General features: G+C 45.0%; 44 protein-coding genes and 2 tRNA genes (1 of these 46 cut by a window edge). 37 read left to right on the forward strand and 9 right to left on the reverse strand.

The features are described 5' to 3' along the window. Positions 1–189: the 3' end of an efflux RND transporter periplasmic adaptor subunit gene (locus AB4185_RS00845; RefSeq protein ID WP_372134672.1), read on the forward strand. 936 nt of this gene lie to the left of the window's left edge; the window shows 189 of its 1,125 coding nt (coding positions 937–1,125); the start codon falls outside the window, past its left edge; it ends in the stop codon at positions 187–189. Positions 190–199: 10 nt separating this feature from the next. Beyond that, positions 200–3,292, forward strand: coding sequence for an efflux RND transporter permease subunit (locus tag AB4185_RS00850; protein ID WP_372134674.1), 3,093 nt, complete (start codon positions 200–202; stop codon positions 3,290–3,292). Positions 3,293–3,376: 84 nt separating this feature from the next. On the opposite strand, the gene AB4185_RS00855 is transcribed toward AB4185_RS00850, so the two are convergent. After that, the gene (locus AB4185_RS00855; RefSeq protein WP_065584911.1) at positions 3,377–4,666 is read right to left on the reverse strand and encodes a peptidoglycan DD-metalloendopeptidase family protein; all 1,290 of its coding nucleotides are present in this window, start codon (positions 4,664–4,666) and stop codon (positions 3,377–3,379) included. A gap of 129 nt (positions 4,667–4,795) precedes the next feature. Between AB4185_RS00855 and tyrS the strand changes: the two genes are divergently transcribed. After that, positions 4,796–5,983, forward strand: a complete 1,188-nt coding sequence (gene tyrS / locus AB4185_RS00860) for a tyrosine--tRNA ligase (RefSeq protein WP_017059402.1) — start codon at positions 4,796–4,798, stop codon at positions 5,981–5,983. Positions 5,984–6,364: 381 nt separating this feature from the next. Then, positions 6,365–7,210: a magnesium transporter gene (locus AB4185_RS00865; RefSeq protein ID WP_102331940.1), complete on the forward strand. Its 846-nt coding sequence runs from the start codon at positions 6,365–6,367 to the stop codon at positions 7,208–7,210. A 125-nt stretch (positions 7,211–7,335) separates the two neighbouring features. Here the strand turns inward: AB4185_RS00865 and dacB are convergent, their stop codons facing one another. Further along, positions 7,336–8,769, reverse strand: coding sequence for a serine-type D-Ala-D-Ala carboxypeptidase (gene dacB / locus AB4185_RS00870; RefSeq protein ID WP_372134676.1), 1,434 nt, complete (start codon positions 8,767–8,769; stop codon positions 7,336–7,338). Positions 8,770–8,880: 111 nt separating this feature from the next. Beyond that, a complete protein-coding gene (locus AB4185_RS00875; RefSeq protein WP_017079992.1) occupies positions 8,881–9,918 on the reverse strand; it encodes a porin in 1,038 nt (345 codons plus the stop codon). 513 nt (positions 9,919–10,431) lie between these two features. Here AB4185_RS00875 and greA point away from each other — a divergent pair. Next, a complete protein-coding gene (gene greA, locus AB4185_RS00880; protein WP_017059397.1) occupies positions 10,432–10,905 on the forward strand; it encodes a transcription elongation factor GreA in 474 nt (157 codons plus the stop codon). A gap of 125 nt (positions 10,906–11,030) precedes the next feature. Here greA and yhbY read toward each other — a convergent pair whose 3' ends face one another. After that, positions 11,031–11,327 (reverse strand): ribosome assembly RNA-binding protein YhbY, encoded by a 297-nt coding sequence (gene yhbY / locus AB4185_RS00885; protein WP_004738252.1) that lies wholly within the window; start codon positions 11,325–11,327, stop codon positions 11,031–11,033. Positions 11,328–11,441: 114 nt separating this feature from the next. Between yhbY and rlmE the strand changes: the two genes are divergently transcribed. The 17 genes from rlmE (at position 11,442) to AB4185_RS00970 (ending at position 29,735) form a co-directional block, all read left to right on the forward strand. Then, positions 11,442–12,071 (forward strand): 23S rRNA (uridine(2552)-2'-O)-methyltransferase RlmE, encoded by a 630-nt coding sequence (gene rlmE / locus AB4185_RS00890; protein ID WP_017059396.1) that lies wholly within the window; start codon positions 11,442–11,444, stop codon positions 12,069–12,071. Positions 12,072–12,178: 107 nt separating this feature from the next. Then, positions 12,179–14,146 carry an ATP-dependent zinc metalloprotease FtsH gene (ftsH, locus tag AB4185_RS00895; protein WP_017068905.1) on the forward strand — a complete coding sequence of 656 codons (1,968 nt, stop codon included), beginning with the start codon at positions 12,179–12,181 and terminating at the stop codon, positions 14,144–14,146. Positions 14,147–14,234: 88 nt separating this feature from the next. Further along, positions 14,235–15,065, forward strand: coding sequence for a dihydropteroate synthase (folP, locus tag AB4185_RS00900; RefSeq protein WP_102393175.1), 831 nt, complete (start codon positions 14,235–14,237; stop codon positions 15,063–15,065). 21 nt (positions 15,066–15,086) lie between these two features. After that, positions 15,087–16,427 (forward strand): phosphoglucosamine mutase, encoded by a 1,341-nt coding sequence (gene glmM / locus AB4185_RS00905; protein WP_017059393.1) that lies wholly within the window; start codon positions 15,087–15,089, stop codon positions 16,425–16,427. A 294-nt stretch (positions 16,428–16,721) separates the two neighbouring features. Next, the gene (secG, locus tag AB4185_RS00910; protein ID WP_017059392.1) at positions 16,722–17,054 is read left to right on the forward strand and encodes a preprotein translocase subunit SecG; all 333 of its coding nucleotides are present in this window, start codon (positions 16,722–16,724) and stop codon (positions 17,052–17,054) included. A 16-nt stretch (positions 17,055–17,070) separates the two neighbouring features. Continuing rightward, positions 17,071–17,155, forward strand: a tRNA-Leu gene (locus tag AB4185_RS00915). Between the two features lie 53 nt (positions 17,156–17,208). Then, positions 17,209–17,285 (forward strand) — tRNA-Met (locus AB4185_RS00920). Between the two features lie 234 nt (positions 17,286–17,519). Continuing rightward, positions 17,520–17,975, forward strand: coding sequence for a ribosome maturation factor RimP (gene rimP / locus AB4185_RS00925; protein ID WP_004738265.1), 456 nt, complete (start codon positions 17,520–17,522; stop codon positions 17,973–17,975). Positions 17,976–18,010: 35 nt separating this feature from the next. After that, on the forward strand, positions 18,011–19,498 hold the full coding sequence (nusA, locus tag AB4185_RS00930) for a transcription termination factor NusA (protein WP_017059230.1): 1,488 nt from the start codon (positions 18,011–18,013) through the stop codon (positions 19,496–19,498). A gap of 22 nt (positions 19,499–19,520) precedes the next feature. After that, a complete protein-coding gene (infB, locus tag AB4185_RS00935) occupies positions 19,521–22,211 on the forward strand; it encodes a translation initiation factor IF-2 (RefSeq protein WP_017059231.1) in 2,691 nt (896 codons plus the stop codon). 134 nt (positions 22,212–22,345) lie between these two features. Next, positions 22,346–22,759: a 30S ribosome-binding factor RbfA gene (gene rbfA / locus AB4185_RS00940; RefSeq protein ID WP_017059232.1), complete on the forward strand. Its 414-nt coding sequence runs from the start codon at positions 22,346–22,348 to the stop codon at positions 22,757–22,759. Then, positions 22,759–23,712: a tRNA pseudouridine(55) synthase TruB gene (truB, locus tag AB4185_RS00945; RefSeq protein ID WP_017059233.1), complete on the forward strand. Its 954-nt coding sequence runs from the start codon at positions 22,759–22,761 to the stop codon at positions 23,710–23,712. Before rbfA ends, truB begins: the two co-directional genes overlap by 1 nt. A 218-nt stretch (positions 23,713–23,930) precedes the next feature. After that, on the forward strand, positions 23,931–24,200 hold the full coding sequence (gene rpsO / locus AB4185_RS00950) for a 30S ribosomal protein S15 (protein ID WP_010436144.1): 270 nt from the start codon (positions 23,931–23,933) through the stop codon (positions 24,198–24,200). Positions 24,201–24,578: 378 nt separating this feature from the next. Next, entirely contained in the window at positions 24,579–26,699 is a 2,121-nt protein-coding gene (pnp, locus tag AB4185_RS00955; protein WP_017059234.1) for a polyribonucleotide nucleotidyltransferase, read from the forward strand. Between the two features lie 124 nt (positions 26,700–26,823). After that, positions 26,824–27,747, forward strand: coding sequence for a lipoprotein NlpI (nlpI, locus tag AB4185_RS00960; protein WP_017059235.1), 924 nt, complete (start codon positions 26,824–26,826; stop codon positions 27,745–27,747). 153 nt (positions 27,748–27,900) lie between these two features. After that, positions 27,901–28,308, forward strand: coding sequence for a MarR family winged helix-turn-helix transcriptional regulator (locus AB4185_RS00965; protein WP_017056675.1), 408 nt, complete (start codon positions 27,901–27,903; stop codon positions 28,306–28,308). Positions 28,309–28,397: 89 nt separating this feature from the next. Next, complete coding sequence (locus tag AB4185_RS00970) at positions 28,398–29,735, forward strand: MATE family efflux transporter (RefSeq protein WP_017065966.1); 1,338 nt, start codon at positions 28,398–28,400, stop codon at positions 29,733–29,735. 85 nt (positions 29,736–29,820) lie between these two features. On the opposite strand, the gene AB4185_RS00975 is transcribed toward AB4185_RS00970, so the two are convergent. From AB4185_RS00975 to AB4185_RS00990, 3 genes are all read right to left on the reverse strand, one after another. After that, positions 29,821–30,699, reverse strand: a complete 879-nt coding sequence (locus tag AB4185_RS00975) for a U32 family peptidase (protein ID WP_017059237.1) — start codon at positions 30,697–30,699, stop codon at positions 29,821–29,823. An 18-nt stretch (positions 30,700–30,717) separates the two neighbouring features. Then, complete coding sequence (locus AB4185_RS00980; RefSeq protein WP_017059238.1) at positions 30,718–31,731, reverse strand: peptidase U32 family protein; 1,014 nt, start codon at positions 31,729–31,731, stop codon at positions 30,718–30,720. A gap of 168 nt (positions 31,732–31,899) precedes the next feature. Continuing rightward, the gene (locus AB4185_RS00990; RefSeq protein WP_017068226.1) at positions 31,900–33,939 is read right to left on the reverse strand and encodes a bifunctional diguanylate cyclase/phosphodiesterase; all 2,040 of its coding nucleotides are present in this window, start codon (positions 33,937–33,939) and stop codon (positions 31,900–31,902) included. Positions 33,940–34,197: 258 nt separating this feature from the next. Between AB4185_RS00990 and AB4185_RS00995 the strand changes: the two genes are divergently transcribed. The 12 genes from AB4185_RS00995 (at position 34,198) to deoD (ending at position 45,462) form a co-directional block, all read left to right on the forward strand. Next, positions 34,198–34,725: an SCP2 domain-containing protein gene (locus AB4185_RS00995; protein ID WP_029235120.1), complete on the forward strand. Its 528-nt coding sequence runs from the start codon at positions 34,198–34,200 to the stop codon at positions 34,723–34,725. Then, positions 34,709–35,212 carry a GNAT family N-acetyltransferase gene (locus tag AB4185_RS01000; protein WP_017063279.1) on the forward strand — a complete coding sequence of 168 codons (504 nt, stop codon included), beginning with the start codon at positions 34,709–34,711 and terminating at the stop codon, positions 35,210–35,212. Before AB4185_RS00995 ends, AB4185_RS01000 begins: the two co-directional genes overlap by 17 nt. A gap of 198 nt (positions 35,213–35,410) precedes the next feature. Next, a complete protein-coding gene (locus AB4185_RS01005; RefSeq protein WP_017063280.1) occupies positions 35,411–35,809 on the forward strand; it encodes a DNA polymerase III subunit psi in 399 nt (132 codons plus the stop codon). Continuing rightward, positions 35,802–36,257, forward strand: coding sequence for a ribosomal protein S18-alanine N-acetyltransferase (rimI, locus tag AB4185_RS01010; protein ID WP_372134678.1), 456 nt, complete (start codon positions 35,802–35,804; stop codon positions 36,255–36,257). Before AB4185_RS01005 ends, rimI begins: the two co-directional genes overlap by 8 nt. A 172-nt stretch (positions 36,258–36,429) precedes the next feature. Further along, on the forward strand, positions 36,430–38,010 hold the full coding sequence (gene prfC, locus AB4185_RS01015) for a peptide chain release factor 3 (RefSeq protein WP_017063282.1): 1,581 nt from the start codon (positions 36,430–36,432) through the stop codon (positions 38,008–38,010). A gap of 105 nt (positions 38,011–38,115) precedes the next feature. Then, positions 38,116–38,271 (forward strand): DUF5363 family protein, encoded by a 156-nt coding sequence (locus tag AB4185_RS01020; protein ID WP_157938685.1) that lies wholly within the window; start codon positions 38,116–38,118, stop codon positions 38,269–38,271. Continuing rightward, on the forward strand, positions 38,252–39,064 hold the full coding sequence (locus tag AB4185_RS01025; RefSeq protein ID WP_372106451.1) for a TatD family hydrolase: 813 nt from the start codon (positions 38,252–38,254) through the stop codon (positions 39,062–39,064). Before AB4185_RS01020 ends, AB4185_RS01025 begins: the two co-directional genes overlap by 20 nt. A gap of 204 nt (positions 39,065–39,268) precedes the next feature. Continuing rightward, positions 39,269–40,531 carry a NupC/NupG family nucleoside CNT transporter gene (locus AB4185_RS01030; protein ID WP_017058833.1) on the forward strand — a complete coding sequence of 421 codons (1,263 nt, stop codon included), beginning with the start codon at positions 39,269–39,271 and terminating at the stop codon, positions 40,529–40,531. A gap of 520 nt (positions 40,532–41,051) precedes the next feature. Continuing rightward, positions 41,052–41,828, forward strand: coding sequence for a deoxyribose-phosphate aldolase (gene deoC, locus AB4185_RS01035; RefSeq protein ID WP_010436196.1), 777 nt, complete (start codon positions 41,052–41,054; stop codon positions 41,826–41,828). Positions 41,829–42,051: 223 nt separating this feature from the next. After that, positions 42,052–43,380 (forward strand): thymidine phosphorylase, encoded by a 1,329-nt coding sequence (gene deoA / locus AB4185_RS01040; RefSeq protein ID WP_372106449.1) that lies wholly within the window; start codon positions 42,052–42,054, stop codon positions 43,378–43,380. Between the two features lie 76 nt (positions 43,381–43,456). Then, positions 43,457–44,677 (forward strand): phosphopentomutase, encoded by a 1,221-nt coding sequence (locus AB4185_RS01045; RefSeq protein WP_372106448.1) that lies wholly within the window; start codon positions 43,457–43,459, stop codon positions 44,675–44,677. 65 nt (positions 44,678–44,742) lie between these two features. Next, the gene (gene deoD, locus AB4185_RS01050; RefSeq protein ID WP_017063285.1) at positions 44,743–45,462 is read left to right on the forward strand and encodes a purine-nucleoside phosphorylase; all 720 of its coding nucleotides are present in this window, start codon (positions 44,743–44,745) and stop codon (positions 45,460–45,462) included. 127 nt (positions 45,463–45,589) lie between these two features. Here deoD and AB4185_RS01055 read toward each other — a convergent pair whose 3' ends face one another. Then, complete coding sequence (locus AB4185_RS01055; RefSeq protein WP_372106446.1) at positions 45,590–46,201, reverse strand: YtjB family periplasmic protein; 612 nt, start codon at positions 46,199–46,201, stop codon at positions 45,590–45,592. A gap of 109 nt (positions 46,202–46,310) precedes the next feature. Between AB4185_RS01055 and serB the strand changes: the two genes are divergently transcribed. Then, the gene (gene serB, locus AB4185_RS01060; RefSeq protein WP_017058828.1) at positions 46,311–47,291 is read left to right on the forward strand and encodes a phosphoserine phosphatase; all 981 of its coding nucleotides are present in this window, start codon (positions 46,311–46,313) and stop codon (positions 47,289–47,291) included. A gap of 122 nt (positions 47,292–47,413) precedes the next feature. On the opposite strand, the gene AB4185_RS01065 is transcribed toward serB, so the two are convergent. Then, positions 47,414–49,759: a PilZ domain-containing protein gene (locus tag AB4185_RS01065; protein ID WP_017058827.1), complete on the reverse strand. Its 2,346-nt coding sequence runs from the start codon at positions 49,757–49,759 to the stop codon at positions 47,414–47,416. 161 nt (positions 49,760–49,920) lie between these two features. On the opposite strand from AB4185_RS01065, the gene radA reads away from it, so the two are divergent. Next, the gene (radA, locus tag AB4185_RS01070; RefSeq protein WP_017058826.1) at positions 49,921–51,300 is read left to right on the forward strand and encodes a DNA repair protein RadA; all 1,380 of its coding nucleotides are present in this window, start codon (positions 49,921–49,923) and stop codon (positions 51,298–51,300) included. 234 nt (positions 51,301–51,534) lie between these two features. Beyond that, the gene (gene fusA, locus AB4185_RS01075) at positions 51,535–53,622 is read left to right on the forward strand and encodes an elongation factor G (RefSeq protein WP_017058825.1); all 2,088 of its coding nucleotides are present in this window, start codon (positions 51,535–51,537) and stop codon (positions 53,620–53,622) included. Positions 53,623–53,717 lie beyond the last annotated feature (95 nt).

Below are 53,717 nucleotides of genomic sequence, written 5' to 3' on the forward strand. Positions count from 1 at the left end.
GTCGATGACTCACCAACGGTGAAGTTTGTAGGCATTCAGCTAGTAAAGGCCGAACAAGATGGAGTGTGGCTCACGGGGCTAGGTCAACGCGTCGATATCATCACAGTAGGCCAAGGGTTTGTGCGTGATGGTGATTCGGTGATTGCTGTTAAGCAAGTCGCTGAACTCTCTAACGTAACCGCAGAGTAGGAGATAACCGATGTATTCAATTATTGATGCAGCCTTGTCTCGTGCTCGAACAATGCTCTCCCTTTTAGCGTTAATCCTTGTAGCCGGTGTCGTCACCTATATCACGATACCTAAGGAATCGAGCCCAGACATTACCATCCCAATTATCTATGTTTCGGTCGGGCACCAAGGGATCTCGCCAACGGATGCAGAACGTTTATTGGTTCGACCTATTGAGCAAGAGCTGAGGTCGATTGAAGGCGTAAAAGAGATGACAGCAACCGCAGCAGAAGGGCATGCCTCTGTTGTGTTGGAGTTTAATGTTGGCGTCGATCTCACCAAAGCAATGGCCGATGTGCGTGACGCGGTTGATCTGGCTAAACCAAAACTACCAGAAGACAGTGACGAACCGACCGTAAATGAGGTGACGCTGGCTTCTGAGCAACCTGTTTTGTCTGTTGTGCTATTCGGTACCGTTCCTGAGCGCACCATAGTGCAAATTGCCCGAGAGCTTGGAGACAAATTAGAAAGCTATCGCCAAATCCTTGAAGTCGATATTGCGGGCGATCGCGCTGACATCGTCGAGATCATTGTCGATCCGTTATTGATGGAGAGCTACAGCTTAGATCAAGCGGATATCTATAATCTGATCGCTCTGAACAATCGAGTGGTGGCCGCAGGTTTTGTTGATACTGGCTACGGACGTTTTTCTGTCAAAGTCCCTTCGGTATTTAACTCCTTAAAAGACGTGCTTGAGTTGCCTATTAAAGTGGATGGCAAGCAGGTGGTCACTTTTGGCGATGTCGCTACGGTTCGTCGAGCGTTTCGAGATCCTGAAAGTTTTGCTCGTTTAGATGGCAAATCTGCGGTGGTGTTGGATATCAAGAAGCGTGCAGGTGAGAACATCATCGAAACCGTTGAGCTAGTCAAAGCGGTAATGGCTGGTGCTCAGCAGCAAGCGGAATGGCCAAATAACCTGTTGGTCAAATACACCTGGGATGAATCTAAAGATGTGAAGATCATGCTTAATGATCTGCAAAACAATATCTTATCCGCCATTATTCTGGTGGTGATCGTTATCATCGCGATTCTTGGTGTGCGTACCGCTTTGTTAGTGGGTATTTCCATTCCAGGCTCATTCCTAACCGGGTTATTGGTTCTTTCGGTGTTTGGCTTAACCGTCAACATCGTAGTGCTGTTCTCTCTGATTATGGCGGTGGGGATGCTAGTAGACGGTGCGATTGTGGTGACCGAATTTGCAGACAGGCGAATGCAAGAGGGTGAAGGGCGCAAAGCCGCTTACCGAGATGCAGCGAAACGGATGGCGTGGCCAATAACCGCATCGACTGCCACAACCTTAGCCGCATTTGCTCCGTTACTGTTTTGGCCGGATGTGACGGGCGAATTCATGAAGTTCCTGCCATTAACACTGATCGCGACATTAACTGCCTCATTGATTATGGCGCTGTTGTTTGTGCCAGTATTAGGCGGTTTGATTGGCAAACCTCAATACGTGTCGTCTCAGAGCCAAGCTCGAATGGTCGCACTACACAACGGTGATTTCTCACAGGCTACTGGTTTAACCAAGGCTTACTACCACACGCTTTCGATTGCGATTAAACACCCCTTTAAGATTTTGTTCAGTGCGGCACTGCTCGCGGTTGCAGTTGGTTTTACTTATTCAAAAGCGGGTCTAGGTGCAGAGTTCTTCCCAGAAGTTGATCCGCCATTCTTTAATGTCAAAGTTCGCTCGCATGGGGATCTGTCTATCCAAGAAAAGGATGACATCATGCGTGATATTGAACTGATGATGCTCAATCATGATGAGTTCGATACCGTTTACACGCGTACTGGTGGTGACGACCAGATTGGTTTGATCTCAATTACGCCTGTTGACTGGCAATATCGACGCAGCGTTAAGGCGATTATTGATGAGTTGAAGGTACAAACCGATCAATACGCTGGTGTTGAGATTGAATATAAGTTCCCTGATGCTGGGCCTCCGGTTGAAAATGACTTAGTGATTGAGCTGTCGGCAAGAACTCCAGAGCAGCTCAATCAGGCTGCAAAAATTGTGAGAGGTTGGGCTGATGGAAATAAAGCACTGACCAATATCAGCGATACTGCGAGTAAAGATGGCATCGATTGGAAGGTGGATATTCGCCGCGACGATGCTGCGCGCTTTGCTGCTGATGCGACCTTGGTGGGTAATACCGTTCAATTCGTGACTAATGGTCTCAAGATTGGTGATTACCTCCCAGATGATTCTTCAGAAGAGGTCGATATATTGGTGCGTTACCCGAATGATAAAAGGGATATTGGACGCTTCGACCAGCTTAGGGTGAAAACGCCAGCAGGTTTAGTACCTATTACTAATTTCGCTCAGATCGTTCCCGACCATAAGCAAGACACCATTAAACGCCTTGATGGCAAGCGTGTGGTGAACATCATGGCGGATATGGAAGAAGGGTATAACCTTGCTCTCGAACTACCAAAGATCGAACAAGCATTGAGTGAGCTAGGGCTGCCGAGTAGCGTGGAATTTCGCATCCGTGGTCAAAACGAAGAACAAGAAAACTCGTCAGCCTTTTTACAAAGTGCTTTCTTGGTTGCTTTGGCGGTAATGGCTTTGATTCTGATTACTCAGTTCAATAGCTTCTATCAAGCGTTTTTGATTCTGAGTGCTGTATTGTTTTCGACCGTTGGCGTGTTCGTTGGCTTACTGATCTTCCAACGTCCGTTTGGCATTGTGATGTCGGGAATTGGGGTAATAGCGCTCGCCGGCATAGTCGTGAACAACAACATCGTGTTGATTGATACTTATAATCAGCTCATCAAAAGAGGCTTGGACAAGCGAGATGCGATTCTAAGAACCGGTGTTCAGCGTTTAAGGCCAGTAATGCTCACGACGGTTACGACTATCTTAGGTTTAATGCCGATGGTGTTAGAGATGAACATCGACCTGATTAATCAAAAGATAGAGTTTGGCGCGCCAAGTACACAATGGTGGTCACAGCTTGCGACCGCTATTGCTGGTGGTTTGGCGTTTGCCACGGTGCTGACTTTAGTATTAACCCCTTGTTTGTTAATGCTTGGACGGAACAACAAACCTGAAAAACAGTAGCTAGTTGTGGTATGTGAGCATAAAAAAGAGCGCCTTGATGGGCGCTCTTTGCATTTTTCTATTTTGCAGTGAAGCTACAAACGCCTAGTTAGTCGCTAGTAACTGACCGTATCGCTCAAGGTTTCTTAATCGAATCTCTGAGTTGGCAATAAAGGTTGCTTTTGCTTTACCAGTTAACGACTTGGATTGAGGCAATTTCACGGTACGCGCATTTTTATGTACGCCATTAACCAAGAATTCATAATGTAAGTGCGGGCCAGTCACACGGCCTGTACCGCCCAAAGTACCAATGGTTTGGCCTTGTTTTACGCGCTGACCGGTTTTCACCATACGTCGCTTCATGTGCAGGTACTTGGTGATGTAGGTGTTGCTGTGGCGGATGAACACGTAGTTACCATTGAATTGGTTGTAACCTGACTTCTGAACAATACCGTCACCGGCTGCCCAGATAGGCGTGCCAACAGGGGCTGCGTAGTCAGTACCGCGGTGAGCTCGAATCTTACCGGTTACTGGGTGTCTCCTGGTAGGGTTAAAGTTCGATGTTACGCGACGAAAATCAATTGGTGAGCGCAAGAACGCCTTCTTCATCGCACGACCATTTTCATCGAAGTAGTTGCCGCTTTTATCATCCAATACCGCGGTAAACGAATCGCCTTGGTTTTTGAACACGGCTGCCATGATCTTACCGCGACCAACTACTTCACCTTCAACCACTTTCTCTTGGTATAAGATTTTGAAGCTGTCGTTCTTACGAATATCTAACGCAAAGTCGATATCCCAACCGAAGATGCCGGCCAGTTCCATAATTTGGTTTGCGGTTAAACCTGCGCTGACGCCAGCGTTCCAGAAGTTAGAGGTGATGTTGGCTTCGGCATAATTGTATTGGTATACCACTTCTTTTTTGTCGAAACTTGATGAGAAAGAATCGCCAGATTTAGTGATCTTGAAGCTTTCAAACGCACTAAGTTGTCGTTTTAACTGAATAAGGTCGTTGTTTTCATCAAAGCCGAACTGCAAGACATCACCAGGTCTGAGGTTAGACAGCTGCTTCTTAATATCATTATTGGTATTGAGTAGCGTGATCAGCAGACGGTATGAGAGGCCAATACGTTCAAATAAAACAGAGGTGCTTTCGCCAGAGCGAACGGTGTATTTCTCCCAATTGAGCACTGCCGTCGGTGGAGCGTCACTTGAGCTAATAAGTGCAGAGGCATTGATAGTCAGTGGGTAATGTTTTCCCACAACTAAAGCGCCCGAATCGTCACGCAAACTGTTGACGTCGGGGAGTAAGAAAATCGCGACGAAAATTATGGCACTAAAAAATGCGATAAAAGCCCGGTGCAAAATAGGAAGGCGTGCAAAAATAGACAACATGTTCCGGTTCGTTCTGTAAATATTATGAAAATCGACGACGGAATAGTGTAACTGGTTTCAAAATACATCGCTATTCAAGTAAGATGTCTAATTAATGTATTTTTGCCAAATCTGTGGGAGTGAACAAGAATGGCGAGTATTGAAGCTGCACTAGCCGAGATCAAACGTGGCGTAGAAGAACTGATTCCAGAAGACGAACTGATTGCAAAACTAAAAGAAGGTCGTCCTTTACGCATTAAGCTGGGTGCCGATCCAACAGCTCCAGATATCCACCTAGGCCATACGGTTATCTTTAACAAGCTTCGTGCTTTCCAAGAGCTTGGTCATGAAGTGACATTCCTTATCGGTGATTTCACTGCAATGGTTGGTGACCCATCAGGTAAAAACTCAACACGTCCACCGCTAAGCCGCGAAGACGTATTGAAGAATGCTGAAACTTACAAAGAGCAAGTATTCAAGATTCTAGATCCTGCGAAGACGCAAATTCGTTTCAACTCTGAATGGCTATCTGAGCTTGGCGCTGAAGGCATGATTCGTCTTGCTTCTAACCAAACTGTTGCTCGTATGCTTGAGCGTGATGACTTCAAAAAGCGTTACGCTGGTGGTCAACCGATCGCAATCCACGAATTCATGTACCCACTTCTACAAGGTCACGACTCTGTTGCACTAGAGAGCGACGTTGAGCTTGGCGGTACTGACCAGAAGTTTAACCTTCTAATGGGTCGTGAACTGCAAAAAGCAGCAGGTCAAAAACCACAAGCGGTACTAATGATGCCACTACTTGTTGGTCTAGACGGTGTTAAGAAGATGTCTAAGTCTGCGCATAACTACATCGGTATTAGCGAAGCACCAAGCGAGATGTTTGGTAAGATCATGTCTATCTCTGACGATCTAATGTGGAGCTACTACGAGCTGCTGTCTTTCCGTCCTCTTGAAGAAGTTGCGGAACTGAAAGCTGGCGTTGATGCAGGTAAGAACCCGCGTGACGTTAAAGTGCTTCTTGCTAAAGAGATCATCGCTCGTTTCCACAGTGAAGCAGATGCTGAAGCCGCTGAGCAAGAGTTCGTTAACCGTTTTGCTAAGAACCAAGTTCCTGATGAAATGCCGGAGTTTGAATTCGAAGCAGGCCTGCCAATTGCGAACGTTCTAAAAGAAGCGGGTCTTGTAAACTCGACTTCTGATGCGATGCGTATGATCAAGCAAGGCGCTGCTAAGCTTGAAGGCGAGAAGATTGAAGACAGCAAATTCGTGCCTGAAGCAGGTACTGCCGTTTACCAAGTAGGTAAGCGTAAGTTTGCTCGTATTACTATTAAGTAATAATGCACATCAATAATTGAACCAAAGGCATCCACGGATGCCTTTTTTATTGACTTAAAATTGACGAAACTTTGAAACGCCTATTGCTACACTATGCGCGCTGTCAAATTGACAGTAATTCTGGAGATTTTTATGAACAATACCGACCATCCTCCTAGTTTGAATGGAGAAGAATAACCTGTCTCGGTATTGATCTATTGTCCTGCCGTTCAGGTAGGGTATCTTTGTTTCCCCCCGCATTCTTTTCCACACACTAGATTCTAACAAGTAGACACATCAGTAGCTTTCAGCTCTTGGTGCGCTTAGCTGTACGCTCTTGGTGTATTAGCTATAGGCTATTTGTTTTGATGGTCGTTACCTTTGCCAATCGGGAGATTCGCCATGACGGTAATGAACAACACTTTTTTATCTATTGAAGCTCTGTACTCAGAGCAAGACATCCAAGCTGTATCGAATGCATTTCAACAGTACGGACGTGAACAACAAATTAATCTTTTGAATCGAATGCCGCTCGAAGATGCGGTGCTAGTGCTGGGGCAATGCTCTTTGAGTACGATTCAGACTTTACTTAGTGAGCTAGAAGAGCAGGGCTTTGAGAAGCGCTCTCGACATCTAGCTCACCAACTAGGGCTGATCTACTCTGAGGTAGAACCTCAACAGGGTTACCTTTCGACTGGCGTCATGAGCCACGTCAGGCAGCGTATCGGTTGGATTATTTCGTTAGCACTATTGGGAATCGTCTCAGGGCTTATCATTGCTCAGTATGAAGACATTCTCAGTCAGTTGGTACTTTTGGCAATCTACATGCCGGTAATTGCTGCTGCTGGTGGTAACACCGGAACACAAGCAGCGACTTTGGTGATCCGAGCCTTAGCCACAGGTGAGTTGAAAAAACGCCAATGGGCTAACGTTCTATGGAAAGAGTTTAGAGTTGCTATTTGTTTAGCTTTAGCGATTGCTGTAGTGATGATTGGACGTATTTTGCTCTTTAGTGAAAACCAAGCGACAGGTGGTTATGATATCAACATGATTGCGTTAGCTATTGCGGTAGCGCTGTTTATTCAGGTGACCATATCAACCGTGCTGGGTGGCGGATTGCCGATAGTTGCTAGGCTATTTAAGCTTGATCCAGCGGTGTTAGTGAGCCCAGTGCTTGCTTCCATAGTTGATATCTCAGGAATGTGGATCTACTTCACTGTGGTTAACTCATTCCTCGGTATCGCTTAGCTCCTATAAAAATAGGCACCTATAAAAATAGCTAAATACATCTGAGAAATAAAAATGGCGCTGCAGATTGAAGGTCTTCAGCGCCATTTTTATTATTAAACTAGAAGCTTACACAAAGCTAAGCATTACTTAGATTTGCTTTGTGGTTGACTGAACTCGACCACATCTTTGTAGAAAGCACGTTCAAACTGGGTGATTGGTGCTTCCACTGGTTTGTCTGGATCTTGTTCTTCAGGGAAGTAATCACGGACAAATTGCACAAACAGAGAGTTTGGTTTTCCCGCTTTATCCAATCCGTATCCCGCCATGTTGTAACTGCCGTATAGAGAACCACTTTTGGCGATAATGTTGCCTTGAATCGGTGCTTTTCTCATGCTTTGACGGTATTTGAGCGTTCCATCAGTGCCAGATCTAGGCATAGCCTCAATCAGGTTGAGCTGTTGATCGTTTTCCCAGATATAACGAAGCACTTGAGCCATGGTCTGTGACCTCATTCGGTTGTTTCTGGATAACCCTGAACCATCGACGAGCTGCGCTTTACTGAGGTCAATATTAGCCTTGGTCAGCAGTATCTGCTTTATCGCTTCAGTACCGTTATTGAAGCTACCCGGTTGAACATAAAATGTCGCTCCTAGCGTTTTAGTTAGATTATCTGCGATAAGGTTATCCGACTTCTTGAGCATGATATCGAGCAGTTCAGGAAGCTTTTCTGAGTTGTGACTAGCGACTAACGTGGTTTTGTCTGCTTTCGCTTTTTTACCAATAATCACATCACCTTTTACTTCTATTTTCAGTTCTTTGAGAAGCGATGTCACGACTTGATAGGTGTAAAGTTCTGGATTTTGAATGGCGAACTTAAGTGGCAGTGGCTTTTTGCGCTCAACCAAGCAACCAGAGAGCTTGTAAGCGTTATCTGGTGTGGTGATGAGTTCCAAGTCGCATTGTGTCGCCTTCTGCCCAGAGCGAGTTACCGTGGCAGCGGTGGTCGTCACGTCTATCGGATAGTGAGCGGGAATATAAACGCGAGTGCTGCCATTACCTTTTGTATAAATAGAGGCTTGTGCGCAGTTGCTGTCTAAGGTCATTGCACTAGAAGGCGCGCTGTAACAAACCCCTAGAATGTCCCAAGGCCACCCCACAGCTCGCTGATAGCCCGTAAAAGTCGAGTTATCTAGGTATAAGTTGCCCTTGATGGTTCTGGATTGAGATTTTGCGTATTGAGCCAAAAGGCTTTTAAGCTGTTCTCGTTGTAGGGTCGGGTCGCCACTAAATGAAATGATTGAGTCATTCCCAGAACGGGCAATGCTGGTCGTGTAGTGAAAGTCACCCCCTAGCTCCAACTTAGCCGCTAAAGCTGTCACCAGCTTTAAAGTACTGGCGGGCGGGTAGAAGCCATCACTGTTGGAATTCATTTTGTTTGAATCGCCTCTCAGGGATTCCAAAATTACACTTGTGCTGCTGCCATCAGGCAATTTATCTAGAGGGGGGTAAGCGAAAGCGTTAACTGAGAAAGCGCTAATGGAAAAACTACATACAAGTAGTGTGGGTAGAAGGCGCATAGAAGATTTCTTGGATGGCTGATGTTTTTAGTATACAGATATAAAAAACGCCCGCTAGATAGCGAGCGTTTTGATTCTCAATTAACTAATTAATCAATTAGATAATCAGAATTAGAAGTCGTAACGTAGACCTAGAGCTAGCTCATCTTCAGCATCTGCTTTTGATGCAGGGCCGTTAAGAAGGCCAACTGAACCTAACTTGTCACCTTCAGAGATAAGGTTGAAGTTGTACGAGATGTACGTACGGAAGTTAGGCTTGAAGTAGTAAGTCGCATCGATAGCAACGTTGTCAGCTGAAGTTTCACCGTCAGTTTCTGCGTTGTTGTACGTTAGAGTGAATGCAGTTTTATCTAGCGTGTACGCAGTTGCGAATTCGTAACCAGTGTAATCGCCGTTTTTGTCTGCTAATTCACCGTCAGTGAATGTACCAGCAAAGTATAGAGCTTCAGTGCGGAAAGATGCCGCTAGCATGTACTCGTTTTGCTCGTCTTGATCAGCGTAACCTGCACCTAGCTTAAAGCCAGAATCGCCGATTGCGTAGATACCAGATAGAGAGTAGCCGTCTGCGTCGTTGTCAACGAACTCACCAGCAGCGTTTTCTGAACGGTCAGCAAAACGGTAGCTTGCTTTAACGCCTAGGTCTTGGAATTGACCTTTGTATGAAACCATGTTGTCTGAACGGTCAGCTGCTGCAATTTTGTATGCCGCTGAGTTACCGTGGTAAGACATGATATCGGTAAAGTCAGTGATAACGCCTAGCGCACCGTCGTTTTTACCGTAAGTTACTTCACCGAATGTACCGCCGATACCAGCGTATGTGTAACGGTTAGTGATGTCGCCGTCGTTGTTATCAGTAGAGCCGCCGTTTTCAGCAGTTGTGAATTCGCCTTCGTAGAAACCAACACCGTATAGGCCGTCTTGGATTTCAACTTTACCTAAGAAGTTAAGACGTACACGTGTTTTGTCTTCAGCTTTGCCATCTTTTAGAGATAGACGAGCTTCAGCACGACCACCGATCTCTAGAGAAGTGCCGTTAGAGCTGTATACAGAAGTGCCGTCGATACCACCAGCTTGTTTACCGTCCGCTGCTACTGCGTTAGTAGCAAGAGCTGCAGCAGATACAGCAAGCGCGATCATAGTCTTGTTCATGTTATTATTTCCTAATTACTGTCCATAGAAGTTTTATCAAGGATTTGAACCCTTTTGTGTATTGCCTGTATTAATCAGGCTTCATAACCATGATTAGAACAGAAGTCTGAAAAATGCCAGTGCAATCCATGGGTTACTTTTTACCTCTAAAGTTCCATAGTCAGTTAGTAAAATGATATAAAACTAAAAAATGAACACTGTTTTATTATATCTCTTGTTGATTAAGTGTTTGTTTTAAAGTGATTTTTATAAAAGTGTGATCTGTGTTTATTTTGTTTGTTTTTTGTTTTTTTAGGTATTTAATTCTCAACTTATTGATGGGGAGGTTATTATTCATTTTTGTGATGTCTGTAATTTAGACCTAGATAAAGCTTTTATAACGCAAAGTGGAATAAAGGTGATTTAGCCATAAAGTTTGTTTACACTAAGCCAAATCGTTTTGTTTCTATCACCCAATAAATACGTTGGGTGTATTTATGTTGGCCAAAGAAAGCTTTGGCATAGAGGTAAAAAATGGAAAAGGTTCCAATGACAGTACGTGGCGCTCAGCAGCTACGTGACGAATTAGATCGCCTACTTAAGCTACGCCCTGTTATCTCAGCAGCTATTGGTGAAGCACGTGAACTAGGTGACTTAAAAGAGAATGCTGAATACCACGCCGCTCGTGAAGAGCAGGGTATTTGTGAAGCTCAGATCCGTGATATTGAATATAAGCTATCACTGGCTCAGATCATCGATGTAACGCAAATGGATAATACGGGCAAGATTATCTTTGGTACGACAGTGACACTGATTGATGTGGATACCGATGATGAGTTCCGCTACCAAATCGTTTCAGAAGACGAAGCAGACATCAAAACGGGTCGCATTTCTGTGAAATCGCCAATTGCTCGCGGTCTTATCGGTAAAATGGAAGGCGACGAAGTCATGATCTCTACCCCTGGTGGTGACAAAGACTTCGAAATCGACAAAGTAGAATATATCTAATTGAATTTTCTTTGTTTCTGATAAGTAAAAAGGTCGCTAAATGCGACCTTTTTCGTTTCTCACGCTACACTAAAAGATAAGCGCTGTGGCTTCCTATTAGTGAAGTTAGCTTATATCAAACTCGCTTATTTACGTGGAATCTCGATTTTACGTGCTTCTGACTGGCGGAACAGTACTAGAACTTTACCGATAGTCTGTACTTTCTCAGCTTTAGTTTCACGTACAATTGCATCGATAATCAGTTGCTTAGTCTCACGGTCTTCTGATGCAACTTTAATCTTGATCAGTTCGTGGTGGTCTAGAGCTAATTCGATTTCCGCTAGAACAGCTTCAGTAAGTCCATTTGCGCCCATTAGCACAACAGGTTTTAAACTGTGAGCTAGGCCCTTTAGATGCTGCTTTTGTTTGGTACTTAGGTTCATTACGCGGCCAATTTTCTTTACTATTAGGGTTGAAAAAACCTATTTTAACGCCATCTAAAGCTGAAGACTATAATTTATTCAGCAATTAGTACTTTCCTCCAATTTAGGTATCCAATGAGCAAACAGAAACACTCGGCCAGTTCAGGCCGTTGGTTGAAGGAACACTTCGACGACAAGTACGCAAATGAAGCAAGAAAGAAAGGCTATCGTTCACGTGCTTATTTCAAAATGGAAGAGATTCAAACGAAAGATAAATTGCTGTCTCCTGGGATGACCATTGTGGATTTGGGTGCAGCACCTGGCGGTTGGTCTCAATATGCTGCTAAGATTGTTGGAGACAACGGACAAATCATTGCGTGTGACTTGTTACCAATGGATCCGATTGCTGGTGTTAGCTTTTTACAAGGCGATTTCCGCGAAGAAGCTGTGCTAGATGCCTTGTTGGAACGTATACAACCAAACATGGTTGATGTCGTGATGTCAGATATGGCACCTAATATAGCAGGCAACAATTCTGTGGATCAGCCAAGAGCTATGTATTTAGTTGAATTAGCTTTGGATATGTGTCGACAAGTTCTAGCTACCAATGGTAGTTTTGTTGTAAAAGTATTCCAAGGCGAAGGGTTTGACCAATACGTTAAGGACGTCCGCGAGATGTTTAAAACAGTAAAAGTTAGAAAACCCGACTCTTCTCGAGCTCGATCTCGTGAAGTGTTTATCGTAGCCACTGGTTACAAAGGTTAACGATTCTCTTCCAAGAGTGAGAGTTAACAACATGGCTACAGGTTACAAACTGTAGTACCCTACCTTTAATTACAATTAGTTATCGAGAGGCTTACACCTTGAGTGACATGGCAAAAAATTTAATTCTGTGGCTTGTTATCGCGGTAGTGTTGATGTCGGTATTCCAGAGCTTCGGCCCTGGGGAAAGTAACGGCAGAGCAGTAGATTACACCACGTTTGTACAGGAAGTTGGCCAAGGCCAGATTCAAGACGCACAGTTCAATAACAGCGAAATCACTTTCACACGTCGTGGTGGTGGTTCTAAGTATGTAACTTACATGCCTGTTTATGATCAAAAGCTACTTGATGACTTAATTAATCAAAACGTAAAAGTTCAGGGTACACCACCTGAAGAGCAGAGCCTGCTTGGCACTATCTTCATCTCATGGTTCCCAATGATCTTACTGATTGGTGTATGGATTTTCTTCATGCGTCAAATGCAAGGCGGCGGCGGCGGTAAAGGCGCGATGTCTTTCGGTAAGAGTAAAGCTCGAATGATGAGCGAAGAACAAATCAAAACCATGTTTGCTGATGTTGCTGGTTGTGACGAAGCAAAAGAAGACGTGAAAGAGCTTGTGGACTACCTTCGTGACCCAAGCCGCTTCCAAAAGCTAGGTGGTAAGATCCCGACAGGTATCCTGTTGGTTGGTCCTCCTGGTACGGGTAAAACATTGCTTGCAAAAGCGATTGCCGGTGAAGCGAAAGTACCGTTCTTTACTATCTCTGGTTCTGACTTCGTTGAAATGTTTGTTGGTGTTGGTGCATCTCGTGTGCGTGACATGTTCGAACAAGCGAAGAAAGCGGCACCTTGTATCATCTTTATCGATGAAATTGATGCTGTAGGTCGTCAACGTGGCGCTGGTGTTGGTGGTGGTCACGATGAACGTGAACAAACACTGAACCAAATGTTGGTTGAGATGGATGGTTTCGAAGGTAACGAAGGTATTATCGTTATCGCTGCGACTAACCGTCCAGACGTACTAGACCCTGCATTACTTCGTCCTGGTCGTTTTGACCGTCAAGTTGTGGTTGGTCTACCGGATGTACGTGGTCGTGAACAGATTCTTAAAGTACACATGCGTAAAGTGCCACTATCAGGTGATGTTGAACCGTCGCTGATCGCTCGTGGTACTCCAGGCTTCTCTGGTGCAGATCTTGCGAACCTTGTGAACGAAGCGGCGCTATTTGCTGCTCGTGGTAACAAGCGCAATGTATCTATGGTTGAGTTTGAACTTGCGAAAGACAAAATTATGATGGGTGCAGAGCGCCGTTCAATGGTTATGTCTGAAGAAGTGAAAGAGTCAACGGCTTACCACGAAGCGGGTCACGCAATTGTTGGTCGTTTGGTACCTGAACACGATCCAGTGTACAAGGTGTCAATCATTCCACGTGGTCGTGCGCTTGGTGTAACCATGTACTTGCCAGAGCAAGATCGTGTGAGCATGTCTCGCCAACATCTAGAGTCTATGATTTCTAGCCTGTACGGTGGTCGTCTTGCTGAAGAACTTATTTACGGTAAAGACAAAGTGTCAACTGGTGCGTCTAACGATATCGAACGTGCAACTGATATTGCTCGTAAGATGGTTACGCAGTGGGGCTTCTCTGAGAAATTGGGTCCTCTTCTTTACGCAGAAGAAGAAGGTGAAGTTTTCCTAGGTCGCGGCATGAGCCAAGCTAAGCACGTTTCTGATGACACGACTAAGCTTATCGATGAAGAGATTCGTATCCTTATCGACCGTAACTACGATAGAGCTAAGAAGATTCTTGAAGATAACATGGATATCATGCATTCGATGAAAGACGCTCTAATGAAGTTCGAAACGATCGATGCAGGTCAAATTGATGACTTGATGGAGCGTAAGCAAGAGATTCGTGATCCAGCTGGTTGGGGTGATCAGGTAAAAGCTGAACCTACAAAGGAAGAAGCAAAACCTGAAGCTAAGGCAGAAGAAGCTAAAGCGGAACCAAAAGCTGAAGAGTCGAAAGTTGAAGAAGTTAAATCTGAAACAGATGATGCTCAAAACAAAGATTCTTAATTGCTAAGCTTTAAATTAAAACCCTGAGTACGCTCAGGGTTTTTCTGTTTCTAGCCCTAGATGTTTTTACCTTTAAGACCCACCTTCCATGATATTAAAAGCACATAATAAAACGCTCGTTTTAGACCGCCCACATGTGATGGGTATCCTCAATGTTACGCCTGACTCTTTCTCTGATGGCGGAAAATTCAATTCATTAGATAATGCTTTACTGCAAGCAGAGCGAATGATTCAAGCTGGTGTTAGCATTATTGACATTGGTGGTGAATCAACTCGCCCGGGAGCGCCTGACGTTCCTTTAGAAGAAGAGCTCGCTCGCGTTATTCCTGCCATTAAAGCAATTCGCGCTAAGTTTGATGTGTGGATCTCCATTGATACCAGTAAAGCTGAAGTGATGCGCCAAGCCGTTGAAGCGGGGGCTGATTTGATCAATGATGTGCGCGCACTGCAAGAGCCCGGAGCTTTAGAAGCGGCCGCCGATGCTAATGTGCCCGTTTGCCTGATGCACATGAAAGGTCAGCCAAGAACCATGCAAGCTAACCCTAATTACGATGATGTCCTAATGGATGTTGAAGCGTTCTTAAAAGAAAGGGTGGAGGCTTGTGAGGCTGTTGGTATATCAAAAGATCAGCTGATTCTGGATCCTGGTTTTGGTTTTGGTAAAACCATTGAGCATAATTACCACCTATTAGCGCACCTTGAAAAGTTTCATTCGTTAGGCTTACCTGTTTTAGCGGGGATGTCGAGAAAATCGATGATCTTTAAATTGCTAGACAAGGTTCCGGCCGACTGCATGGTCGCAAGCGTCACTTGCGCGACGATTGCCGCGATGAAAGGCGCACAAATTATTCGCGTTCATGATGTCGAGGAGACACTGGAAGCGATGAAAATAATCGAAGTGATGAACAACAATCACTAAATATAATTAAGGAAAATCACTATGTCTGATAAAAGACGTTATTTCGGCACAGATGGTGTGCGTGGCAAAGTAGGCCAGTACCCGATTACACCTGATTTTGTTCTGAAGCTTGGCTGGGCTGCGGGTCGTGTTCTTGCGAAGCAAGGCACAAAGAAAGTCATCATTGGTAAAGATACTCGTATCTCTGGTTACATGCTTGAGTCAGCGCTAGAAGCTGGCCTTGCTGCTGCTGGTCTTCAGGCTACGTTTACTGGCCCAATGCCAACACCTGCTGTGGCTTACCTAACTCAAACCTTCCGCGCTGAAGCCGGTATTGTTATCTCTGCATCACACAACCCATACTACGATAACGGTATCAAGTTCTTCTCTTCTGAGGGAACAAAACTGCCGGACGATATCGAGTTGGCAATTGAAGCAGAGTTGGATAAAGACATCGAATGTGTTGATTCTTCAGAGCTAGGTAAAGCAGTACGTTTGAACGATGCGGCTGGCCGTTACATCGAGTTCTGTAAAAGTACGTTCCCACATAAAATGACATTAGCTGGCATGAAGATCGTTATCGATTGTGCACATGGTGCGACTTACCACATTGCGCCTGCTGTATTTAAAGAACTGGGTGCTGAGGTCGTTGCGATTGGTGTTGAGCCAAACGGTACTAACATCAACCACGAAGTCGGTGCGACGGATGTACGTGCTCTGCAAGCAAAAGTGCTTGAAGAAAAAGCGGCATTAGGTCTTGGCTTTGATGGTGATGGTGACCGTATCATCATGGTTGACGAGCTAGGCAACAAAGTTGATGGCGACCAAATCGCTTACATTATTGCTCGTGATGCACTGCGTCGCGGTGAGTTGAAAGGCGGCGTTGTTGGTACACTAATGACCAACCTGGGTATGGAAAACGGCCTTAAGCAGTTAGGTATTCCGTTTGTACGTGCTGCTGTTGGTGACCGTTACGTAATGGAACAGCTTCTTGCTAAAGGCTGGAAGATCGGCGCTGAAAACTCGGGGCACGTTATCCTACTAGATAAAGTGACGACGGGTGATGCTATCGTTGCTGCTCTGCAAGTTTTGGCTTCAGTTGTTGATAGCGAAATGACACTGAATGAGTTGTCTCAGGGCATGACGTTGTACCCTCAAGTTCTAGAAAACGTTCGTTTCAGCGGAGATTCAAACCCACTAGAAGCCGAAGCGGTAAAAGCAGCGGTTGTTGAAGTAGAAGCAGAGCTTGGCGAGAAAGGCCGTGTACTATTACGCAAGTCTGGTACCGAGCCACTACTGCGTGTCATGGTTGAAGGCGAAGATGCAGAGCTTGTTCAAGCATCAGCGCTTAAGATTGCAGATGCAGTAAAAGCAAACTGCTAATTTAACCTTTTACTTAGCTGGAGCAGCGAATAGCGCTTGTGATTAGAAGTGGTTGACTTATATCACGGTCAAAAGATATAACGGTCAAAAGAGACATAAATGAGTTTTGTGTCGCTTTTGACCTTTTTTTAACCACTCACTTGGTAAAGGCTTATTTTTTAGCAAATTCTCCTTGTCAGCCATCGTCGCATTCGCTAGTATTGCTCGGCCTTCAGTTAGGAGGTCGCTAGCCTTGTTCTTAAAAATAGTTTTTTGAACGGCGCTGGCTCAACAATTAGGAACATAGGTGGAAAAATGTTTACAGTTCTACTTGTGATTTACCTGTTGGCAGCGCTTGGTGTAATTGGCCTAGTGTTGATTCAACAAGGTAAAGGCGCAGATATGGGAGCCTCTTTCGGTGCTGGCGCTTCAAACACTGTGTTTGGTGCTGGTGGCTCAGGAAATTTCCTTACCCGAATGACTGCAATTTTTGCAACTACATTTTTTATCCTTAGCTTAGTGCTTGGTAATATGTCTACACATAAAACTGAGTCACAATGGATTGACCCGACCCAAGGTCAGGTGATTCAACAAGCTGATGATGCAGTGAGTGAAGTTCCGGCGCAAGGCGACGAAATTCCACAATAATCTGTAAAGATTTGATGCCGAGATGGTGAAATTGGTAGACACGCTAGCATGAGGTGCTAGTGCCTTAGGGTGTGAGGGTTCGAGTCCCTCTCTCGGCACCATGTTTACAAACTTGTAAAACATCTTGTTGGGCGTATAATGCTCGCAAGTCGGACGCGGGATGGAGCAGTTTGGTAGCTCGTCGGGCTCATAACCCGAAGGTCGTCGGTTCAAATCCGGCTCCCGCAACCAATTTCAATGCTATTATATAGCTTGTATTGGTAGCAAGTTTGCACAGTGTGAACCTCACTGTGAGTTAGGTGCGATATCGAATGTGATGGCACTTAACATATAAGGGTCCAGCAACAAAAACCCCGGCTTATACGGGGTTTTTTGTTATCTAAGCATTTGTAAATGTATTTAGATAATGTTTGCTTGGAATTTAAATTGGGCTTTGAGCCCTTTTTTTGTTTCTGGAGTGGTTAAATGACTGGTTTAGAAAGACAACTTACTGAAATGCTTGACGCTCCAGTAGCAGCATCAGGTTATGAGTTAGTTGGATTAGAATTTATTCGTGCTGGTGAGCACTCAACGCTACGTATTTACATCGATTCACCAAACGGTATCAATGTAGATGATTGCGCTGAAGTTAGCCACCAAGTAAGTGCCGTAATGGACGTTGAAGATCCAATTTCAGTGGCTTATAACCTTGAAGTGTCTTCACCAGGTTTAGAGAGACCACTGTTCAAAGCAGAGCATTACCAACAATTTATTGGTCACGAGGTAAGCATCGTTTTGAAAATGGCTGTCGGCAACCGTCGTAAATGGAAAGGTGATATCCAATCTATCGAAGGCGAGACAGTGAAAGTATTGGTTGAAGGACAAGAAGAAGAATTCGTCCTGAGCAATATTGCGAAAGCTAACCTGATCCCTAAATTTTAGTTCTCCTAGAGAGAAGAGCTTAAGAGGCTAGATTAATGAACAAAGAAATTTTGGCGGTAGTAGAAGCTGTTTCAAATGAGAAAGCAGTTCCTCGTGAGCGTATTTTTGAAGCGCTTGAAATCGCGCTTGCAACGGCAACAAAAAAGAAAAGCGAACTAGAAATTGAAGTTCGTGTTGAAATTGACCGTAAAACGGGTGATTTCGAAACTTTCCGTCGTTGGGAAGCTGTTGAGGAAGTTGAATTCCCAACAAAAGAAATCTCTATTGAAGCTGCAAAGTACGATGACCCAGAGATCGAACTTGGCGGTTTCATTGAAGATGATATCGAATCAGTAACGTTTGACCGTATTACGACTCAAACGGCTAAGCAAGTTATCGTACAGAAAGTACGTGAAGCTGAACGCGCTCAAATCGTTGAGCAGTTCATCGATAACGAAGGCGAGCTAGTAACTGGCGCAGTTAAGAAAGTTAACCGTGACACTATTATTCTAGACCTAGGTAACAACGCTGAAGCGGTAATCCTTCGTGATGACCAACTTCCTCGTGAAAACTTCCGTCCAGGTGACCGTGTTCGTGGTCTTCTTTACGCAGTTAAACCAGAAGCTCGTGGTTTCCAGCTTTTCGTTACTCGTTCGAAGCCAGAAATGCTAGCTGAACTATTCCGTGTTGAAGTGCCTGAGATTGGTGAAGAGCTAATTGAACTTAAAGGTGCTGCACGTGACGCTGGTTCTCGTGCTAAAATCGCTGTGAAAACAAACGACAAACGTATTGACCCAGTTGGTGCGTGTGTTGGTATGCGTGGCGCACGTGTACAAGCTGTTTCTAACGATCTTGGTGGTGAACGTATCGATATCGTTCTTTGGGATGATAACCCGGCTCAATTCGTAATCAACGCAATGGCTCCTGCTGATGTTGCTTCAATCATCGTTGATGAAGACGCACACTCTATGGATATCGCTGTTGAAGCGGATAACCTAGCACAAGCGATTGGCCGTAGCGGTCAAAACGTACGTCTAGCGTCTCAACTTACTGGTTGGGAACTGAACGTAATGACTGTTGCTGATCTTGAGAAGAAGCACCAAGAAGAAGCAGTTGCCTCTATTGAAAACTTCATGAAGCACCTAGACATTGAAGAAGACTTTGCTCAAATGCTTGTTGAAGAAGGCTTCTCTACGCTTGAAGAAGTAGCATACGTTCCTGTGAACGAGCTTCTTGAAGTAGACGGTCTAGACGAAGGTATCGTTGAAGAACTACGTAACCGCGCAAAAGACGCACTGACTACTCTAGCGCTAGCGAAAGAAGAAACTTTCGACGGTGTTGAGCCTGCTGAAGACTTACTTGCACTTGAAGGTCTTGAGCGTGAAATGGCTTACAAGCTAGCAGCAAAAGGCGTTGCGACACTGGAAGACCTAGCTGACCAAGGCGTTGATGAACTAGAAGGCATCGAAGACCTAACTGCAGAGCGTGCAGGCGAGCTAATTATGGCTGCGCGTAACATCTGTTGGTTCGGCGACGAAGAATAATTCAGCAAGGAGAGAAAGCGGTATGACACAATTAACAGTTAAAGCACTGAGTGAAGAGATTGGTACGCCAGTTGACCGCTTAATTGAACAACTTGCTGATGCAGGCATGAAGAAAGCAGGGTCGGATCAAGTGACTGATTCAGAGAAGCAAACATTGCTAACGCACCTTAAAAAGGAGCACGGCGATACTTCAGGCGAAACAGAACCGACTCGTTTAACTCTTCAACGCAAGACCCGCAGCACGCTAAGTGTTGCCGCTGGAGGCGGTAAGAGTAAGGATGTTCAAGTAGAGGTACGTAAAAAGCGTACTTACGTGAAGCGCAGCACTATTGAAGATGAAGCGAAACGTGAAGCTGAGGAAGTAGCTAATCGTGAAGCGGAAGAGAAAGCACAACGCGATGCTGAAGAGCAAGCGAAACGTGATGCTGCAGAGAAAGCACAGCGCGAAGCCGAAGAAAAAGTAACACGTGAAGCGGATGCAAAACGTGAAGCTGAAGAGAAGGCTCAACGCGCACAAGCTGAAAAGGCTAAAAAAGACATGAATTCAAAAAATGCAGACGCTAACGCACAAGCGAAAAAAGAAGCGGATGAACTTAAAGCTCGTCAAGAGCTAGAAGCAACTCGTAAAGCAGAAGCTGAAGCAGCTAAGCTTGTTGAAGAAGCTCGTAAGTTAGCAGAAGAGAACCAAGAACGTTGGTCTGAAGAAGAGAAGAAGAAGAAAGAGCAAGAGAAATCTGCGGATTACCATGTGACTACTTCTACTTACGCTCGTGAAGCTGAAGATGCGGCAGATAAGAAAGATGAGAAAGCACCTCGTCGTCGCAAGAAGAAAGCAGCTCCTGCTAACCAACCTGCAAACAACCGTGGTGGTCGTAACCAACGTGGTCGTGGCGGTAAAGGTAAGCTTGCTAAACCAACTTCAATGCAGCAAGGCTTCGATAAGTCAGCAACTGTTGCTAAATCTGACGTTGCTATCGGCGAAACTATCGTTGTTTCTGAACTGGCTAGCAAAATGTCAGTTAAAGCAACTGAAGTTATCAAAGTAATGATGAAGATGGGCGCTATGGCGACTATCAACCAAGTGATCGACCAAGAAACAGCACAACTTGTTGCTGAAGAAATGGGTCACAAGGTAATCCTACGTAAAGAAAACGAACTTGAAGAAGCAGTACTAGCTGACCGTGATAGCGATGCTATCGCTGAAGGTCGTGCTCCTGTTGTTACTATCATGGGTCACGTTGACCACGGTAAAACTTCAACACTTGATTACATTCGTAAAGCACACGTTGCTTCTGGCGAAGCTGGCGGTATCACGCAGCACATTGGTGCTTACCACGTAGATACTGACAACGGTATGATCACTTTCCTTGATACTCCTGGACACGCGGCGTTTACAGCTATGCGTGCTCGTGGTGCTCAAGCGACAGATATCGTTGTACTTGTAGTTGCAGCAGACGATGGCGTAATGCCACAAACAATCGAAGCAATCCAGCACGCGAAAGCGGCAGGCGTTCCTCTGATTGTTGCTGTGAACAAGATCGATAAAGAGGGTGCAAACCCAGACAACGTTAAGAATGAGCTAGCTCAATACGACGTTATCCCTGAAGAATGGGGCGGTGAGAACATCTTCGTTCACATCTCTGCAAAACAGGGTACAAACATCGATGGTCTTCTAGAAGCAATCCTTCTTCAGTCTGAAGTTCTTGAACTTACAGCGGTTAAAGAAGGCATGGCGTCTGGTGTTGTTGTTGAATCTCGTCTTGATAAAGGTCGCGGTCCAGTTGCAACAGTACTAGTACAGTCTGGTACTCTAAACAAAGGCGATATTGTTCTTTGTGGTCAAGAGTACGGCCGTGTTCGTGCAATGCGTGATGAAAACGGTAAAGACATCGAAACTGCAGGTCCATCTATTCCTGTAGAAATTCTAGGTCTTTCTGGTGTTCCTTCGTCAGGCGATGAAGCGACTGTTGTACGTGATGAGCGTAAAGCACGTGAAGTTGCGAACTACCGTCAAGGTAAATTCCGTGATGTTAAACTAGCTCGCCAACAAAAAGCGAAACTAGAGAACATGTTCGCGAACATGACGGCTGGCGAAGTTGCTGAGCTTAACGTGGTACTTAAAGCTGACGTTCAAGGTTCTGTAGAAGCGATTGCTGACTCTCTACTGAAACTGTCAACTGACGAAGTGAAAGTGAACATCGTAGGTTCTGGTGTTGGTGGTATTACTGAAACTGATGCAACGCTTGCTGCAGCTTCTAACGCTATCATCCTTGGTTTCAACGTTCGTGCTGACGCAACTGCGCGTAACACGGTTCAGAACGAAAACCTAGATCTACGTTACTACTCAATCATTTACCAACTAATTGACGAAGTTAAACAGGCGATGGGCGGTATGCTTGCTCCTGAATTCCGTCAAGAGATCATTGGTCTTGCACAAGTTCGTGACGTATTTAAGTCGCCTAAACTTGGTGCAATCGCTGGTTGTATCGTGACTGAAGGTACGATTAAGCGTAGCAACCCAATCCGCGTACTTCGTGAAAACGTTGTTATCTACGAAGGTGAACTAGAGTCACTTCGTCGCTTTAAAGATGACGTACAAGAAGTTAAGAACGGTTACGAGTGTGGTGTCGGCGTTAAGAACTACAACGACGTTCGCGTTGGTGACCAGATCGAAGTATTCGAAATCGTTGAGGTTAAACGTACTCTAGACTAATCAGTCTGTACGACTCGACATATTGACTAAGGTTACTAACATTACTAGTAAAGGTAATAAGTAATCGGTTGTTGAATACACCATGGGGGGCTGGTAATTACCAAGCCCCCCATCTTTCTAAGTGAGAAAAGAAAATGTCAAAAGAATTTAGCCGCACACAACGTGTGTCTCAGCAGCTTCAAAAAGAGCTTGCTCTTATCCTACAACGTGAAGTTCGTGACTCACGTATTGGTATGGTAACTATCTCAGACGTAGAAGTGTCTCGTGACCTTGCTTACGCAAAAGTGTTCGTGACTTTCCTGTGTGTTGGTGAGCAAACTCCTGAATCATGCCTTAAAGCTCTTAAAGAGCATGAAGTGCCAGTTCGTATGGCTCTTGGTAAGCGTATTCGCCACCGTCTAACGCCTGAAGTTCGTTTTACTTACGACAACACACTAGTAGAAGGCATGCGTATGTCTAACCTAGTAAGTGAAGTTCTGAACGATGATAAGCGTAAGCAAGAAGAAGCTGGCCGCACTGACGAAGCTCAGTCTAAGGGCGAAGAGTAATGGCTCGCCGTCGTAAAGGTCGCCCTATCAACGGGGTAATTCTATTAGATAAGCCGACTGGCATTTCGTCTAATGATGCACTGCAAAAAGTAAAGCGTATTTACTTTGCAGAGAAGGCAGGGCACACCGGTGCTCTGGATCCTCTTGCGACTGGCATGCTGCCAATTTGTCTTGGTGAAGCGACGAAGTTCTCTCAGTTTCTTCTAGATTCTGATAAGCGCTACGTTGTTATCGCTAAGCTTGGTGAGCGTACCAATACCTCTGACTCTGATGGTGAAGTGGTAGAGACACGTGATGTTAACGTGACTCAAGAACAGCTTGAGCGTTGCATTGCGAGCTTCAAGGGTGAAACCGATCAGATACCATCAATGTTTTCGGCATTGAAGTATCAAGGTAAGCCTTTGTACGAATACGCACGTGCAGGTATTGAGGTTCCTCGTGAGTCTCGTAAGATCACTGTGTACTCTATTGAACTGCTTCGCTTTGAAGGTGATGAAGTTGAAATGGAAGTGCATTGTTCGAAAGGCACATACATCCGCACAATTACCGACGATCTTGGTGAGATGCTAGGTTGTGGTGCTCACGTGACCATGCTTCGTCGTACAGGTGTCGCGAAGTACCCATACGAGCGTATGGTGACTTTGGAGCAGTTAAACGAGATCTTAGAGCAAGCACAGGCGCAAGAAATTGCACCGAAAGAGCTGCTTGATCCACTGCTGATGCCAATGGACACTGCCGTTGAAGACTTACCAGAAGTAAACCTGAACGCGGAACTGACTGACCTAGTTCAGCACGGCATGCCAGTTCAGGTTGCTGGTGCGCCAACTGAAGGCACGGTTCGTATGACAAGTGGCGAAGAGAAGCTGTTTGTCGGCGTAGCTCAGATTGCTGAAGATGGCCGAGTTGCACCGAAGCGTTTGGTTGTTTTCAGAGATGAAGAGCCACAAGCTTAGCGCTTATATCGAGTCAGATCTTAGCGGTTTGCCTTGAAATGCGAGCAAATAAGACAGAAAGCGAACGCCTAATTTAGGTGGTTCGCTTTTTTTGTTTTTAATGGGTTCGATTGTTATTGCACCAACTGACAAACTTCCCTATAATCCTCGGCTCGCGTAGCGGCTGAATCAGAGATTGGCTGCTACAAATATAAACTTACTCTTATCAGGAGAGAATTATGTCTCTGAATGCAGAAACTAAAGCAGCAATCGTTGCAGAATACGCACAATCTGAAGGCGACACAGGTTCACCAGAAGTACAAGTAGCACTACTTACTGCTTCTATCAACCACCTACAAGGTCACTTCAAAGCGCACAAACACGATCACCACAGCCGTCGTGGTCTACTACGTATGGTTTCTAGCCGTCGTAAGCTTCTTGATTACTTGAAAGGCAAAAACCTTGCTCGTTACCAAGACCTAATCAAGCGTCTAGGCCTACGTCGCTAATAGCGATGTCTGCAAAGACAGTTTGAAGAAAAGGAGCATTTATGCTCCTTTTTTTGTGCCTGTAAGAAAATGCTAGGCTGGATGCTCAGAATATCATCTGGCTTTTTCTGATAGGAAATATATCTCCTAATAAAAATAGTTTATACTACGCCCGCCTATAGCGTTTTCAGCGTTTGGCAATCAACCTCTCAAGAGATTACAGTCACAGATGTCGGCCAATAGGTCGCGACTATTCAAAGGCGGATTTGGTCTTAATTCGGCGTATGAACACATACAAAGAGTCACCATCCTAAGTCCCTTTTCACTAGTCGCGATTGGTAATGTCTTGAGTCATTATTCACTTAATCTAAAGTCTGACTTTAGAGCTAAGGATATACAATGTTTGAAAAACCAGTTGTAAAATCGTTCCAGTACGGTAACCACACCGTTACTCTAGAAACGGGCGTAATTGCACGTCAAGCTACTGCTGCTGTAATGGCGACTATGGACGATACTTCAGTATTCGTTTCTGTTGTTGCTAAGAAAGAAGCAGTTGCAGGTCAAGACTTCTTCCCACTAACAGTAAACTACCAAGAGCGTACATACGCTGCGGGTAAAATCCCTGGTGGTTTCTTCAAGCGTGAAGGTCGTCCATCTGAAGGCGAAACACTAACAGCTCGTCTGATTGACCGTCCAATTCGTCCACTTTTCCCAAGTGCGTTTAAAAACGAAGTTCAAGTTATCGCTACGGTTGTTTCTATCAACCCTGACGTAAACCCAGACATGATCACTATGATCGCAACATCTGCTGCGCTTGCTATCTCTGGTGCTCCATTCAATGGTCCTATCGGTGCTGCACGTGTTGGTCACATCGACGGCGAACTTGTTCTTAACCCATCAAATACTGAGCTTGAAAACTCTAAACTAGACCTAGTTGTGTCTGGTACAGAAGGCGCAGTACTTATGGTTGAATCTGAAGCAGATAACCTATCTGAAGAAGAAATGCTTTCAGCTGTTGTTTACGGTCACGACCAACAACAAGTTGTAATCAAAGCAATCAACGAGTTTGCTGCTGAAGTTGCAACTCCATCTTGGAACTGGGAAGCACCAGCAGTTAACACTGAGCTTAAAGCTCAAGTTGCTGAACTTGCTGAAACTCGTCTATCTGACGCGTACCAGATCACTGAGAAAATGGCTCGTTACGAGCAAGTTGGCGTAATCAAGAACGACGTTGTTGAAGCTCTAATTGCACAAGACGAAAACCTAGATGAGCGCGAAATCCGCGGCATGCTTGGTTCTCTAGAGAAAAACGTAGTACGTAGCCGCATCATCGCTGGCAACCCACGTATCGATGGCCGTGAAAAAGACATGGTTCGTGCGCTAGACGTACGTACTGGTGTTCTTCCACGTACACACGGTTCTTCTCTATTCACTCGTGGTGAAACTCAAGCACTTGTTACTGCAACGCTTGGCACACAACGTGATGCTCAAATCATCGACAGCCTGATGGGTGAGAAGAAAGACAACTTCCTTCTACACTACAACTTCCCTCCATACTGTGTAGGTGAAACTGGTTTCGTTGGTTCTCCTAAGCGTCGTGAAATTGGTCACGGTAAGCTTGCTAAACGTGGTATCCAAGCAGTAATGCCTTCTGTTGAAGAATTCCCATACACAGTTCGTGTTGTATCGGAAATCACAGAATCTAACGGTTCTTCTTCAATGGCTTCTGTATGTGGTACATCTCTAGCTCTTATGGATGCTGGTGTTCCAATCAAAGCTTCTGTTGCGGGTATCGCAATGGGTCTTGTTAAAGAAGGCGACGATTTCGTTGTTCTTTCTGACATCCTTGGCGACGAAGATCACCTAGGTGACATGGACTTTAAAGTAGCAGGTACTAACGCTGGTATCACTGCACTTCAAATGGACATCAAGATCGAAGGTATCACTAAAGAGATCATGCAAATTGCACTTAACCAAGCGCAAGGTGCACGTAAGCACATCCTTTCTGTAATGGATGAAGCTATCTCTGGTGCTCGTGAAGATATCTCTGAATTCGCTCCACGTATCCACACAATGAAAATCAGCTCTGATAAGATCAAAGATGTTATCGGTAAAGGCGGCGCAGTTATCCGTGCTCTTTGTGAAGAAACTGGTACTACAATCGAAATCGAAGACGATGGCACAATCAAGATTGCTGCTACTGAAGGCGCAGCTGCTAAAGAAGCTATCCGTCGTATCGAAGAGATCACAGCTGAAGTTGAAGTTGGCCGCATTTACCAAGGTAAAGTTGCTCGTCTAGCTGACTTCGGTGCATTCGTTACTATCCTTCCAGGTAAAGATGGTCTAGTACACATCTCTCAAATCGCTGACAAGCGCGTTGAGAAAGTGTCTGACTACCTAACTGAAGGTCAAGAAGTTCCTGTTAAGGTTCTTGAAATTGACCGTCAAGGCCGTGTACGTCTAAGCATGAAAGAAGCAGTTGAAACGCCAGCTGAAGGCGAAGCACCTGCTGCTGAGTAATTCTCAGTGTGTCGATGGTGATATCGCTTTTTAGTGATTTCTAACCTATCGTCAACAAAGCATGTTATAAAGGGGAGCATATCGCTCCCCTTTTTTATTGCGGTCATAACAGGAGTAATTATTTGTGAAATGGTTTCAAACCGCGAGTATGTGTTTACTGCTTGTACTAACAGGTTGTGCGACAACATCAGATAACACCTCAAGTTGGGTTTATCCACCGATGGCTGTGCCACTGCAACCAAGCGTTCAGCAAGAAGTTCAAATTGCACGTCTTAGTCAGTTATTACAGCGCCCAGATTTGAACGATGAAGTTCGAGCTAAGATGCTGTTTGAACGTGGTAACTACTACGACAGTGTTGGCCTGCGTGATCTCGCGCGTCTCGACTTCAACCAATCTCTTTCATTGAACCCTGCTCAACCTGATATCTTCAATCTTTTGGGTGTTTACTTTACGCAGGTAGGGGAGTTTGATGCGGCTTATGAATCTTTTGATTCTACGTTAGAGCTTGATCCTGCAAACTCTTACGCAGAAAGGAACCGCTCTATCGCGCTTTACTATGGCGAGCGTTACGACTTAGCCAATGAAGAGATGATGAAGCACTATGCCGACGATCCTAGCGATCCGTTTCGCGCTCTGTGGTTGTACATCATTCAGCATGAGCTGACGCCAGAGCAGGCTAAGCTTGATTTGCAAAAACGTTACGAGAGCCGTGATGAGCAGTGGGGTTGGGTATTAGTCGCGATTATGCTTGATGACATTACTGAAGAGCAGGCTTTCAAGGCGATCTTAACCGGTACTCGTGACAACACGTTACTTGCGCAGCGTCTAACAGAGACGTACTTCTACCTTGCTAAGCGTTACCATATGAATGGTGATTACGCGAATGCTATCTCTTTGTACAAGTTAGCGGTTTCTTTTAACGTGTATGAATACGTAGAACACCGTTACTCTTTCTTAGAGTTAAGCCGTATCTTCACCACGCTTAAAGCTGAGCACTTAGCACAAGTTAAGTTAGCTGAGGCCGAAGAAGAAGCTAACGCTAAGTAAGCAACACATTTTGATTCCGAAAAGCCGCTGCCTGTCAGCGGTTTTTTTATGCTCCTTTTTTATGATCTTCATCTCGTTTTGATTGCTTTTTATTTAAACAACACTAAAATAGTTAGTCTTGCTAACTAAATGCCATTCTTTGATTAGGTGAGTATGCTGAACCAGAATTTAGAAAAGATTGAGCGCTTCGCCTCTAAGATATGGCGCACTCAGGTAAATGAAGATCCTATTTGCCAATTGAGCTTCAATGAATATGACTATTTGAAGGTCATTCAAGCCTCTCCTGAACCGATCCGATTGACAGATCTGGCGATTGAAATGCAAGTAACCAAGCCTTCAGCAACTACTATGGTTCAAAGGTTAGAGAGAAAAGGTCTCGTTGAGCGTAAAGCTTCGCTCGAAGATGCGAGGTCTAAGTTGGTCGTACTGACCAGCAAAGCGGAAGTCGGCTTGGAAGAAGAAAGTAAGATCTATCAGGTCATGGCACAGATACTGGAAAGCCGTTTGTCTGAGCAAGAATCTCAGCAGTTAAACCTATTATTAAATAAAGCTTTAAAGTAAATAATTTAGATATTTAGTTAGCCTTGTTAACTAATTTTTCGAGTCATATCTTGTTGATATGCGACTCACAAATGAAAGTAGAGTAAGAAATGAGTAACTCAATTAGTCGTCAATTTTGGCGATACACAATCCCTACCGTGGCGGCCATGTTGGTTAATGGCCTGTACCAAGTGGTGGATGGCATCTTCATTGGCCGCTATGTGGGGGCTGATGGACTTGCAGGTATCAATGTTGCGTGGCCTGTGATTGGTTCGATTCTTGGTATTGGTATGTTGGTGGGTGTGGGCACAGGTGCGCTTGTCTCGATTCGCCAAGGTGAAAAAGATACTCAAGGCGCTAAGCAGATCTTAGCAACGGGCTTAACCTTGTTGTTAGCGATAACGCCTATTGTCTCTGCATTGCTGTTCTTGTTTGCTGATAACTTCTTGCTTTGGCAGGGCGCTGAAGGGCGAGTGTATGAACTTGGTCTGCAGTACTTACACATTCTGATTGGTGCTAGTGTCTTCACGCTAGGTTCGATCGCGATGCCGTTTCTACTGCGTAACGATGACAGTCCGAACTTAGCGACGATACTGATGATCGTTGGTGCGGTGATTAATATCGTGCTCGATTACCTGTTTATCGCTCTCTATGGCTGGGAGTTGATGGGTGCAGCATTAGCAACAGCGATTGCCCAGTTTGTAGTAACGGCTCTCGGCTTGGCTTACTTCTTCTCGCGTCGAGCAAACCTACGTTTACGTTGGAATGAGTTGAGATTGAAGCTGGATGTGATTCCACAAATCTTCGCCATTGGTACATCAAGCTTCTTTATGTACGCTTATGGTTCGATGATGGTGGCGTTGCACAATGCGTTGTTCTCTCAATATGGCGACCAGTTGATGATCGGTGCTTACGCGATTTTGGGCTACATCGTGACGGTTTATTATCTCACGGCTGAAGGTATCGCCAACGGCATGCAACCATTGGTGAGCTACAACCATGGTGCGCGTAACCAAGCAAACATCCGCAAGCTACTTAAGATTGCGATGATGAGTTCGGTATTGATTGGTGTGGCGTTCGTGCTGCTTCTCAATGCGTTCCCACGTGAGTTTGTATCAGTATTTAACTCAGACGAACCTCAGTTGGTTGAGTACACCGTGTTGGGTATTCGCCTTCACATGTTTGCACTGGCGCTGGATGGCTTCTTGGTAGTCGCAGCTGCTTACTATCAAGCGGTGAACAAGGGCAGCAAGGCGATGTTTGTGACTATAGGTAATATGCTTATCCAACTACCGTTCTTGTACATTATGCCTAAGTTGTATGGTGTGCCGGGGATCTGGATTGCGTACCCACTGTCTAACATCGCACTAAGTGTGGTGGTGATGGTAATGCTCTACAAAGACTTAAAGAAGCTCGATGCCTCACCGATGGAAACAGCGACGGCATAGGCCGTGTTTCTTAAGTCGCATTAAAAAGGTCTAGCGAACGCTAGACCTTTTTTGTATCTGTTGCTGGTTAGTCCAATGCGAGGAACTAGATGTTCTTAACGTCTAAACCTGCAAGCTGATGCCAGTAACCATTACATTGGCGGCTTTCAATCTTCATCGGTTTTTGACCTTGCTCGTTCGCTCTGAAGTTATTGATTTCAGAGAAGGTATCGATACCGAGAGGGCTTAAACGAACCACATCAACCAGGTCGTGCATGTTCGGTAAATCATTGACTAGGTTGTAGCAGTAGCCTGATTGCGTCTGAATACCGTTAAGGTTGAAGACTGATTGGCCTTCTTGGCTTTCTACTTGTAGCCCTGTTGGGTACTTGATACAGCAGGTTTCGCAATCGTCTTTAGCTTTGTTTTCAGCGCGAGCGGTAAAGCAGCGTGCTGAGTAAGCAAGCGGCAGGTAGCCGTGGCTAAACACTTCAACTTCGAACTTGTTACGAATATTTAGCTCTTCGCACTGGGTCATTACGTTGCTTAGCCATTCGCGAGAAAGCTCAACCGGCATACACCAACGCGTCATGCCTTGTTTCAAGAATAGGTTCAGGGTACGTGCGTTGTAGGTGTTTACTGCCGGGCCAACCACGAAAGGTACTTTGCTTTCGCTGGCCAGTTGAATTGCAGACACATCATTGGCTTCGATCGCAAAGTCACCGTTATCGATGTACTTCTTCATGATGTTGACTTCGCTTGGTGCTTCTAGCAATGCCATGGTGGAAAGTACGACTTGCTTACCTGAAGCAGACAGCTCTTTAGCAATGTCCATCCAGTGTTTCGCTTTCATCTCACGACGCTTTGAACACACCGCTTCACCTAGGTAGATGATATCGGCAGAGCTTGATTTCGCTTGCTCATAGAAGCTTTCAACGTCTTGTTTTGGCCAAAAATAAAGTAGAGGGCCTAATGCGTATTTCATTGAGTTCTCCATTTGGCTCTATTGCCATTTACGGTGATAAGCGCCAAGCGTGGTTTGTGTACCTTCCGATACATTCGCCAGTGTCGCATTCCAAGCTTGTTCCACTTGGTATTGTTCTGGGTTCGCTAAGTAGCGATCGATAGCTGCACGCCACGTACGAGTGACTTGTTCAACATAAGCCGGGCTGCGTTGGCGACCTTCAATCTTCACTGAGGCAACGTTCGCCGCGAAAAGCTCAGGCAGCATGGATAGCGTGTTGAGGCTGGTTGGCTCTTCAAGTGCGTGATAGCGCTTACGTTCACCATCGATATCTGCTTCAAAGCGGCCTTTACACAGCGTTGGGTAACCTGCGTTTTCACCTGCTTCATATTTATCGATAAGGATTTCGTTCAAGCGAGATTCGAGGCCAGTTTCTGTTTCTTGCCAGCGAACGTATTTCGCCGGAGAACAAGCACCAACAGTATTTGGTGATTCGCCTGTCATGTATGAAGAGAGGTAGCAACGGCCTTCTGCCATGATGCACAAGCTACCAAAAGCGAATACTTCAAGGTCAACGTCAGAAGTGATGTTACGAGAAAGCTGTTTGACCTGATGAATCGACAACACACGCGGTAGTACGACACGCTTAACGTTGAAGTTTTTATGGTAGAAGTCGATAGCCGCCGCATTGGTCGCAGATGCTTGCACTGATAGGTGCAGTTCTAGATCTGGATACTTATTTGCTGCGTACTCAAGCACCGCGATGTCTGCGATGATCAGCGCATCAACACCCAGAGCAGCGGCGTTGTCTACGGCATTAGTCCAACGGTCGAAGCCATTTGGGTGAGCAAACGTATTTAGGGCAACATGAATTTTCTTGTTGTGGTCATGCACATACTGCACAGCACGATCGAGCTTTTTACCCGCAAAGTTTAGGCCTGCAAAGTGTCGGGCATTGGTATCGTCTTTGAATCCGATATAGACAGCATCCGCACCACAATCAATAGCGGTTTTCAAAGCAGGTAAGTTACCCGCTGGGCATAAGAGTTCCATTTGCTCACTACCAGTAGAATTAAGTTGAAGCGAGCATTTTATGAAGAATTGTGAATGACGGAATTGATGTAAGGCAGGTTTAGATGGATAAATCTGCTTTTACTCCGTTTGAGGTACTGACGAGTGACCGTTTTACATGTTGGCTTAGTTTAAATATGAGGTACTTGATTAGTTCTTATGACGGCGGTTTTGGGCAAACAACTCTTCGACATCTTGTTTTGGTTGCGGACGGTAGAAGTGGAAGCCTTGAATCGAACTACAGTTGAGGTTCGATAGCAGAGTTGCTTGCTCACTGGTTTCGACACCTTCAGCAACCACGGTCAAATCGAGAGATTTACCTAGGTTGATGATGTTTTCAATTACGGTGATTTGCTTTGGTAGGGTATCGATATCAGAGATGAAAGCACGGTCTATCTTAAGCTCATCAATTGGGAAGCGAGCAAGGTAAGACAGTGAAGAGTAACCTGTACCAAAATCATCAATGGAGAGAGCAAAGCCAAGTTTCTTGATGGCGTTAAGCATTTGGAGTGTGTGTTCACTATCACTCATCACCGCACTTTCCGTTAGCTCGAACGTAATCGCACTTGGATCAAGCTCGGTCGAACGCAGTAGCTTTTCCATGTAATCAATCAGTTTCGGGTTACCAAACTGTTCTGGTGAAAGGTTGATAGCCACTCGACCTGGAAGGATACCTTGCATCTTCCAGCGCTTAACCGTAGCAAATACTTCACGCATTACCACTCGGCCAAGTTGTTCAATAAGCCCTGCTCGTTCCGCCACAGGAATGAACGCGGCCGGACTGATATAACCTTCGACAGGATGCTTCCAACGTACCAGAGCTTCAGCGCCGTTGATGGTGAAATCACGGGCATTCACTTTCGGTTGATACCAAACCTCAAGTCCATTTTGTTGCAGTGCTTTTTGGAGCTCTATCTCAAGCCACAGTCGCATACGCGCTTCTTTATTCATCTGTTCGTTGAACTTGATCAGACGATTACGACCACGATCTTTCGCTTCATACATTGCTGTGTCTGCATTTTGCAGCAAGATACGAGCATCAGTACCATCTTGAGGAAAGCTCACACTACCAATAGAGCAGGCTAAGCGCTTGCTAAAGTGGTGAAGATCGAAGGGTTGATTGATCAGGGAAATGATCTTTTCAGCGAGCATTTCAGGTGTTCGCTGATGTTCAGGTTCTGGAAGGATAATACCAAACTCATCCCCGCCTAAATGTCCAATCACGGCCTTACGAGGCAGTAAGCGTTTAAGACGCGAAGCGACCTCTTTAATCACCTTGTCACCGATGTGATGACCAAGTGAGTCATTGATATTTTTAAAGTTATCAATGTCTAAGTAGAGCATCACCACCGGCGTATCGTTGTGAATGAACTGCTCAAGACGCTTAGTAAACCCAACTCGATTGTAGAGTTTGGTCAGTGCATCTATGTAGGCATCTTCACTGTTTGCTGGTGTGTATTGTTTTGCGGTTTCTTGTGCGTCTTGGATAAGCACCAACTGAGTGTTGCTTCCAAGAACAGTGGTGGAGTCGATGTTGAGCTGAACCTTACGTTCAAAGCCGCATCGTGCACCCGTTAAGCAAACCAAACCAGACTCAGAAATAATAGAGCTGAGGTTATTATTGAAGACTGTTTTGGTTTGTTCATCGATAAATAGGCGTCCCAACTCTTCACCAATTAACTCTGTGGTTGAGTTAAAGCCAAGCAAGCGCGCTGCTGCTGGGTTAGATGACAAGATGTAGTCACTTTCAACGAGCAGTAATCCATCTGGAAGTAGTTGAGATAGTTTGTGGAATTTGGCTTCGGATTCTTCTAAAGAACGGACAAGTACTTGGTTTTCTGATGTGTCGAAGGCGTGAAAGACGATGTAGTCGGTTTTGTTGCCATTGGTAAGCGGAGATAGGCTGAAATGAAGGCTGGTATCGAGGTCTGTTTCGTTGAGGGTGACTTCGGCCTCAATCGTTTCGCCACTGAATGCACGCTCATAGTAAGGCTTGAGATGTTGGTAGAACTGTTCGCCCAATGTTTGGCGATCATTCATGCCTGCAAGCTCTGTTTGACTCAAACCAGCAATATCGCAGTAACGCTCATTCACCATAAAATAGTTATGTTGAGCATCAAGTACTGCAAAAAAGAACGGACTATTTGCAGTTAGCTGGGTAAACCAATGTTGTAGTTGTTGGGGAGGCATCAAAGTACTACCAATTCTCCAAGAGCTTGAATATTCACTATCGATAAATATTTATTACTTTTTGTGTGGCTATCGATATTTACCTGTGAGTGCAGCGATCCGCTGTAATTCTCATTACCTGAGTTACTATAACTGTGATTTTCAGGATATTAAAGGTCGAGTATCAAACAGAAGTTAATTTGATACATAACAGTAACTGAGATCTCAACATCATCTATGATGCATTCCATATTATTGACAAAGTTACGGATAAGTCACGTGATAAACAAGATTCGCACTCAACTAGTTCAAAATGCCGCATCAATTTTGCGATCTCCAGTCCAGTTATTGCCTAAAACAGTACAAAAAAGAGCCTTATTGGAGGCGCTTAAGAATGTATTCAAGGAAGCTTTAGAGGACGGTGACTTTGAGTTTTTAGAAGACAAATGGCTGAAAGTCTCAATAAAAGACATGGGGTTAAGTTGGTGTATTAGCTACAAAAATGAGCAACTGGTTGTAGCTGATAAAGAGGTGGTTGAAGATGTAAGCTTTAGCGGCAATCTTAACGATCTTGTGTTGATTGCGGGGCGTAAAGAAGACCCAGATACGCTTTTCTTCCAACGTAGACTGTCTATTGAAGGCGATACCGAGCTCGGTTTAGAAGTTAAAAACTTGATGGATAGCGTAGATTTGGACTTATTGCCGACTCCTATGAAAACTTTGTTAAATCAATTAGCTGATTTTGTGCAGAAGGGAGTACAATCCCCAGATACACAAAGTGAGGTAATGAATGCTTATTCGAACTGAAGCACCGGCAGATATACTTGTCATTGATCGTTTATTGAAATCTGTTTTTGAAACAGATGCAGAAGCTAACTTGGTTATGAGCTTGCGTGAGAATAGCCATTTAACGCTATCGCTGGTGGCTTGTTCTGATGAAGGCGAGGTGGTTGGTCACCTGATGTTTAGCCCTATCACTCTTGATGGCGACGATCATAACTGGCAAGGGCTTGCGCCTCTCGCTGTGAAAGAAGAGTTCCGCAACCAAGGCATTGCCAAATCTCTAGTTGAAGATGCGTTTTCCACTTTGGTTGATTTTGGTTACCCAGCTTGCGTTGTGTTGGGTGACCCTGCTTATTACAGCCGCTTTGGTTTCAAGGCTGCGAGCGAGTTTGGCCTGAGTTGTGTTTGGGATGTGCCTGAAGGTGCTTTCCAAGCGATTGAATTGGTAAACGGTGCGTTTGCTGGACATGCTGGTGAGATTGCTTACAGCCCCGAGTTCAACGACTTATAAGCTGATTTATCACGCAATAAGATACAAACTGATTTAGTCTAAATAAAGGAGCTTGATGCTCCTTTATTTTTTGTTAGTATCAGCCCTGCTCTAATAAGCGCTCTTTCAATAGAGGCAGCTTTCACAAAACTAGTTCTAACAAACTTCTGGTTTCAATAAACTTTGGCTCCAATAAACTTAAGGTTACTACCGCTAGATATGTCACAAACACACGCGCAATACCTACATGAGATGGGCATTAGCCAATGGGAATTAAGTCACCCAGAGCGTTTAGCAGGTTATGAATCTGAATTGACTCCGCTCTCGAGCGATTGCAAGTTACTGTTGGTTTCGCCTGAAAAACCTCAGGAAGATCTCGCCGTGATGTTTGAGCGAGTACTCAAAAGTATCAAGCTCGACTTATCTCAGGCTTTACACCTTCAACCGCAACACTTGTCTACTGTGGATTTAGGTTCGGTTGAGTGGATATGGTTTGCTGGTTGTGAGTCGGCTCAAGAGCTGAAGGCTAAAACACTTCAATCGCCATTACTGTCTGACATTAACGGTAACAACCAACACCGCCGCGACTTATGGCAACAAATTTGTGCTTATGACTAATCAATTTTTACCGACTTCACAACAACACCTAGACGCCATTTGGAAGATAGAGCAGGCCGCGCATTCTCACCCTTGGTCTGAAAATATGATCCGAGATCTTGATAGCCGAGGCGCTTGTCACCATGTCCTTGAAGTCGATGGGCAAGTGGTTGGGTACTTCTTCGCGCAAAACATCGTTGGCGAAGTCACATTGCTTAATATCGCGGTAGACCCAAGCAAGCAAGGCAAAGGTTATGGTAAGGCACTAACTGAACATTTCCTTGATATGTGCGAACAAGCTGGTGCGGAAAGCGCTTGGCTAGAAGTTCGCGAAAGTAATGTGAATGCGTTTAATCTTTACGAAAAGGCAGGCTTCAACGAAGTTGATCGCCGTCGTAATTACTATCCAACTAAACAAGGCAACGAAGATGCCATCATTATGAGCTATCTTTTTATGTCTTTTAGCTAGTCATGTTACGTCTTTTCGCTAACTAGATAGCTAATCACAAAATTAGCCAAAAAATAGGGTGTAAACTGACCCTTTAGAAAGTGATACGCTTTCTGTATAATCCGCACACAGAATTCAAGGGCAAGTATTATCTACTTGCCCTTTTTACGCTTTAGATCAGCAAAGGGCGACTATGTCTTTCCAACAAGAAGTGAGCAAACGTAGAACGTTTGCGATTATCTCTCACCCGGATGCGGGTAAAACCACGATTACTGAAAAAGTTCTTTTATTCGGAAACGCGATTCAAAAAGCGGGTACCGTAAAAGGCCGTGGCTCTAACCAGCACGCTAAATCTGACTGGATGGAGATGGAAAAAGAACGTGGTATCTCGGTAACTACGTCGGTAATGCAATTCCCATACAATGATTGCCTAGTAAACCTACTCGATACTCCAGGACACGAAGATTTCTCGGAAGATACGTACCGTACGCTAACAGCGGTTGATTCTTGTTTGATGGTTATCGATGCTGCTAAAGGTGTCGAAGACCGTACTCGTAAGCTGATGGAAGTAACACGTCTTCGTGATACTCCAATCGTAACGTTTATGAACAAACTTGACCGTGATGTTCGTGACCCGATGGAAGTGCTTGATGAAGTGGAAAGCGAGCTAGGTATGGCCTGTGCTCCGATCTCATGGCCAATCGGTTGTGGTAAAGAGTTTAAAGGTGTTTACCATATTCACCGTGACGAAACGATCTTGTACGAATCTGGCCACGGTCATGAGATTCAAGAAGTTCGCATCATTAAAGGTTTGGACAACCCTGAGCTAGATGAAGCGGTAGGTGCTGATCTTGCGGAAAGCGTACGTGAAGAACTAGAGCTTGTTATTGGTGCTTGTCCGGAGTTTGATCACGAACTGTTCCTTGCTGGTGAGCTAACGCCGGTTTACTTCGGTACTGCATTGGGTAACTTTGGTGTGGACCACATGCTTGATGGTCTAACGAAGTGGGCTCCTGCACCTCAAACGCGCCAAGCGAATGAGCGTGATGTAGAAGCGACAGAAGAGAAATTCTCTGGTTTCGTGTTTAAGATCCAAGCAAACATGGATCCAAAACACCGTGACCGTATCGCATTCATGCGTATCGTATCAGGTACTTACGACCAAGGCATGAAGATGAACCATGTTCGTACTGGTAAGAACGTAAGTATTTCGGATGCGGTAACCTTCATGGCGGGCGACCGTGCGCGTGCTGAAAAAGCATACGCGGGTGATATTATCGGTCTACATAACCACGGTACTATCCAGATTGGTGATACCTTTACTCAAGGTGAGAGCCTTAAGTTCGCTGGTATTCCTAACTTCGCACCTGAGCTATTCCGTCGTATCCGTCTACGCGATCCACTGAAGCAGAAGCAACTTCTAAAAGGATTAGTTCAGCTTTCAGAAGAGGGCGCAGTACAAGTATTCCGTCCTATGCAGAACAACGACCTGATCGTTGGTGCGGTTGGTGTCCTTCAGTTCGACGTGGTTGTAGCGCGCTTGAAAGCGGAATACAACGTAGAAGCTATCTACGAAGGTGTTAACGTTGCAACAGCTCGTTGGGTTGAATGTGATGACGCTAAGAAACTAGAAGAATTCAAACGTAAGAACCAATCTAACCTAGCGCTAGATGGCGGTGACAACCTGTCTTACATCGCACCAACTATGGTGAACTTGAACCTAGCTTCTGAACGTTTCCCTGAAGTTCAATTCCGAGCGACGCGCGAGCACTAATTTCTCAGCGATCTATTAGAGTTAAACAAAAACGTCTATTGTTCTGCAATAGGCGTTTTTTAATGCGTTTTATTTGAGGTTTAAAGGCTGAGGTTAGAGGCAGTTATGTTGGGTTGGATAAAAACTTGGGTTAAAAGATACGATAAGTGGTGTGAAGAGCTTGGGTTAACGCCTGAGAACAAGCGCAGTTGTGTTGCTTATCGCCGTGATCCTCAAGGGAAACAAACAGAGAGTAGGGAAGATGACACAGCAAATAAGTGACTTTCCGCTGTTTGATACTCATTGCCACGCGGATTTTGAGGCGTTTGAGCAAGGTTTTACACCTGAACAAAGTATTGATGGCTATCTTAAAGAAGCAAAGCAAGCTCAAGTCGAGAAGTTAATCATCCCTTCTATTGGCCAAAGTAACTGGAGGAAGCTCGATGAAATCGCTCAATCTCACCCCAATGTTTACTACGCATTAGGCTTTCATCCTTACTTTTTAGAGCAAGCGGATGAGATGCAATTTGAAGAACTTCACCAATTACTCGCTTCAAAAAACAGCCAATGTGTCGCGATAGGTGAGTGCGGGCTCGACTTTTTTGTGGACGTTGAACGAGAGAAACAAGAGCGCTTTTTCATCCAACAAATGGAGCTTGCGAAGGAGTTTGACCTGCCTTTAATCATCCATGAGAGGAAGTCTTACAACCGACTTATCGAGCTAATAAAGCAGCATAAGTTCACCTTAGGTGGTGTGATTCACGGTTTTTCTGGGAGTGAACAGCAAGCTTTGGCGTGGATCAAGCTCGGTTTCTATATTGGCGTCGGTGGAACGATAACTTACCCAAGAGCGCAAAAAACACGCACAACCATCGCAAAATTGCCCCTTGAATGTCTGGTATTGGAAACGGATGCTCCGGACATGCCCATGTATGGAAACCAAGGAAATGTTAATCATTCCAAATATTTAGTTACGATCTTAAATGAACTTTTTTTGCTTAGAAAAGAGCCAAAGCAATCGATTGCAGCGCAAATTTGGCAAAATAGCCATCGCGCATTCGGTATATGTGAATAAAATCGAAGGTTTTTGTTTATCGTTTGCGTAAATTGCACTGAGCTTGTGATTTGGGTCACATTTGTGTGTGAATGGTACATGAATCTTCTACGAAAGTGTGAGGACGGCATTACTTTATTAGTGGTCGCATGAGTATAATTGCCTCCGCTTTATAGCCCCATTTTGTAACACGCCAATAAATAACTAATAAGGAAGTCATAAACTATGAGCCTGTTTATGAGCCTAGTCGGAATGGTTGCACTGATCGCAATCGCAGTACTACTATCTGACAACCGCAAAGCTATTAATCTAAGAACAGTGGGTGGCGCTTTCGCTATCCAATTCGCACTTGGTGCATTCGTACTTTACATCCCTTGGGGTCGTGATCTACTTGCAGGTTTCTCTGCTGGTGTAGCAAACGTGATCGACTACGGTAAAGACGGTACTGGTTTCCTATTCGGCAGCCTAGTTAACTTCTCAGTTGACGGTATCGGTTTCATCTTTGCTTTCCAAGTACTACCAACTCTGATTTTCTTCTCTGCACTTATCTCTGTACTTTACTACATTGGTGTTATGCAAATTGTAATCAAAGTTCTTGGTGGTGGTCTTCAGAAAGCTCTAGGTACTTCTCGCGCCGAGTCTATGTCTGCAGCAGCAAACATCTTCGTTGGTCAAACTGAAGCACCTCTAGTTGTTCGTCCATTTGTTCCTAAAATGACTAACTCTGAACTATTCGCAGTAATGTGTGGTGGTTTGGCTTCTGTAGCTGGTGGTGTACTAGCAGGTTACGCATCTATGGGTGTACCTCTAGAGTACCTAGTTGCAGCGTCATTCATGGCAGCACCTGGTGGTCTACTATTCGCTAAAATCATCAAGCCTGAAACAGATACGCCAGACGACAACATCGCTGACGAAATGGACGGTGGCGATGACAAACCAGCTAACGTTATCGACGCAGCAGCAGGTGGCGCATCAGTTGGTCTACAACTAGCACTTAACGTTGGTGCAATGCTACTAGCATTCATCGGTCTAATTGCTCTAATCAACGGTATCCTAGGTGGCATCGGTGGTTGGTTCGGTATGGAAAACCTAACTCTAGAACTTCTTCTAGGTTGGATCTTCGCACCGCTAGCATTCATCATTGGTGTTCCATGGGAAGAAGCAACTATCGCTGGTTCTTTCATTGGTCAGAAGACAGTTGTTAACGAATTCGTTGCATACCTAAACTTCGTACCATACGTTGGTGAAAACGCTCAAGTTGTTGCAGCAACTGGTCAAGTGATGTCTGAGAAGACTCAAGCTATCATCGCATTCGCACTATGTGGTTTCGCAAACCTTTCTTCAATTGCGATTCTTCTAGGTGGTCTAGGTGGTATTGCACCAAGCCGTCGCCACGACATCGCACGTATGGGTGTTAAAGCGGTAATTGCTGGTACTCTATCTAACCTGATGGCAGCAACAATTGCTGGCTTCTTCCTGTCTTTCTAATTAGTTAGAAATCGATATATAGACGCCATAATAATATCGCCCCGTAGCAAGAAATTGCTGCGGGGCTTTTTTGTTTTTAGGCCTACCGTTTTTAGTATATGCACGCGCTTATGCTTAGATTCGATGTAGGGTCTAGAATGTTTTTTTGAGATACAAACCGTTTGCGTTCTAAGGAGCACTACAATTTATTGATGGATACCTATAATGTATAAGCTAAAGGGATAGGATGTCTCTGTTGGCAAGAAAGTAACCTCGAAATCAACTCGAACGTTATTCTTCTGGGATTAAGCCAAAATTAGCGATACGCTATAGATGTTAGACACAACATGACTGATTTGTTGTGCCATAGACCAAACTGGTACTGTGCGGTGACAAGGATTGCAATTGGTAGCGAAAGTTATCAAGTCTTCAGGGAACCAAGTCCGTTCATTTGTGGCTACTGAGCATTACTAAAATATCCATCTATACTGGATGGAGGGCGAAGTAGTTAACTATTTGAATATATTGATCGGAGATAGAAATGAGCGATTTAAAAGCAGCAGCTCTACGTGCACTTAAACTTATGGACCTAACTACGCTAAATGACGACGATACTACTGAAAAAGTAGTGGCGCTTTGTCATGACGCGAAGACTGCAGTAGGCAACACCGCTGCAATCTGTATTTACCCTCGCTTTATCCCAGCAGCTAAGAAAGCGTTGCGTGAGCAAGGTACTCCAGAAGTACGCATTGCGACTGTAACTAACTTCCCTCATGGTAATGACGACATCGAAATTGCTGTTGCAGAAACAAAAGCAGCGGTAGCGTACGGCGCAGACGAAGTTGACGTAGTATTCCCATACCGTGCTCTTATTGCTGGCAACGAAGAAGTTGGCTTTGAGCTAGTTAAACAGTGTAAAGCAGCTTGTGGTGACATCACGCTTAAAGTGATCATCGAAACAGGTGAACTGAAAGAAGAAGCACTAATCAAGAAAGCTTCTCAAATCTGTATCGAAGCAGGTGCAGACTTCATCAAAACTTCAACAGGTAAAGTGCCAGTAAACGCGACTCCAGAGTACGCGCGCATGATGCTTGAAGTTATTCGTGACATGGGTGTTGCTAAAACAGTTGGTTTCAAACCAGCTGGTGGCGTACGTACTGCTGAAGATGCAGCACTATACCTAGCAATGGCTGATGAGCTACTAGGCGCTGAGTGGGCAGACAACATGCACTACCGTTTTGGTGCTTCAAGCCTACTAACTAACCTTCTTAATACATTAGAAGTGACAGACCAGACTGCTGATCCAGCAGCATACTAATTTACTCGTCATATTTGACACCGCAGCGTTGTTGACTGCGTAAGTTCCTCCTAATCACATAGAGCCTCTATGCTCATAGGAATGAACTCACTGGTCGCCTAACTGCAACGCCAAATATTTAGAGTATTGAACATAATAAGTCTGTTTGATGGAGTGGCGTCAAGCCACTCCATATTACCTCTTTTCCCTACAAACCATACTCACTAGAGTTTGGGAGGCACTAATGTATCTACCTCAAGAAATTATCCGCAGAAAACGTGACGGTGAAGTCCTAACAGCTGAAGAAATTAACTTCTTCATTCAAGGTGTTGCTAAAAACACGGTTTCTGAAGGCCAAATTGCCGCATTCGCAATGGCTATCTTTTTTAATGAAATGACGATGCCAGAACGTATCGCACTAACGTGTGCAATGCGTGATTCAGGTATGGTGATTGACTGGAGCCACATGAACTTTGATGGCCCAATCGTTGATAAACACTCTACTGGTGGTGTTGGTGACGTAACTTCTCTGATGCTTGGCCCTATGGTGGCAGCATGTGGTGGTTTCGTTCCAATGATCTCTGGTCGTGGTTTAGGCCACACTGGCGGTACGCTAGACAAGCTAGAATCTATCCCGGGTTACAACATTACACCAACCAACGAAGTGTTCGGTGAAGTAACGAAAGATGCTGGTGTGGCTATCATCGGTCAAACAGGCGATCTAGCGCCTGCTGACAAGCGTGTTTACGCGACTCGTGATATCACAGCAACCGTAGATAACATCTCGCTAATTACGGCTTCAATCCTATCTAAGAAACTGGCTGCTGGCCTTGATTCCCTAGTGATGGATGTAAAAGTAGGTTCAGGCGCATTCATGCCGACTTACGAAGCGTCAGAAGAGCTAGCGAAATCTATCGTTGCAGTAGCAAATGGTGCAGGTACTAAAACAACAGCAATCCTAACGGACATGAACCAAGTTCTAGCTTCTTCAGCGGGTAACGCAGTAGAGGTTCGTGAAGCGGTTCAATTCTTAACGGGTGAATACCGTAACCCACGTTTGCTAGAAATTACGATGGCATCGTGTGCTGAAATGCTGGTGTTGGGTAACCTTGCAAAAGATTCAGACGAAGCGCGCGAAAAACTGATGACAGTACTGGATAACGGTAAAGCAGCAGAGTGCTTCGGTAAGATGGTAGCGGGCCTTGGCGGTCCAGCTGATTTCGTAACGAACTACGATAACTACCTAGAAAAAGCAGAAATTATTAAACCAGTGTACGCGCTAGAAAGCGGTGTGGTATCAGCAATGGATACTCGTGCAATTGGTATGGCTGTGGTTGGTATGGGCGGCGGTCGTCGCGTAGCAACTGACAGCATTGATTACGCAGTCGGTTTTGATCACTTCATTCGTCTTGGCGAAGTAGCAAGTGAAGATAAACCATTAGCAATGATTCATGCTCGCAACGAACAACAGTGGCAAGAAGCTGCAACAGCATTACAAAATGCAATCACTGTGGGCGGAGAATATACAGCAACGCCAGACGTTTACCGTCAGATTCGTTCTGAAGACGTGTAAATAACAGGTATCGGCATACCTCGTGTATGCCGATAAACAGAGTTCTGGTGCAAAGAGCAATAAGTTGGTGAAGAAAATGAAAAGAGCATTTATTTTAGTTTTAGATTCATTCGGTATCGGTGAAACAGCGGATGCAGACAAATTTGGTGATGTAGGTTCTGACACTATGGGCCACATCGCAGATCATTGTGACCAAGGTCTTGCAGACAATGCAGATCGTAAAGGTTCACTGACATTGCCAAACCTGTCTAAGCTAGGTCTAGCGATGGCTCACAAAGAGTCTACAGGTCGCTTTGCTCCTGGTATGGATGCAGACGCTGAGATCATTGGCGCTTACGGTCACGCTGCTGAGCTGTCTTCTGGTAAAGACACGCCATCAGGTCACTGGGAAATTGCGGGTGTTCCTGTACTGTTTGACTGGGGCTACTTCACCGACAAAGAGAACAGCTTTCCAAAAGAACTGACTGACCGCATCCTTGAGCGTGCAGGCCTGTCTGGTTTTTTAGGTAACTGCCACTCATCTGGCACGGAAATCCTAGATAACCTAGGTGAAGAGCATATGAAGACTGGCTTGCCTATCTTCTATACTTCTGCAGATTCTGTTTTCCAGATCGCTTGTCACGAAGAGACATTCGGCCTGCAAAACCTATTAGACCTTTGTCAGATTGCTCGTGAAGAGCTAGAAGACTACAACATTGGTCGTGTTATCGCTCGTCCGTTCATTGGCCCAGGTAAAGGTCAATTCGAACGTACTGGTAACCGTCGTGATCTTTCTGTTGAGCCACCTGCAGCCACCATTCTTCAGAAGTTGGTTGATGAGAAGGGCGGTAACGTTCACTCAATCGGCAAGATCTCTGATATCTACGCGGGTTGTGGCATCACTCAGAAAACCAAAGCAACAGGTATTCCTGCGCTATTTGAAGCAACAAAAGAAGCGATCAATGAAGCAGGCGACAACACTATCGTGTTCACTAACTTCGTTGATTTCGACTCAGCTTACGGCCACCGCCGTGATGTTGCTGGTTATGCAGTGGCACTTGAGTACTTCGATGGTCGCATCAATGAAATCATCGATATGATGAAAGAAGATGATGTGCTTATCCTAACGGCTGACCACGGTTGTGATCCGACATGGCCAGGTACAGACCATACTCGTGAGCACATCCCTGTGATTGTTTACGGTCAGAAGGTTCCAGCCGGTTCTTTAGGCCGTCGCGATACGTTCGCTGATATCGGTCAAAGCTTAGCGTCATACTTTGGTACATCGCCAATGGGACACGGTACAAGCTTTCTATAATAGTTAACGAAGAGAGAGGGAAACCTCTCTCTTCTTTTTTTGTTTTGAGATTAAGGATATTTTCAATGGCTACTCCACATATTAATGCTGAAATGGGTGATTTCGCTGACGTAGTTTTAATGCCAGGTGACCCGCTACGTGCTAAATACATCGCTGAAACCTTCTTAGAAGAAGTGGTTCAAGTGTGCGACGTTCGCAACATGTTTGGTTACACCGGTACTTACAAAGGTCGTAAGGTTTCGGTAATGGGACACGGTATGGGCATTCCATCTTGTTCTATTTACGCGACTGAGCTGATCAAAGACTTTGGTGTGAAGAAGATCATTCGTGTGGGCAGTTGTGGTGCAGTGAGCGAAGATATCAAAGTGCGTGATGTGGTGATCGGCATGGGCGCATGTACTGACTCTAAAGTGAACCGTATTCGCTTTAAAGATCATGACTTTGCGGCGATTGCGGATTACAAAATGGTGCGCGCGGCAGAAGATGCAGCCAAAGCTCTCGGTGTCGGCGTAAAAGTCGGTAACCTGTTCTCGGCTGAGCTGTTCTACACGCCAGATCCAGAGATGTTCGAAGTAATGGACAAATACGGCATTGTTGGCGTAGAGATGGAAGCGGCTGGCATCTATGGTGTGTGTGCTGAATACGGCGCAAAAGCTCTAACGATCTGTACTGTTTCTGACCACATCAAGACTGGTGAGCAAACGACATCAGATGAACGTCAAACGACTTTCAACGACATGATGGTTATCGCACTAGACTCAGTGTTGCTTGGTGACCAAGAATAATCTTGATTTGTCTTAGCTTGATAAGTTAACAGATAACAAAAAGCCCCGTTGCTGCCTGAGCGTCGGGGCTTTTTATTGGATTGCTGTACTTATTCTGAGTCTAGTATTTATTGTCAGCCTAGTGTGTTTATGAGCTTACATTTTTCAATAGTAAGTTCTCACCAGACTTAGTTGGTCTTCTGCGAATCAGCATGATGAACAACACGCCACTCACAAACCCCATCAACACCATACCGATCATGTAGTGATCACTTTTGCGGTAGTGGTGATCAGAAATCGCCGTCATCTTACCGGTTTCAAAAGTCACTCGAATAAAGCCGATGATCGTTTTCTCTGGAGAATAAATAGGTTCAACTAACTGTTGTCTGCCGATACTTGCTGTTGAAAGTGGCGTATCTAAGCCAAGAACCTCACGTACCGAGAGGGCTTTTTCGCTCGAAGCCAGTCGAATACCCTCTGCATCATAGATGGTGGTATCGAACACCAGTCGGTCTTGAGATAGCTGGTTAGTCAGATCAAGCAATCGCTCTTGGTCTTGTTGCGTGATCATCTTGCTGGCTGAAAGTGATGCCTGAGAGATAAGCAGCTTGGTAAGAGTTTCCAACTGTTTTGCTTGGATCTTCTCGTTACCTTTACTGATCACGACCGTATTTTTAATCGTTACAACGAACATGGTAGCCAACAAAATGAGGGCTAGCATTCGTAAAGCGTTACGTATTGAGAACAATGATTCATTCATGTTTCACGAAGCCTGAAATAAACAAATGTTATGATTAAGACATATTGAGACTTGCGTTTTCAAATTGCAATAGGTTAACGTTTAGCATAGTTAATTAGGAATCATACACATGGACGCTCAGAAATATCTGCCGATAAAAAGGCATACGACATTATTAACTCGACTCCCCGAGACTCGTTTCGCTTCTCAACTCGCTAAATCCAAGGCCAATTGGATTGTGTTTGGTGAGTACCTATCTCCACAATCTTTCGATGACATCGACTTTTTCACTGGCACTTACAACACCATCCTCGATACGTGGAAGGTTGGGCATTATGAAGTGGCTTTGATGTCAGGCAATCTAACGCCAGCACACGAAGAAATCCTCCAAGCGCTAAAGCTTGATTATGCTTGCCTTAGCGAGGTACCAGACTTATCTAAGCCAGGTTTGATCGTGATGGATATGGATTCCACAGCGATTCAAATTGAATGCATCGATGAGATTGCCAAGCTAGCTGGAGTGGGAGAGTTAGTCTCTGAAATCACAGAACGAGCAATGCAAGGCGAGCTCGACTTTGAACAGAGCCTACGCCAGCGAGTAGGAGCACTGAAAGGTGCGGATGAATCGATATTAGAGCAAGTGCGTCAGTCATTGCCATTCATGCCAGACTTGGTCGGGCTGGTGAATACTCTAAATAAGCTTGGCTGGAAAACGGCGATTGCATCAGGCGGTTTTACTTACTTCTCTGACTACCTGAAAGATACCCTTGATCTAGACCATGCTCAATCAAACACGCTTGAGATCGTCAACGGTAAGTTGACGGGTGAAGTCTTAGGCGATGTTGTTTCGGCGCAGACCAAAGCGGATATCTTGGTAGAGTTGGCTGAAGAGTACGAATTGGAACTACATAATACCGTTGCCGTTGGTGATGGTGCCAATGACTTGGTGATGATGGGCTCTGCAGGTTTAGGCATTGCCTACCACGCAAAACCAAAAGTAGAGCAGCAAGCTCAAACTGCTGTTCGTTACGCAGGTTTAGGCGGTGTGCTGTGTATCTTGTCGGGTGTATTGGCTAAGCAACAGAAGATCAGCTGGCAAGCGAAACCTTAGGGGCTCTACCTAAGTGCTATTGGCTATGTATCTTATTTAGCAATAGTGGCTCAGACACAAAAAAAGCAGGCTATCAGCCTGCTTTTTCAATTTTCATGCTTAAGTTAATACGCCACTCGAGGCTAGCGTGTTAGCTCCAATCGAATCAGCACTTCATCGGTAATGTCCTCTATCTCGCCATAACCGATAAACGCCGTCACCTCATTCTCTAGCTTCTTAGCTTGATGCATACTGATGCGTGAAAGCTCTTCTAAATCCGACTGGAATAAACTCGTTAGCGGATTAAAGATAGGTGCCGTGGTGACTCGCAATACATACACATCACCTAAGTGCTGCGCTTTCTTGATGAATAAGATGCGTTCCTTTGCTGAGGCGAAGTCTTTGACCAACTTGGTGTGTACCGACTGGATTTTGTCGCCAAACTTCACTGCAGCAATGTACACGTCATGATGCTTAGGCTCCGCACCTTCAATTCTTTTTAGTGGCTCAGCCAACAGTGAGTTGGTGTGACCCTTGAAGATTGGCTCGAGTGAGAACTTTTGATTATGGCCAAGCTTAGCAAGTAACGTTAGATGCTTATTCAGTGGGAAATTCACACCAATGATCTTACAGCGCAGCGTTGAACTTGGCTTATCAATGAATATTGGGTTACTGACCATCTTGCTCAACAAAATGTTGTGCAGTGATTCGAGTAGCGAATGTGTTGGCAGTATCTCTTGCTTCTTAATCAGCTTACTTTGGTTTTGATCGATAAGCCCATTAAGGAAAGCGATGGTACGCATTGTCTTGGCGTTCTCGGCAATAACCAACTGCACGTTGCGACCATTCGGACTCACTCGAATTACGTGGTAAGGCACTGTGCTCAGTGGCAGGTTCTTGTCATAGAGCTGCAGTTCATTGAAGTTCACTAATACCGGATCATTAATCTTGAGTACCATTGGGTGTTCAAGGCTAATGCTCAGTCCACGCTTCGAAATATCTAAGGTGTGTCCGTTCGCCGCTGTGCCATCTTGTGATGTAAGTTGCAACGGTGACTTAAATTGGTATCTCGGCTCTTTACGACGAGTCTGAGAGTCAAAGTAGATGCTTTGAATATTGCCGACGACAGTACGCGGGTGACGGAAGCGGTTCAATTCACTGCTTGGAATGCGTGGCTTTTCACTCAGAAGATAGTCCGCCGCACTTTCGTGATCGCCAATCTCTTGCAAGATTCCGCAATGCGTCAGTTGAGCTGAGCTTTGAGCCAGCGTATCCGAGTGTTTAGCTAATGCTTGTCGCTCAGTGTCTGAAAGTTCGAAAACCGAGAACTTGAACGCCTTCCAACTTTTACGTTTGCCACCGATGTGCCAGAACAGCTGTCTTTGTTCACGAGAGGCTTCAGGCAGCATCATTGAATAGAACAAGGTCTTGTTTTGGTGTTCATGGGTAAAAGAGTAGATAACGTTACTGGTTCCCTTCACTCCTGGTTTCGCCAACAGGTTCATACGTTGCTCGTTGAACAGGGTACCCAGCGCTTGTTGATTTCGTTCGTCGTGCCAATATTGCCATAATGGATGGTTGTTATCCGTCAGTAGGGCAAGCTTTAGTTCGCTACCGCTGAAAAACAGGGGTAGGTTACAAGTATGCTTTAGATAGGTATGTTCGATTCCTCGAGTACGAGTTCGAATAATCCTATCTTGATTCTCATGGCTGGTTTTCTTACTGGTGCTATTTAAAGACTCATCGAGTAAGCGAGCCACAATATTGTTGTCGCTTACCTTGATGGTTCTTAGAAATTTGACCGCGTTGTTCTCATAAGATTCGTCGATACCCAAAACACGAAATTCAACCGCTTGGTTAACATCGTTTTCTTGGGACTTTTCGATAAGCTCTGAGAACTTAACGCTGATGATCTCGCCGAGGTTGTATCGAAAGGCGCTCGGTACTTTGAACTTTGCACCCGACGGGGAGATATCAACCGTTACACCATGTAGGCTTTGCCCTTTCGATGTGGTGATCTCGACCTGCGAGCTAATCTTGAGTCTGTTCTCTTGGCGTTTTAAGTCGTAACCTAGGTTAATAGCTTCCGCTTCGTACGGGCTATTGGCGCTAGTAATGTCGTGGTTACCTTGAGAAGATGTTTTAACAACGCTCAGAGGCTGAGTTCGCGGAGTCATTACTAACTCCCATGCGCCTTCTGTGTAACCTTTAAACTTTTTCGTACCACGTTGATATGCGTTTAAAGCGATATCATCGAGCCAGTGCTTACGGCCATCGAGAGTGAACTGACGACACTCATTATCAATACGCCCGCGTAAATCAATGCTCTTTGTACACGGAGCCATGATACGATTCAGTTCCATTTTAACGAGCAGTTTTAGAGACGGAGATTCGCCTTCTGTCATTTGAGAAAGAAGGAATTCGAAATCTTCGGCGTGGTAGGCCGGGATAAGACGTTCTGCTACAGATAGAATTTCAGATTGCTGCATACTTTTCTTGTTAGAATGGACGGTGCATTTATGTTATCGACTAGTTTAAATCGATCTTTAAGTATAAGTGGTATGACTGCAACGTTTATTTTCACCCGTACGGTCAAATAAGTCACAAATTGACAACATCATTGTGTAACTGAGTAAATTATTGAGGTTTTATGGCTAAGGCAAAACGAGCTTATGTGTGTAATGACTGTGGTGCTGACTTTCCACGTTGGCAGGGGCAGTGCAACGCATGTGGTGCTTGGAACACGATTACAGAAGTTAGGTTAGCCGCTTCACCTCAAGTAGCGCGCAATGAAAGATTATCTGGTTATGCAGGTGCAGTAACAGAATCGAGCGTTCAGACATTATCTGAAATTAATCTACAAGAAGTACCACGCTTTAGTAGTGGCTTTAAAGAGCTAGACCGCGTACTTGGTGGTGGTGTCGTACCGGGTGCTGCGATCCTGATTGGTGGTAACCCGGGTGCCGGTAAATCAACGCTGCTATTACAAACCATGTGTCAGCTTTCTTCTCAATTACCGACTCTCTATGTAACCGGGGAAGAATCTCTGCAACAAGTCGCGATGCGTGCGTCTCGACTTGGATTGCCAAAAGAGCACCTAAAGATGCTCTCAGAAACGAACGTGGATAAGATTTGTCAGGTTGCAGAAAAAGAACAACCTAAGATCATGGTTATCGACTCGATCCAAGTTATGCACGTTGCGGATGTTCAATCTTCTCCGGGCAGTGTTGCACAGGTTCGTGAATCGGCAACCGCATTAACGCGCTACGCAAAACAGAATAACGTTGCTGTGTTCTTAGTTGGACACGTAACTAAAGACGGCACCTTAGCAGGGCCAAAAGTACTTGAGCACATTATTGACTGTTCTGTTTTATTAGATGGCGGAACCGATAGCCGTTTTAGAACGCTACGCAGCCACAAAAACCGTTTTGGTGCAGTGAATGAACTGGGTGTGTTTGCGATGACAGGCCAAGGGCTAAAAGAAGTCAGCAACCCATCCGCTATCTTCTTGTCTCGTGGTGAAGAAGAAACCTCGGGCAGTTCTGTCATGGTGGTGTGGGAAGGGACGCGTCCACTTCTTGTCGAAATCCAAGCGCTGGTGGATTATTCACAGCTGGCTAACCCACGTCGCGTCGCTGTCGGCCTAGAGCAAAACAGGCTTTCTTTGTTATTAGCGGTGCTGCATAAACACGGCGGCTTACAAATGGCTGACCAAGATGTGTTTGTGAATGTCGTCGGTGGTGTTAAAGTAACCGAAACCAGTGCTGATCTTGCGTTGGTGATGGCTCTACTTTCTAGTTTCAGAGATCGCGCATTGCCAAAAGATGTGGTGGTATTTGGAGAAGTAGGCCTAGCGGGTGAGATTCGACCTGTACCGAGCGGACAAGAGCGTTTAAATGAAGCATTTAAACACGGCTTTAAGAAAGCGATTGTACCGGCGGCTAACATGCCTAAAGGTGGCATTCCAGGAATGCAGATCCACGGTGTGAAAAAATTATCGGAAGCAATTAATGCTTTTGATGAGTTGTAATTGAACTCACTTCAGCTACTCTATACAGCAGCAATTCAGCCTAACCTTAACGCCGATTAGGCTTTAGGTTAGCACTATAATTAACAATCATTTAGATTGTTACTACTGAGTGCCTTTTTCTATATGTTAGAAAAAGGCAAAGTTTTTTAGTCCCAAATGCATGCAAAGCTATCAGTCTTCACAGATTGTGATATACTCTGCGCGCATTTTATATCCTATTAACAGAGTAAGACAATGGCAGATTTATCGAAATACAGAAACATTGGTATTTTCGCGCACGTTGATGCGGGTAAAACAACTACCACTGAGCGTATCCTTAAGCTAACTGGTCAAATCCACAAGACTGGTGAAGTACATGATGGCGAATCAACGACTGACTTCATGGAACAGGAAGCTGAGCGCGGTATTACTATCCAATCAGCAGCTGTAAGCTGTTTTTGGAACGATCACCGTCTAAACGTTATCGATACTCCTGGACACGTTGACTTCACAGTTGAAGTATACCGTTCTCTTAAAGTTCTTGATGGCGGTATCGGTGTATTCTGTGGTTCTGGTGGTGTTGAACCTCAATCAGAAACTAACTGGCGCTACGCTAACGAATCAGAAGTATCTCGTCTGATCTTCGTTAACAAACTAGACCGTATGGGTGCAGACTTCTACAACGTTGTTGACCAAGTTAAAAACGTTCTAGGTGCAACTCCTCTAGTAATGGTTCTACCAATCGGCCGTGAAGACGAGTTCGTTGGTGTTGTAGACCTACTAAGCCGTAAAGCATACGTTTGGGATGACACTGGTCTTCCTGAAAACTACGAAATCAAAGATGTTCCAGCGGACATGGTTGATGACGTTGAGCAATACCGTGAAGAGCTAATCGAAACTGCTGTAGAGCAAGACGATGACCTAATGGAAGCTTACATGGAAGGTGAAGAGCCTTCTATTGAAGACGTTAAGCGTTGTATCCGTAAAGGTACTCGTGATATCGCATTCTTCCCAACGTTCTGTGGTTCTGCGTTCAAGAACAAAGGTATGCAACTTATCCTTGATGCTGTAGTAGATTACCTACCAGCACCAACTGAAGTTGACCCTCAGCCTCTAATGGATGAGAACGGTGAAGAAACTGGCGAACACGCTATCGTTTCTACAGATGAGACTTTCAAAGCGCTTGCATTCAAAATCATGGATGACCGCTTCGGTGCTCTAACTTTCGTTCGTATTTACTCTGGTAAACTGAACAAAGGTGACACGATTCTTAACTCATTCACTGGCAAGACTGAACGTGTTGGCCGTATGGTTGAGATGCAAGCTGATGACCGTAACGAACTAACTAGCGCACAAGCTGGTGACATCATTGCGATCGTTGGTATGAAGAACGTGCAAACTGGTCACACTCTATGTGATCCTAAGCACCAAGTAACGCTTGAGCCAATGGTATTCCCAACTCCAGTAATCTCAATCGCTGTATCTCCAAAAGATAAAGGCGGTTCTGAGAAAATGGGTATCGCTATCGGTAAAATGGTTGCAGAAGATCCATCTTTCCAAGTTGAGACTGACGAAGAGACTGGCGAAACTATCCTGAAAGGTATGGGTGAACTTCACCTAGACATCAAGGTAGATATCCTTAAGCGTACATACGGCGTTGACCTAACTGTAGGTGCTCCTCAAGTTGCTTACCGTGAAACTATCACTCAAGCAATTGAAGATAGCTACACGCACAAGAAGCAATCTGGTGGTTCTGGTCAATTCGGTAAGATCGATTACCGTATCAAACCAGGCGAAGCAGGTTCTGGCTTCAAGTTCAACTCTGTAGTTGTGGGCGGTAACGTTCCTAAAGAATTCTGGCCTGCAGTTGAGAAAGGCTTCGCATCTATGATGGAAAACGGCGTACTAGCTGGCTTCCCAACTCTAGACGTTGAAGTTGAACTTTTCGATGGTGGTTTCCACGCAGTCGATTCATCTGCTATCGCATTTGAAATCGCAGCGAAAGGCGCATTCCGTCAATCTATGCCTAAAGCTGGCGCGCAACTTCTTGAGCCAATCATGAACGTTGACGTGTTCACTCCAGACGATCACGTTGGTGATGTTATCGGTGACCTTAACCGTCGTCGTGGCATGATCAAAGATCAACAAGCTGGCGTTACTGGTGTTCGTATTAAAGCTGACGTACCTCTTTCTGAGATGTTCGGCTACATCGGTCACCTACGTACTATCACTTCTGGTCGTGGCCAATTCTCTATGGAATTCGCACAATACGCACCATGTCCAACTAACGTTGCTGACGAAGTGATTGCAAAAGTTAAAGCAGAAAAAGAAGCTGGTAAGTAATTAGCCCTTTTCTCAATTAGCTAAAAAAGCCCCGCAAGTGAAAGCTTGCGGGGCTTTTTATTGCTTGTAACATACTGCGAGATGCGAGATGCGAG

It is taken from the genome of Vibrio sp. 10N.286.48.F5, assembly GCF_041469785.1.
In the GTDB taxonomy this organism is placed as follows: Bacteria; Pseudomonadota; Gammaproteobacteria; order Enterobacterales; family Vibrionaceae; genus Vibrio; species Vibrio crassostreae_C.

Excerpts from the sequence above, each read along its gene's own strand:
- AB4185_RS00850 (WP_372134674.1), top strand. The coding sequence starts at position 200 with ATGTATTCAATTATTGATGCAGCCTTGTCTCGTGCTCGAACAATGCTC.
- AB4185_RS00855 (WP_065584911.1), bottom strand. The coding sequence starts at position 4,666 with ATGTTGTCTATTTTTGCACGCCTTCCTATTTTGCACCGGGCTTTTATC.
- tyrS (WP_017059402.1), top strand. The coding sequence starts at position 4,796 with ATGGCGAGTATTGAAGCTGCACTAGCCGAGATCAAACGTGGCGTAGAA.
- AB4185_RS00865 (WP_102331940.1), top strand. The coding sequence starts at position 6,365 with ATGACGGTAATGAACAACACTTTTTTATCTATTGAAGCTCTGTACTCA.
- dacB (WP_372134676.1), bottom strand. The coding sequence starts at position 8,769 with ATGCGCCTTCTACCCACACTACTTGTATGTAGTTTTTCCATTAGCGCT.
- AB4185_RS00875 (WP_017079992.1), bottom strand. The coding sequence starts at position 9,918 with ATGAACAAGACTATGATCGCGCTTGCTGTATCTGCTGCAGCTCTTGCT.
- greA (WP_017059397.1), top strand. The coding sequence starts at position 10,432 with ATGGAAAAGGTTCCAATGACAGTACGTGGCGCTCAGCAGCTACGTGAC.
- yhbY (WP_004738252.1), bottom strand. The coding sequence starts at position 11,327 with ATGAACCTAAGTACCAAACAAAAGCAGCATCTAAAGGGCCTAGCTCAC.
- rlmE (WP_017059396.1), top strand. The coding sequence starts at position 11,442 with ATGAGCAAACAGAAACACTCGGCCAGTTCAGGCCGTTGGTTGAAGGAA.
- ftsH (WP_017068905.1), top strand. The coding sequence starts at position 12,179 with ATGGCAAAAAATTTAATTCTGTGGCTTGTTATCGCGGTAGTGTTGATG.
- folP (WP_102393175.1), top strand. The coding sequence starts at position 14,235 with ATGATATTAAAAGCACATAATAAAACGCTCGTTTTAGACCGCCCACAT.
- glmM (WP_017059393.1), top strand. The coding sequence starts at position 15,087 with ATGTCTGATAAAAGACGTTATTTCGGCACAGATGGTGTGCGTGGCAAA.
- secG (WP_017059392.1), top strand. The coding sequence starts at position 16,722 with ATGTTTACAGTTCTACTTGTGATTTACCTGTTGGCAGCGCTTGGTGTA.
- rimP (WP_004738265.1), top strand. The coding sequence starts at position 17,520 with ATGACTGGTTTAGAAAGACAACTTACTGAAATGCTTGACGCTCCAGTA.
- nusA (WP_017059230.1), top strand. The coding sequence starts at position 18,011 with ATGAACAAAGAAATTTTGGCGGTAGTAGAAGCTGTTTCAAATGAGAAA.
- infB (WP_017059231.1), top strand. The coding sequence starts at position 19,521 with ATGACACAATTAACAGTTAAAGCACTGAGTGAAGAGATTGGTACGCCA.
- rbfA (WP_017059232.1), top strand. The coding sequence starts at position 22,346 with ATGTCAAAAGAATTTAGCCGCACACAACGTGTGTCTCAGCAGCTTCAA.
- truB (WP_017059233.1), top strand. The coding sequence starts at position 22,759 with ATGGCTCGCCGTCGTAAAGGTCGCCCTATCAACGGGGTAATTCTATTA.
- rpsO (WP_010436144.1), top strand. The coding sequence starts at position 23,931 with ATGTCTCTGAATGCAGAAACTAAAGCAGCAATCGTTGCAGAATACGCA.
- pnp (WP_017059234.1), top strand. The coding sequence starts at position 24,579 with ATGTTTGAAAAACCAGTTGTAAAATCGTTCCAGTACGGTAACCACACC.
- AB4185_RS00965 (WP_017056675.1), top strand. The coding sequence starts at position 27,901 with ATGCTGAACCAGAATTTAGAAAAGATTGAGCGCTTCGCCTCTAAGATA.
- AB4185_RS00970 (WP_017065966.1), top strand. The coding sequence starts at position 28,398 with ATGAGTAACTCAATTAGTCGTCAATTTTGGCGATACACAATCCCTACC.
- AB4185_RS00975 (WP_017059237.1), bottom strand. The coding sequence starts at position 30,699 with ATGAAATACGCATTAGGCCCTCTACTTTATTTTTGGCCAAAACAAGAC.
- AB4185_RS00980 (WP_017059238.1), bottom strand. The coding sequence starts at position 31,731 with ATGGAACTCTTATGCCCAGCGGGTAACTTACCTGCTTTGAAAACCGCT.
- AB4185_RS00990 (WP_017068226.1), bottom strand. The coding sequence starts at position 33,939 with ATGCCTCCCCAACAACTACAACATTGGTTTACCCAGCTAACTGCAAAT.
- AB4185_RS01000 (WP_017063279.1), top strand. The coding sequence starts at position 34,709 with ATGCTTATTCGAACTGAAGCACCGGCAGATATACTTGTCATTGATCGT.
- AB4185_RS01005 (WP_017063280.1), top strand. The coding sequence starts at position 35,411 with ATGTCACAAACACACGCGCAATACCTACATGAGATGGGCATTAGCCAA.
- rimI (WP_372134678.1), top strand. The coding sequence starts at position 35,802 with ATGACTAATCAATTTTTACCGACTTCACAACAACACCTAGACGCCATT.
- prfC (WP_017063282.1), top strand. The coding sequence starts at position 36,430 with ATGTCTTTCCAACAAGAAGTGAGCAAACGTAGAACGTTTGCGATTATC.
- AB4185_RS01020 (WP_157938685.1), top strand. The coding sequence starts at position 38,116 with ATGTTGGGTTGGATAAAAACTTGGGTTAAAAGATACGATAAGTGGTGT.
- AB4185_RS01025 (WP_372106451.1), top strand. The coding sequence starts at position 38,252 with ATGACACAGCAAATAAGTGACTTTCCGCTGTTTGATACTCATTGCCAC.
- AB4185_RS01030 (WP_017058833.1), top strand. The coding sequence starts at position 39,269 with ATGAGCCTGTTTATGAGCCTAGTCGGAATGGTTGCACTGATCGCAATC.
- deoC (WP_010436196.1), top strand. The coding sequence starts at position 41,052 with ATGAGCGATTTAAAAGCAGCAGCTCTACGTGCACTTAAACTTATGGAC.
- deoA (WP_372106449.1), top strand. The coding sequence starts at position 42,052 with ATGTATCTACCTCAAGAAATTATCCGCAGAAAACGTGACGGTGAAGTC.
- AB4185_RS01045 (WP_372106448.1), top strand. The coding sequence starts at position 43,457 with ATGAAAAGAGCATTTATTTTAGTTTTAGATTCATTCGGTATCGGTGAA.
- deoD (WP_017063285.1), top strand. The coding sequence starts at position 44,743 with ATGGCTACTCCACATATTAATGCTGAAATGGGTGATTTCGCTGACGTA.
- AB4185_RS01055 (WP_372106446.1), bottom strand. The coding sequence starts at position 46,201 with ATGAATGAATCATTGTTCTCAATACGTAACGCTTTACGAATGCTAGCC.
- serB (WP_017058828.1), top strand. The coding sequence starts at position 46,311 with ATGGACGCTCAGAAATATCTGCCGATAAAAAGGCATACGACATTATTA.
- AB4185_RS01065 (WP_017058827.1), bottom strand. The coding sequence starts at position 49,759 with ATGCAGCAATCTGAAATTCTATCTGTAGCAGAACGTCTTATCCCGGCC.
- radA (WP_017058826.1), top strand. The coding sequence starts at position 49,921 with ATGGCTAAGGCAAAACGAGCTTATGTGTGTAATGACTGTGGTGCTGAC.
- fusA (WP_017058825.1), top strand. The coding sequence starts at position 51,535 with ATGGCAGATTTATCGAAATACAGAAACATTGGTATTTTCGCGCACGTT.